Genomic DNA, 54,054 nt, shown 5'->3' with positions numbered 1-54,054 from the left:
CCGGTGACATGCCGGAGCAGCCGGACGGTGATCGACGGGCTGATCAGGCTGTCGCCGGCCATCGCCGCCCGGACCGCCTCGACCAGCAACGTCGGCCCGGAGCGCTTGAGGAGGAACCCCGAGGCGCCGAAGCGCAACGCGGGGTAGACGTACTCATCGAGGTCGAAGGTCGTCACGACGACGACCCGGACGGGGTGGGCCGTGGCGGGGTCGGCCAGTCGGCGGGTCACCTCCAGGCCGTCCATCCGCGGCATCCGGATGTCCACCAGCGCCACATCCGGTTTGAGCGTGCGCCCCAGCTCCACGGCGTCCACACCGTTTGCCGCCTCGCCGACCACTTCCATGTCGGTCTGGCTCTCCACGATGCGGCGTATTCCGCGGCGGACCATTTCCTGGTCATCGGCGATCAGCAAGCGAATAGTCACGAGCGGGAATTCTGCCGTACGGCGGGGGCGGATGAGAGCTTGTTCCCCGGGGCCGGCGGTGAACTGTGCGAAATAATCGCCGGTTCCCGGAGAAAAGGCGTGGTGCGGGCCGCCCGGCCGCCCTGAGCCTCTTCCCTCGCCCGCGCCAGGCGCCGAGGCCGTTCGTCCCCGCACTCGGCCCGCCGCCGTGGCCGGCGCAGGGCCTCCTCCCGCGCCAACCGCGCACCCGCGGCCCATCGTGGCAGGAACATGCGGAGCGAGCTCCACGACGACGAAGGACATGCGGATATCGCGGGAGATTCCGCGGTGGCCGGCGCGGCGATGCGCGGCAGTGTCCCCGTCGATGGGAGAAAACTGGTCCGGGTCGCTGTGGTTCGAGCTGTACGCCGAAGAGGCCGGGGGAAGGCGCGCCGACCCCCGGCGGCCGCGCCGCTAGGCCGACGGGCCCATGATCGGCTCCAGCTCCCCCGGCACCTCGATGGTGAGCGTGCCGTCTCTGTTGTCGAAGGCGGTCAGCGAGGTCAGGGTTCCGTCACGCCACCAGTACAGGTACGGGGAGATGGGGCCGTTCCCTTCGTCGGCGTCGTTTCCGTACGATTCGAGGCCGAAGGACGCCAGGGCTTTGACGGCCGTGCCCGCATGGTGGTCCATGATCGGGTGGAAGGCGAAGTGGTGCCGGCCGGGGACAGCGACCAGCACGCCTTCGGGCGGCGGCGGGTGTCCGTGCGTGGTCCGCATAACCTCGTCGAGCACCAGCACCTGGCTCCCCACGTAATGGGAGTCGCCGGCGACGAGGTGGAGGACCGTGCCGTCATCGAGCTCGGCCGTGTCGTACTCGAACGGATCCTTCAGGAGGTTGGCCCGTCCGGCGGCCCGCAGCTTTTCCAGCCCGCCGTACTGCGCCACGTCACAGTCCCTGAGCATGCTGACGGCGTCGCCCAGGTCGAGGGAGAGGGCCTCGACGAGACCCTCCGCCACGGGCCGCACGTACTCGTAGGCGTCGACGATCTCCGGCGGCAGCATGTCATCGGCTATCAGCCGGAGATAGACACGCTCTGACATGTTGTCAGGATTGCGGTCGGGATGGCTGTTGGGGTTATGGAAGAAATTCACAGCAGGAGCGTAGGGCGCCCCGCTGACAGTCCCTCACCGCGAAGCCGACATCGGCCGCTGCACCCGGATCGACTACAGCAGCGGTTGACGACCTGAAGTGATGGACCGGCTGGAACCTGACCGACACCCGCAAGGCCCTCGCCGCCACCGGAGCCCAGGCCATCGAACTCGACGAAGGCACCGGCTACCTCCTGCCCGAGGACCTCGAACCCGCTGCCACCAGCGAATCCAGTGCAGCACTGCTGCCCGGCCTCGACCCCACCCCGATGGGTCGGCGCCACCGCGACTGGTACCTCGACCCCGAACACACCAAGGCCCTCTTCGACCGCAACGGCATCATCGGCCCCACCATCTGGTGGGACGGCCGCATCATCGGCGCCTGGGCCCAGCACCCCGACGGACACATCAACCACCACCTCCACACCGACCCCGGCCGCGCAGCCCGCACAGCCATACGCGACGCCGGCTTCCTCGGCGACGGCGCAGTGGGTCAGGCCCTCGATGTTGCGCTCGGCGATGCCCTTCTCTGTGGCTGCGGCAGTGCGCCCCAGCACCTTCTACCGGCCCACGAAGCAGCCCGAGTACGTGCACATCGACTCCCTGTTCAGGGGGCCGGGCCGCAACGTCATCGACTTCGACCTGGCCGAATCCCAGTTCCGGCACCTGACGAGGGTGCCGATTTCGGTACGCGAGGTCGCCATCTCCTCCACCCTGCTGCTGCGGTGGCTGCGCGCGGGCTCGCGCAAGAACGCCACATACACCGTCTTTCGTGAGGCCGGTCGCGTCATCCGCACCGTCCAGCGGCAGCGCTACCTCTCCGACGCTCCGCTGCGCCGACGGGTGGCCGCCGCCACGAACAAGGTCGAGGCGTTCAACGGCTGCTCCCAGTGGATCGGTTTCGGCAACAGGGGCGTCATCGCCGACAACGACTCCGTCGAGCAGGAGAAGACCGTGAAGTTCAACGCTCTGCTCACGAACACGGCTATCTTCCACGACGCCGTGGACATCGCCGAGATCGTCCGGCGACTCCAGGAGGAGGGCCACGTCATCGATCCCGAGGACCTGGCCCACATCTCGCCGTACTTGACCGAGCACATCCGCTGCTTCGGCGAGTACTCCACCCCCGAACTCGCTCCCTACCTGGAGCAGTTGGGCCAGCGCCCGCTGCGCGCCGCCCGCGCCCTCACCCGGCACGACAAGAACGGCGCCGAGGACCGATGAGTAAGGGTCCTTGGCGCCGCAGACAGTCGGGCGGGCCGGATTACTTGGGCGGCAGCTCTGCGGTGACCTCCATGGCCCACTTCAGCCAGTCGTCGAGGACGTCGTCGTCCAAGGTCTCCTCCGCAAGGAGCTGCAGCACCAGCCCTCGCGTTGGCGTCATGGGTACCAACGGCACCAACGCCCCTTGGGGAACGGCACGGACGGCGGCGCGGGCGGCAAGGGCGCCGGTTCGCAACCGACTGGCCGGGCCGGCGGCGCAAGCAGCGGCCCCAACGGAGTGCTCGCCCTCGGGTGGACCACTTAGCCTCTGCATGCGACAGGTTGCACCGGTGACGTCGTGGCTCCTTGCTGTGTCCGGCAGTCCCGCACCGGCACCCAAACGGACCGGAAGGCACGGCAATCCACGACGTACGGTGGCGTTCAGGGAGGCTTGGGTGGTGCCTTCCCTCGCGGAAGGTACTCGGCTACATGGTGGCGCGTTGTTCACTGGCGCGTGTGCGTTCCTCGCGTCGCCATCGTCGGTGGTCGGCCAGGGCGGAGGTGCATGTCGACCGTGAGCTGGACGCACCAACTCCCTTGCTCAGAAGCTTGGTTGTCGCGCGACGTGCGTGGGGGCTGTGAAGAGTTCGGGCGTGACTCTCGGGATTCGGTCACGGGAGCGGAAAACTCGGAGGGCTCACTCGGCGCTTTCGAACAGGTCGGGCGCCGACCTATGCGATGGGAGACCGATCAATGATGTTCACTCTGGTACGGAGCAGAGTGCGGACGGCCGCGCTCGCGCTCTCGGCCGTCGCCGCCCTTGCCTTCGGCGCGACCGTCACGACCGGCGCCGCAGCGGCCCCCGCACCCGCGAAACAGGGGCCGACCTCGGTGGCGTACGTCGAGGTGAACAACAACAGCATGCTGAACGTCGGCAAGTACACCCTCGCCAACGGCGGCGGCAACGTCTTCGACGTCGCCGTGATCTTCGCGGCGAACATCAACTACGACACGGGCACGAAGGCGGCGCGTCTATCCTTCAACGAGAACGTGCAGCGCGTCCTCGACAACGCCGCCACGGAGATACGGCCTTTGCAGCAGAAGGGCATCAAGGTCGTCCTCTCGGTGCTCGGCAACCATCAGGGCGCGGGCTTCGCCAACTTCCCGTCACAGCAAGCGGCTTCGGCGTTCGCGAAAGAGCTGTCGGACACCGTGGCCAAGTACGGCCTCGACGGCATCGACTTCGACGACGAGTACGCCGAGTACGGCAACAACGGCACCGGCCAGCCCAACGACAGCTCGTTCGTGTACCTGGTGACGGCGCTGCGCGCGAACATGCCGGACAAGATCATCAGCCTCTACAACATCGGCCCGGCCGCGTCGCGTCTCTCCTACGGCGGCGTCGACGTCTCGTCCACGTTCGACTACGCCTGGAACCCGTACTACGGGACCTGGCAGGTCCCCGGCATCGCACTGCCCAAGTCGAAGCTGTCGCCGGCGGCCGTCGAGATCGGCGGGACCTCGCAGAGCACGGTCGCCGACCTCGCCCGCCGCACCGTCAGCGAGGGGTACGGCGTCTATCTGACGTACAACCTCGACGGCGCCGACCGCAGCGCCGATGTCTCCGCGTTCACCAGGGAGCTGTACGGCAGTGCCGCCGTCTACACGCCGTAAGGCGACCGCACGCCCCAGTGCGCGGTGTTCCCTCGGGGCTTGCCGCATCCCGTAGAGCCGCGATCCGTGCAGACCGCGCTTTCGACAACGATGTCGGGGGGCGCGGTGCGGGTTGACCATTCACTTTCGTGCGCCCCGCGACGCGGCTGCTGTGCTGGGGCCATGGGTGAGTGCTGTCCCGGGCCGGGGGCCTGATTCATGAGAGCTGAGAGCGCGCTGACCTGGGTGTCTTGCTCACACTGCGCCGACCGCCGGCCGGGGATGGTGCGGTGTCGGTGTCGGTGCCGGCAACGCGATGTGCCATCGGTCGGGAGGTGAACGAGCATGGCCCGTACGTCCCCCGCTCCGCGTGCCCGCCGTCGCAGGCCCATGGGGGAGGTGGTTCTTGGAGTGGACACGCACCGGGACGCGCATGGCGCCGCCTTGCTCTCCTTGCTGGGGGCAAGGATCAGCACCCAGGAGTTCTCGGCCACCGCGGCCGGATACCGCGAACTGCTCTACTCTGCCCGGGGGTTGGGCGTGGCTCGGAGGGGCGGAGTGGAGAGGGCCGGGTCCTTCGGGGCGGCCCTGTCCCGCTACCTGCTGACCCAGCGAGTGGGAGTGTGCGACGGGAACCGGCCCGAATGACATGCCGTCAGTATCTGGCGAGCGTAACGATGCGTGCGGCGGGAGCGCAGGAGCGAAGGCTTGCCCAAAGCCTGCCGGCCTGATCTGCGGCACCGGGGTTTTGAAAAGGACCAGGTGATCGGCTGGCGAGCATCGGCCTGACCGCCACCGAGATCGCCGAGGCACGGCTGCGCTCAGCCGTCGAGGGCGGCATGTCACGGTCGATCAACGCCACCCCGCGGCCAAGGAGGTCTTCGCCGAGCGTGGCCTGCTCCCCTTCACCAACCTCGGCTGACCATCAGATGTCGTCTTTTGGGGCCGGTCAGTCCCAGAGGCGGGCAGTGTCGAGGCTGAGAGCGTAGGCGCCGTCGGGCCCGGCGACCGTGAGGCGGGAGCCGGGGGAGAGGGCGAGCGCACGGCACGGAACGAGAAGAGGGATCGGGCGCATGCGGCTGGTGAGGATGTGCCACAGATGGAGCGTCCCGTCGTTCCAGGCGACTGCGAGGACGGGGCCGTGGGGGGTGGGGGCGGCGGTCATAGCGGTGACGAGAGCCGGGCGCTGTTCGACCGGGACCGGCATGGGATCGGCGGAGGTCTCCCAGAGTCGGACCGTGCCGTCCATGGCCGCGCTCATCACCAGGGTGTGCCCGTCGTCGGGGAAGGCCAGGCAGGCCACGGCGGTGACGGGGGCCGCGTGCAGGGAACGGGTGCGCGGGCCGGCATAGTGGGCCGCCGGATCCCAGACGTGGACGCTTCCCTGCTCGTCGCCGATGACCGTGATACCGCTGCGCAGGCAATGGCCGATGGCTGAGGGCGTGACGTCCGGGTTCTTGAGAGCGGCCTGTCCGTGGTGGGTGGCGATGTGGTCGAGGACGCCGGTGGGATCGTCCCCGGTGGGGTGCAGGGTGCCGGTGTCGGTGAGCAGGAGCAGGGACCCGTCCTGGTGCACGGCGATGCCCTGCGGGCGGGCCGAGCTCGGCGGGGGAGAGGGGGCGGGTGCGGCGCTCCGGCCGGTGGCCGCGTCGAGCAGGGTGACGTCGCCGAGCGGGTCGGCGGCACACAACTCCCCCTGTTCGGACGGTACTTGTGCCAGCGCGGTCATGGCCGAGTCCGGCCGGGCCCAGACGGCCGTGAACACGTGGGCTTCGGCGAGGGGCAGCAGATAGCGGGCGAGGCCGGGGCTCGGGCCCAGCGCGGCGGTGTGGAGAATGGCGGCGCGCTCGGCGGGGCTGTGCTCGGTGTCCGACAGGTGGGGAGCTGCCAGCCGCCAGGTGTGCCGCAGTCCCGGCGGGGCCGGTATGCGCTCATCGGCCAGGCAGGCCGCGATGGACACCGACGAGCCGTGGAGCAGGAACCCGGGGTCGGTGAGCAGGGCACGGACGGCGTGCTCGGCGTCGGGGGCGAGCAGCGCCTGGTCGAGGGCGTGTTCGCGGACGGCCTGCGGAGCCTGGTCCCAGAGCGGGCGGCCGTCGGGGGTGCGGGGGAGCTGTGTGGTGAGGTCGACCTTCGGCGGCTCTGCGAGGGGCCCGGATGGTGTGTCGCCGACGTGGAGGGTCTCGACGGATGCGGCTTTCGCCCAGCCGTCGAGGAGGTCGCTGTTCCCGACCTCGACGAGGGCACGGGTCCCGGGAAGCTCCAGCAGGGGGACGAGGAGGTCCTCGACCAGGGTTGCCGGATGGGCCGGTGGCCGGTCGGTGGGGCCGCGTCCGGAGCGGTGGAGGTCCGGTACGAGCAGCAGCAGGGGCCGCTGGTCGACCATGAGACGGTCCAGCAGCCGGGCCGGCGAGAGCGGGCCGTAGCCGAGTTGCCGGCCCAGCTCCCAGGCGAAGGCGTCCGTGAACAGCCCCTCCGCGAGGACGGCCGCGTGGACGACGGTGCGGGGGTGGCCGGCCGAGCCCATGAGGAACCAGGCCAGCAACTGGCTCTTGCCACTGCCCTTCGTGCCCCGGACCAGGCAGACCCTGGGGCGCTCCGGGGAGGTGTCGGCCGCCCAGTTCAGCAGCGCCGGTCCGTGGGCCGCCGCGACTCCTTCCAGCGGCGGCCAGGTAGCGATATCGGGACTGGCCGGTGCGGGGGCGGTGCTCATCGTCCGGCCGCCGATTCGTTCGGATCGCCCTGTCCGTCGGCGTTCTCGCGCAGGCCCTGGATGCCTGCGGCCCGTGAGTCGGCGGACTCGCCGTAGGGGAAACTGTGCGTCATCTCCGCGTGCGGAAAGACCTGTGCCAGCCACATCGAGCAGTAATGGCCGGGCATGAAGCAGGGCTCCAGATCGGTGTGGACGCGCAGGACTTGTTCCGGCTCGACTCCGGCCGCGTTCAGGCTGTCCCACAGCCGCTCCTCGGGATGGAGGGCGATGGCGCCGGACCGGGTGACGATCTGCTTGCCGCCGGCGGCGTCGACGTACTCGAAGGCCGCGTAGTTCTCGACGCTCGCAGTGTCACGGATGTCGTCCAGCACCAAGGGCCACCAGTTCTCCCGCCCCGCGAACGCCTCCGGATCGTTCGCCTTCAGACGCTCCGCCAACCCGTCGAAGGCCGAAGCGGCGGTCTGTGGCCGGTCGGTGCTCAGGATGACGCGCAACGCCTCGCGTAGCTCCAGCAGGCCGGCGGCGAAGGCTTCGGGGGAGGAATTGACGAACCGGTCGGCTTCCTCGAAGTCCAGCAGCACCGCCCGTACCGTGCCCTCGGCGTCGGCGCACAGTTCGAAGCCGTGGTCGCTGCCCAGCCGCGCCCAGGCCGCGTATTCCGCGCGGGCGACGAGGCGCCCGGTCGCGGCGGCGTATTCGCCCAGCGGTACCGGGTCCTGCTGAAGGGTGGCGAAATAGGGGCCGACCCGCCACGGTACGGAGATTCCGGCAAGGCGGTACGCCGGCGTGCCGACGGGATCTTCGGGACCAGTCGGCCCGAAGGTCCGCAGGGATGCGTCTTCAGTCACCGGGGCGGCGCTCCTTGGGCGGCGTTCTCGTATCTGCCGGACGGCTCATCAGTAGTATTCGGATTCGGGATCCACGATGGATGTAAGGACATCGAACCAGCGGGATTCCGGATTTTCCAGTGCGGCGGGGTCGATGGACCTCATCGCGGCCTCGGTGCGGGAACGAGCGCCCTCGGGATCGAAGAGCTCGTCGTCGCCCTCCCATTCGAAGTCGAAATGGGGGCGCTCGGCCTGGAGGATGTACAGGAAGTGGACGAAATGCCGGAGCTTGCTGTTGAAGAGGTAGATTTCCCCGTCCTGCGGCAGGCACTGGACCTTGCCTGTTTCCGGGTCGAGCACGATGCCGTCATAAGGGATCTCGCCCAGCGAAATCCATGTGTCGGCGCCCAGCGGGACCTCGGAATAGCGGTCCGCGAGTTCCCAGTCGTAGTCCTCTTCGATCCGCCGGAACCGTTCCCCCAGCTTGTTGTCCAAGCCGAACCACGGGTTCTTCCCCACGGGGAGCCCCAGGGTGCGCAGTACTTCTCTGGCGTCCGGGTCCGCTACGGCGTCCAGCCGGCCCTCCGGGACGGTGATGAGCTCGGCCGTGGTGAACACGGTCTCAAGCGCTTGGCGGCTGAGGTCAAGAGGACTGGTGGTCATGCGCCGTTCCTGTCGCTGGGTAGGTCTGGTGAGAAGTCTATCTACCGGCTCTCAGTCCGTCGAGATAGTTCTCCATCGCCGTATTGCCGACGGCTCTCGACGCCGGGGTATTCCCGTATTCGACGCTGTGTGTGACCTGTACATGGGGGAGTCTCTCGCCCATCCATGCCGAGCAATTCGCCGCCGGGCCACAGGGCGCCCGTTCCGTATAGAGCTCGCGTATTCGGCCCCCTTCGCCCTGTCTCAGGAACGGGGTTCCAATCATCCGTTCCGAATGGGCGCCGACATTCACTCCGTCGCTCCGGTGGCTTCGGCCGACGAGGATGAAGTCTCCTTTGCCATTTGCACCGGTAACCCGGCTTGCGGCGTAGTTGTTGCTCGTGAACGCACCGGGTTTTTTGGTGCCGTAGCTCTTGTCCGCGTGGCGGGCGAGCTGGGTGGCCTGGGCGAGGTCCGAACTCCCCAGCGGTACCTGTGTGGAGGACGCCGTGGGCCGCGGGTCGACCTTCCCCTCCTGGTCGTTCTTGAGGCGAGCGAGCCGCTCGCCTCGCTTTGGACCCCCGACCGACGAACTCTGGAGCCCCAGCCGCTCATTGTCCTCTGCTGTCAGCGGCTGCTTCTTGTATTTTTCCTCCGGGGTCTTGGCGTGGGGATTGTGTTCCAGCCGACTGATGTTTCCGGCGTCGTCAAGGTGGTATACCGGCGTCCCTTCGGTCCTTGGGCGCTTGGCAATTCTCTCCAGCTCGGCCGCGTGCTTGGCGTCGTTCTCCAGATGATTGTCAGCGACCCGCTTCAGCCGGTTTCCGGTGTCGTGGTAGAGGTTCTTGACGGCCTTTCCGGCGTCCTCGCCCAGGGTTTTGACGAGTTTGCTCGCGCCGCCATCCAGCGCCTTGACGATCGGATTGGTCATGTGAAGCTGACCCCCGCGGCCTTCGTGCTGAATTCGGCAGCGTGCGATGCCACCGTCCGCGCATGGCTGTGCAAATGTTCCACGCGAGCGTGTACGGCCTCGGGGTGGATGGAGAAACTCTCCCCCGCACGCCCCCCTCCGCCGCCGGCGGAGACGCCGAGGGCGGATTCGGCGGCCTGGAAGACGAGGCCGCTCACCGCCTTGCCGACCGTCTCCACCAGGGGGTTGATGGCCGCCTCGATGACCTGGCCGATGATGTGCTGCTCCAGCTGCTGCACCAGGTAGTCCATGAGCTTTTCGGCTGCCTCGATGACGAGCGCCTCGGCCGCCTCCGCGAGCCCGAGGGTAGCGACTGCGGCGGCCTGGTCGGCGATGAACGTGATGGCCAGAACGGTGAGTTCGGCGATCGCCTCCAGCTTCATCGCCACGATCGTGGTGGCCGCGATATCCAGTGCGTCGGCCACCGTGTGACAGGCGTTGACCAGCTCCGTCATGTGACCGTCGGACATCTGGCCCCACTTGGCCAGCAGCGCCTCGTACGACGCGCCCTGGTACACGTCTTCCAGCTGCTTGATCGTGGCAGTGGAGTCCTTGTGGGTGTCATCCACCTTCTGCGCGAAATCCCGTACATGGGACGCGAACTCGCGGACCTTGTCCTCATTGATGTCCGGCCAGTTCACCCCGATGAACTGAAGGAACGACACCACCTGGCCAGGCAGTTCGATCGCCAATGTGATCCCCCCGCCACATCTCGACTCTCGCCAGAGTCGCGCACGGTCGGTCGACTGACGGCAAGGTGAGGGCAAAGTTTCGACAAGGAAACGCTTCTTCGCTCACCCGGACCGGACTGAGGCGGCGTCGGAGCAGGCACGACGCGTAGGAGCGGGCCATCTTCTCCGGCAGGGGAGGGGCAACCGGATCCGGTGGATGCGCAGGAGGCGGCACGGGCGGTGCTCAGCGGCCGTGCTCGCTCCCAGGCCAAGGCCGGGGATGGGCCGGTGCACTGCGCCTGTCTGTTCAAACTGGCCGAGGACTGCGCTGTCAAGGCCACTGGAGCCAGGCCAACGGGACAGGCTCGCGGCTAAACGGCGTGATCGCAGTGGCGGCCACTTGATGCTCCGTCAATTGGTCGCCAGTGGGGAGTCTCAACTGGCCACTAACAAGAGACCCATCGGACACCGCTTGGACGACAAGTTCCCCCCATCGGGCAGCAGCTTTCAGCGGTCCGGTTCGCCGCTGCTGAGGTTAGCGGCGATGGTGGTCAGTCGGTCCATCTTGTGGGCCGTGACCATCGGACTCCTGACCATCAACCTGGTCTGGAAGATCAGCGTGGACAGCGCGGTGGCCTCCGCCGTCGTCGCGATGCTCGCCGTCGTCCACTCCCCGTGGTGGCTGCTCGCCTACATCCTCACCGCAGCCGTGTGCTGGTCCCGTGTGGCACTGACGTACCACACCGTCGCCCAGACGGTGGCCGGCGCGTCCCTCGGCGCCGCCACCGCCGCGGCGTTCCTCCTGGCCTGACACCCGAACAGCAAGGAGCCCCGGACAGTGCGTCCGGGGCTCCTTTGCATTCAGCGCGCCGGCGCTCAGTGCTGGAGGCGCACCGTCACGTCGTACAGCCGCGTGATCTCTGCCGGGCTCTCGCTGTCCGTCCGTCACCAGGAGGAGCTTCGGCCTGCCACCGCGTTCCCGGCCGGCGATCGTCCTCCGCGGTGTACGCCCACTGTGGAGCCGGCCGGAAGTCGTGGCGGCCGTGACGCTCCCAGTCTGGAACCAGCGCGTGTTCATGCCGTCGGTCGTCAGCCGGCCTTCCATCGCGGCGACGAGCGTCCGGCCGCCGTGGTCGAGAGTCAGGCCCTCCGAGGGCGCGGCTCAAGATGCCGTGCCCGGCCGGAACAGTAAGTCACCCCGCCCCATACGGCCGAGGACGAGCCGCGATGCAGGCCGCTACGCCTACGCCTCGATGATGCTGGAGGTGGGGGAGTCCGTGGTGACTGTGGCGCGGTGGCTCGGGCACTCCTCGCCGGCTGTCACGCTCGGTTACTGTGCTCGCTTCATGCCGGAGGCCGGAAGCAAGGGCGCACCGCCATTGACGGACTGCTCGAGAGGAAGGGGGATTCACCGTGCCGGTAGAAACTCCCCAGATTCTCCCCAGGGCTGTTCGCGGCGGATTCACTGGCTGTGCGGGTCCGGATTTAATTATGGATTGTAAGGCCGTTGGGTCGGATAGCCTGGGAAAATGCTCACAGAGGTCATAGCGACGCGCTACGTCACGCCCTTGCGTGAGGGCGGATCGCTCCCGGGGATCGTCGAGGCCGACGACCTCGGTACATACATCATGAAGTTCACCGGTGCAGGTCAGGGCCGTAAGACCCTGGTGGCCGAGATCATCTGCGGGCTGCTGGGGCGTCGGCTCGGACTGCGGGTGCCGGAGCTGGTCCAGATGCAGCTCGACCCCGTGATCGGGATGGGCGAGCCCGACCAGGAGGTGCAGGAGCTCCTCAAGGCCAGCGGCGGACTGAACCTCGGGATGGACTACCTGCCCGGATCGCTCGGCTTCGACCCGCTCGCCTTCGAGGTGAGCTCGCGCGAGGCGGGCCGCGTGGTGTGGTTCGACGCGCTGATCAACAACGTCGACCGGTCTTGGCGCAACCCCAACATGCTGGTCTGGCATGGCGAACTGTGGCTCATCGACCACGGCGCCACGATGATCTGGCACCACAACTGGCCCGGCGCGGAGAAGGCCGCGGTCAAGCCGTTCAACGCCTCCGACCATGTGCTGGCCGGCTTCGCCCCGGATGTCGCAGCGGCCGCGGCCGAGTTCACGCCCCGTATCACCGAAGAACTGCTCACCGAGATCGCCGCCGAGGTCCCGGACGAGTGGCTGGCCGACGAGCCCGGCTTCGACTCACCGGACGAGGTGCGCCGCGCCTACATCAGGACGCTGCTGTCCCGCGCCGAAATGATCAGCGACCACATCACTCTCGGGGACCGCACCGAGGACCGCCCGTCGCAGGCACCGGAATGGCTGGCGGGCAAGCTGGCGCGGAAGGTAGTGAAGTGAGCGAGCGTAGCGAGCGAACCATGAGGAGGCGCGCGCCTCGCGAATGCGAGGCCGAGCGGAGCGAGGATTCGGCATGAGCGGTCTGCACAACGGGCGCGATGTGTTCGAGTACGCGCTGCTGAAGGTCGTGCCGCGGGTCGAGCGGGGCGAGATGATCAACGCCGGGGTGATCGTGTACTGCCGCGCCCGGCACTTCGTCGAGGCCTGTACCTCTCTGGACGAGGCCCGGCTGCTGGCCCTGGACCCCTCGTGCGACATCGAGGGCGTACGGGCCGCGCTCGCCGCCGTCGAGGGTATCTGTCATGGCGGCGAGCGGGCCGGACAGGCGGCCGGGGACGACGCGGGGCGCCGCTTCCGATGGCTGATCGCGCCGCGCAGCACCATCGTCCAGCCAGGGCCCGTCCACACCGGCCTGACGACCGACCCCGCCGCCGAGGTGAAGCGGCTGCTGGAGCTGCTGGTGCGCTGAGCCGCAGGAACACCGCGTAAGGGCGCCGGGCCCGTCTTCGGACGGGCCCGGCGCCCTTACGTCAGCGGGTGCATCGGGTGAGGTGGGTTACGGCGCGGCTGCGGGGCGTTGACAGCAGGTGGCCGGGCTTCTAGCGTCAGCCCTACTAAGCGGTTGCTCACCTGCCCGACCGGTGCGGCGAGCCGCTTTCGAGGTTTCGAGGGTGAGGAGAACCCGCATGTCCACCACCGAGCAGCGCGTCGCCATCGTGACGGGCGCGGCCCGCGGCATCGGCGCGGCCACCGCCGTACGCCTGGCCGCCGAGGGCCGCGCCGTCGCCGTACTCGACCTCGACGAGGCGGCCTGCAAGGACACCGTCGAGAAGATCACCGCGGCGGGCGGCAAGGCCATCGCGGTGGGCTGTGACGTCTCCGACGAGGCCCAGGTCGAGGCGGCCGTCGCGCGCGTCGCCGAGGAGCTCGGCGCGCCGACCGTCCTGGTCAACAACGCGGGCGTGCTCCGCGACAACCTGCTCTTCAAGATGAGCGCTGCCGACTGGGACACCGTCATGAACGTGCATCTGCGCGGTGCGTTCCTGATGTCGAAGGCCTGTCAGAAGCACATGGTCGACGCCAAGTTCGGCCGGATCGTCAACCTCTCCTCCAGCTCGGCGCTCGGCAACCGCGGCCAGGTCAACTACTCCGCCGCCAAGGCCGGTCTGCAGGGCTTCACCAAGACCCTCGCCATCGAGCTCGGCAAGTTCGGCGTCACCGCCAACGCCGTGGCCCCCGGCTTCATCGTCACCGACATGACGGCGGCCACCGCCGAGCGCGTCGGCATGGGCTTCGAGGACTTCCAGGCCGCGGCCGCCACCCAGATCCCGGTGCAGCGCGTCGGCAGGCCGGAGGACATCGCCAACGCCATCGCCTTCTTCACGGGCGAGGCGGCCGGGTTTGTGTCCGGCCAGGTCATGTACGTCGCCGGCGGCCCGCTCAACTGACCGTCCCACCGACTTCAGGAGTACAGGACATGACCGAGCAGGACAGCGCGCTCCCCGAGCTCAGCGGCAAGGTGGCGCTGGTCACCGGTGCCAGCCGGGGCATCGGCTACGGCATTGCCCAGGCCCTGGTGGCCCGCGGCGACCGGGTCGTCATCACCGGCCGCAACGAGGACGCCCTCAAGGAGGCGGCCGAGAAGCTGGGCGCGGACCGGGTGATCGGCGTCGCCGGCAAGGCCCACGACGAGGCCCACCAGGCCGTCGCCGTCGAGCGGGCGATGGAGACGTTCGGCCGCGTCGACTACCTCGTCAACAACGCCGGTACGAATCCGGTGTTCGGCCCGATCGCCGATCTCGACCTGGGCGTTGCGCGCAAGGTGTTCGAGACCAATGTCGTCTCGGCGCTCGGCTTCGCACAGCGCACCTGGCACGCATGGCAGAAGGACAACGGCGGCGCGATCGTCAACATCGCCTCGATCGCCGGCCTCGCGCCCTCGCCCTTCATCGGTGCGTACGGCATGAGCAAGGCCGCCATGGTGAACCTGACCCTGCAGCTCGCCCACGAGTTCGCGCCGGTGGCACGGGTCAACTCCATCGCGCCCGCGGTGATCAAGACCAAGTTCGCGGCCGCGCTGTACGAGAACCGCGAAGAGGAGGCGGCGGCCGGCTACCCGATGGCGCGCCTCGGCGTCCCGGAGGACATCGGCGGGGCCGCGGCCTTCCTGCTGTCCGACGCCGCGGGGTGGGTCACCGGGCAGACGTTGGTCGTCGACGGCGGGCTGTTCCTCAACGCCGGGGTCTGACCGCAGGGCCGCCGGGCCTTGCGTTCGTGCGCGCTCCAAGAGGCAGAGTCCGTGGTGCCGGTCCCCACAGGGGCCGGCACCTCCTGCGTCAGCGGACTCCCCAACGGAGACACGCATGCATTACCGCACCCTCGGCGGCAACCAGGGGCGCCGGATCAGCGCCGTATGCCTGGCGGCTAGCCCCGCCCGCCGGACCGCCGCCGGGCGCGGGCCGGCCGGCTTCCGGGCGGTGCTCGGGGTGAGTACGGTGGGGCAGCTGGACGAGTGTCCGGCCGCGCTCGACCTCGCGCTGGATCCCTGCCGGCGCGCCCGCCTCGACACCGCTTGAGGCCCGCGGTCCCGCGCCGGGCCCCGGTTCCGGCGCCCGCGGACCGCGTTGTCAGTGGTCGCCGGTAAGTTCTGGTGACGAGAACGCAACGCACACCGGAGGTTGTTGACGTGGTGACCGACATGCTGCCCGAATCCTGGCGCGGGGTCCTCGGCGAGGAGTTGGAGAAGCCCTATTTCAAGGAGCTCACCGACTTCGTCGAGGAGGAGCGGGCCAAGGGCCCGGTGTACCCGCCCCGTGAGGAGGTCTTCGCGGCGCTGGAGGCCACGCCTTACGACCAGGTCAAGGTGCTGGTCCTCGGGCAGGACCCGTACCACGGCGCGGGCCAGGGCCACGGCCTGTGCTTTTCCGTGCAGCCCGGCGTCAAGACGCCGCCGTCGCTGCGCAACATTTACAAGGAGATGAAGGAGGAGCTGGGCCACCCGGTTCCGGACAACGGCTATCTGATGCCATGGGCCGAGCAGGGCGTGCTGTTGCTGAACGCCGTCCTCACGGTCCGCGAGGGCGAGGCCAATTCCCACAAGGGCAAGGGGTGGGAGAAGGTGACCGACGCGGTGATCCGCGCGGTGGCGGCCCGGCCCGACCCGGCGGTGTTCGTGCTGTGGGGCAATTACGCCAAGAAGAAGCTCCCGCTGATCGACGAGGAGCGGCATGCCGTCGTGCAGGGCGCGCACCCCTCCCCGCTGTCGGCGAAGAAGTTCTTCGGCTCCCGCCCCTTCACCCAGATCAACGAGGCGATCGCCGCCCAGGGCCACGCCCCGATCGACTGGCGCATCCCCGACCTGAAGCAGGGCTGAGCCCCCCGCTCGGGCGCGCCGCCCACGCCGCGCGGAGGTTTCCCCCGGCGGTTAGCGTCGGGGGAAGGGGCCAGGCCGGCGAGCGAGCGCGGGGTGTGTGCGGTGGCGGAGGAGCAACGGGCGGAGGCGCCGCTGGACGGCGTGCTCACCCGGATCGGCCAGGCGATCATGTTGCATCGCGCCGGTGACCGGGAAGAGGCGCGCAACCGCCTCTCCGAGCTGTGGCACGAAATCGGGCCGACGGGGGACGCCTTTCACCGCTGTGCCCTCGCCCACTACATGGCGGACACCCAGGACGACCCGAGGGACGAACTCGACTGGGACCTGCGGGCCCTGGATGCGGCCGAGAGCTTTGTCACCGAACGGCCAGGGGCCCCCGCCCCGGCCCCGGCCTTCGGGGAGTCCGGCTTCGGGGAGTCCGGCTTCGCCGACGGCACCGACCCCCGCCAGCCCTTCGCCGCCCTGCGGGCCTTCTTCCCCTCGCTCCACCTCAACCTCGCCGCCGACTACGTCGCCCTCGACCGCCCGGCCGACGCCCGCGCCCAGCTCCTGCGGGCCCGCGCCTCGACCAGCGGCCTGGCCGACGGCGAGTACCGCCAGGGCCTGCGAGAGGCCATCGACCGGCTGGCGGTGCGGCTGGAGGGGAGCGGGGGAGGGGCGCCCATGGGGCGGTAGCCGCTGCCCCCCTCATTCCCGCAGCACCCCGTTCATTCCCGCAGCATCCCGTCCAGCAGTTCCGTGCAGGAGGCGCGCAGGGCGGCGCGGCCGGGTACGGCGGAGTGGAACTGCCCCGCTGTGCAGGAGAACAGCACACCGTCGCACCAGGCGATCATGCTGAGCGTATGCCGCTCTGGGTCGGTGGAGCCGGCCGCCGTCAGCATCGCGGTCATCGGCTCCCGGAAGGCCCGCCCGGCGCGGTCGTAGAGGGCCCGCAGCTCGGGCCGGCGACTGGCCTCCAGGGCCAGTTCGCAGCGGGCGACGACCAGCTGCCGGTGGCGGGTGAGATAGCGGTGCAGGGCCAGGGAGAGCGCGTCGGCGACGGCTGCCGCCGGGGCGTCGCCCGTGGCGTGCGGCATGTCGCGCGGGGTGAGGACCGCCGCCTCGCGCTCGGCCAGCCGTCGTAGCGCCGCCTCCAGCAGTGCCGCGCGGGTGCGCGCGAGATTCGAGGTGGAGCCCTGCGGCAGTCCGGCCGCCTCGTCCACGGCCCGGTGGGTCAGCCCGCGCATTCCGCGCTCGGCCAGCAGGGTCAGGGCGGCGTCGGCGATCACTTCGTTGCGCGGGGCGCTGCGGGCGGTCATGGCAGGTGAGCCTATCGCGATGACTACAGGTGTAGTAGCGTGAAACTACAGGTGTAGTTGAGTGTCGTGCGGCGGACAGGGGGAGAGATCATGGCTCGGCGTACCGCCATCGTGATCGGGGGAGGCATCGGCGGGCTCACCGCCGCGGTGGCGCTGGACCGCCGTGGCTGGGCGGTCACCGTCCTCGAGCGCGCCGCCGCCCTGGAGCCGGTGGGTGCGGGCATCGGCCTGGCCCCCAATGCCCAGCGCGCCCTGGACTCCCTCGACGCGGGTGACGCGGTCCGCGCCATGGCAGCCCCGCAGACCGCCGGCCTGCTCCGCCTCCCCGGTGGCCGCCGACTGGCCCATACGGACAATGCCGCGGCCATCCGCCGCTTCGGCGGCCCGGTGCTCGTCGCCCACCGCGCCGAGCTCGTCGCACTCCTCGCAGCCCGGCTGCCCGCGGGCGCCGTACGCACCGGTGCCGCGGCCGCACTCGTCGACGCAGGCGATGCGGCACCAGGCGGCCGCCCGGCGCGGGTGCGCATCGACGACGGAGCGGTTGCGGATGACCCGAGCGAGACGGATGACCCGAGCGAGGCGGGTGGCGGCAGGGAGCTGACCGCGGACCTTGTCGTGGCCGCCGACGGCATCCACTCCGCGGTCCGCCGCACCCTCTTCCCCGGCCACCCCGAACCCCGCTACGCCGGCTTCACCGCCTGGCGCTTCGTGGTCCCCGCCCCCGCCACCCCGTACACGGCGCACGAGACATGGGGCGCCGGAAGCATCTGGGGCTCGATTCCGCTGCACGACGGGCGCGTGTACGCGTACGCCACCGCGGCCCTGCCGCCCGGGGGACGGGCCGCCGACGGCGACGAACGGGCGGAACTGCTGCGCCGCTTCGGCGACTGGCACCACCCCGTCCCCGCCCTCCTTGCCGCCGCCGACCCGGCCGCAGTCCTCCGCAACGACGTCCGCAGCGCGGCCGCTCCACCGCCCGCCTTCCACCGGGGACGGGTCGCGCTGCTCGGCGACGCCGTCCACCCCATGACGCCCAACCTCGGCCAGGGCGGCTGCCAGGCCATCGAGGACGCCGTCGTGCTCGCCCATGAGGCCGCACCGGACGGTGATCTCGGCGCCGCGCTCGCCGCGTACACCCGGCAGCGGCTGCCGCGCACCATGGAGGTGGTGCGCCGGGCGGAGCGGATCGGGCGCCTCACCACCTGGCGGTCCCGGCCGGCCTGCGCGCTGCGCGCCGCCCTGATGGCCACCACCGCCCATCTCGCCCCGGACCTCGTGCTGCGCGGCCTGGACGGCATCGCGGACTGGCGTCCCCCGGCCGCCACGTAAGCTTCCGGGACGCGGGTCACATGGACCGCGGCACTCCGCGCGGCACGATCCAAGGAGCGCGGCAGGATCCGCGGCATTATCCAAGGAGAACGAGTGAAGGTCGGCTGCATCGGACTCGGAGACATCGCCCAGAAGGCGTATCTCCCCGTGCTGGGCGCGCAGCCCGGCGTCGAGCTGCATCTGCAGACCCGCACTCCGGCCACCCTCCAACGGGTCGGTGACCTCTGCCGGCTGACCGGCCGGCAGCTGCACACGGACCTGGATTCGCTGCTCTCCGCGGGCCTGGACGCGGCCTTTGTGCATGCGCCGACCGCCGTACACCCCGAGATCGTCAGCCGGCTCATCGAGGCCGGCGTACCGACCTATGTCGACAAGCCGATCGCCTACGAACTCGCCGAATCCGAGCGCATCGTGCGGCTCGCCGAGGACCGTGGAGTCGGGCTGACCGTCGGCTTCAACCGCCGCTTCGCACCGGGATACGCCCAGTGCCGCGAGCATGCCCGTGAGCTGATCCTGATGCAGAAGAACCGCATCGGTCTGCCCGAGGACCCGCGCACCCTGGTGCTGGACGACTTCATCCATGTCGTCGACACCCTGCGGTTCCTCGTCCCCGGCGAGATCGACCACATCGATGTGCGCGCCAGGATCCGGGAGGGGCTGATGCAGCATGTCGTGCTGCAGCTGTCCGGCGACGGCTTCACCGCCATCGGCACCATGAACCGGCTCAGCGGCTCCGCCGAGGAGATCCTGGACGTCTCCGGTCAGGACACCAGGCGGCAGGTCGTGAACCTCGCCGAGGTCATCGACCACAAGGGGCAGCCGAGTGTGCGGCGGCGCGGGGACTGGGTGCCGGTCGCCCGGCAGCGCGGCATCGAGCAGATCGTGCTGGCGTTCCTGGACGACGTACGGGCCGGCCGGCGGCCGTCGGCGCGGGATGCGCTGCGTACGCATGAGCTGTGCGAGCGGGTGGTCACCGAGGCTCTCGCGCAGGGCGCCGCCTGAGCGTCCGCAGTGCCGCGTACGCGCCGGAGAGCACCAGCGCGCCCATCGCCCCGTAGAGTGCCCAGTCGCCGAACCGGGTGTACGGGCTGGTTCCTTGGACCAGCGGCAGATCGTAGACGGCCGCCGCGCTGCGGTCGGTGCCCAGCCGCTCGCCGATCGGCTCGCCCCGGGGGCCGTACACCGCACTGATCCCGGTGAGCGTGGCGTGGACCATCGGGCGCCAGTTCTCCGCGGCGCGCAGCGCGGCCAGTGAGGCGTGCTGGGCCGGTGCCCAGCTGTCCTGGAAGGTCGAGGTGGAGGACTGGGCGACCAGCACCTGCGCGCCGTCGCGTGCCAGATGGCGGCTCATGTCGGGGAAGGCCGTCTCGAAGCACACCAGGGGGCCGATACGGAGCCCGCCCGCGGCGGCGACCGGCATCACCACCTGGTGGGTGCCGCGGATCCGGTCGGTGGTCGCGGCCTTGCCCACCCGGGTCGCCCAGCCCAGGACGGACCGGGCGGGTATGTACTCGCCGAACGGCACCAGCCGCATCTTGGCGTAGCGGTCGCCGGTCGGCCCGCGCGGCCCGATCAGCACCGCGCTCTTCTCGATGCCCGGCCGGCCCGCGCGCCGTGCGTCGGCGTTGACCAGCAGGTCCGCGCCGGTCTGCCGGGACAGCGCGGCGAGCCGGGCGGCGAGCGCCGGGTGGTCGGCCGGATCCTCGTGGAGGCTGCTCTCGCCCCAGACGACGAGGCGTACGCCGCGGCCCGCCAGCGACCGGGTGAGCGCTTCGCCGCGGGCCAGGCGTGCGGTGGGGGTGCCGGTGAGGCCCGGCTGGACGACGGCGATCCGTACGGTTCCGGCGGGGCGGGGAACCGGCGCCCAGTACCAGGCCGCGATGCCCGCCAGGGCGCACACCAGCAGCCCGGCGACGGCCGGCTGCCAGGCCGCGGGGCGGGCGATCAGCTCGACGAGGGCGGTGTTCACGGCCACCAGCAGCAGGCTCACCAGCCACACCCCGCCGATCGACGCCAGCCGCAAGGCGGGCGGCACCTGCCACTGGCCGGCGCCGAGCAGCCCCCAGGGGCCGCCCAGGTACTGCCAGGAACGGACCAGTTCGACCATCAGCCAGCCCGACGGCACCAGCACCAGCGCGGCGGCGAGCCGGCCGGCGTTCGGCGTGCCCGAGAGCAGCGCGCGCACCAGGATCCCCCAGGGCGCCCACAGCGCACCGAGCAGCAGGGCCAGTACGAGGATGAAGACGTGCAGGCTCGGCAGCAGCCAGTGGTGGACGGCCAGCATGAACCCGGCGCCGCCCAGCCAGCCGTCCGCCGCCGCCCGCCGTACCGTCGGCGCCGAGCGCACCAGCAGCAGCCAGGGGACGAGGACGGCATACGACAGCCACCACCAGGACGGGGCGGGAAAGGTGAGCGCCGGCAGCGCCCCGGCCAGTGCCGCGGCCAGGCCCCGCCACCAGGGGGAGCCGAGCCATCGCGCCCGGTCGCCGGGTGGTCTGCGCATACCGTCTCCTTCTCGTCGCGCGGATCGGGCCCCGTCCGCGATGACCTGGCGGGCCGTCCTTGGGGAGCTGGGGGGATCATTCCCCCGTGGGCACCACCTCGCGCCATTTCTCGTGGACGACGACCTCGGTCAGCCGCCAGCCGGCGGGAGTGCGGCGGGCGGCGAAGACATAGCGGCCGGCACAGGTGTAATTGGGGGCCGTGGCGTCGTCTCCGGAGTCCGCCGTGGGGTCGGCGAGGCGCATGGGGTTGAGGTAGTCGGCCTGGATGGTGGCCGTATCACCCGGGGCGCCGTCCCGCAGGGCGAGGGTGATCCGGCGGTTGACGATCAGGTGCTGCCGTATCGCGAACTGACGCAATACGTCGGCGAGCCAGGCCGCGATCTCCGCGGCGCTGCCCTCGATCCCGCCCGCGGACCGGTAGTCGGCCCGACTGCCGTCGGCGAACAGGGCCCGGTAGCCCAGCCAGTCCCCGTCGTCCAGGGCGATGGCGTAGCCGGTGATCAGATCGTCGATCGCGAGGCGGTCCATGACAGTCGAGTGTTCCGCGCGCTGCGTCATTGCCTCAGTTTTCGGCATACGGAGGCCCCCGCCAAGAGAGCGGGGGCCAAGCGGAGCGCCTCTCACCCCACCAGCACCGTGTCCTCGACGGAGCCCTCGCCCGCGTCCCGGCCGGAATCCGGCCCGGTCACCGTCTGGGGAGCCGGCCGGTCCGCCTCCGCGGCGAACTGGGTCCGGTAGAGCTCGGCATACCGTCCGTCGGCCGCCAGCAGGCTCTCGTGTGTGCCGCGCTCCACGATCCGCCCGCCCTCGACGACGAGGATCAGGTCGGCGGCCCGTACGGTCGACAGCCGGTGGGCGATCACCAGGGCGGTACGGCCGTCCAGGGCCTCGGTCAGCGCCTCCTGGACGGCGGCCTCGGAGGTGTTGTCCAGATGGGCGGTGGCCTCGTCCAGGATCACCACCCGGGGATGGGCGAGCAGCAGCCGGGCGATCGTCAGGCGCTGGCGTTCGCCGCCGGAGAGGCGGTAGCCGCGCTCACCGACGACGGTGTCCAGGCCGTCGGGGAGGCTTGCGATCAGCTCTTCCAGGCGGGCGCGGCGCAGCGCGTCCCACAGCTCCTCCTCGGCCGCCTCCGGCTTGGCCAGCAGCAGGTTCTCGCGAATCGAGTCGTGGAAAAGATGCCCGTCCTGGGTGACCATGCCGAGCGCTTCGCGCAGGGAGGCGGCGGTCAGGTCGCGGACGTCCACCCCGGCCAGCCGGACCGCGCCGCCATCGGTGTCGTACAGCCGTGGCAGCAGCTGCGCGATGGTCGACTTCCCGGCGCCCGAGGAGCCGACCAGGGCGACCATCTGGCCCGGCTCGGCGCGGAAGGAGATGTCGTGCAGGACCTGTTCGCCGCCGCGGGTGTCGAGGGTGGCGACCTCCTCCAGAGAGGCGAGGGAGACCTTGTCGGCGGACGGGTAGGCGAAGCGTACGGAGTCGAACTCCACCGACACCGGGCCCTCGGGCACCGCACGGGCGTCCGGCTTCTCGGCGATCAGCGGCTTGAGGTCCAGCACCTCGAAGACCCGCTCGAAGCTGACCAGCGCGCTCATCACCTCGATATGCGCGCCGGACAGGGCGGTCAGCGGGGCGTAGAGCCGGGTGAGCAGCAGGGCGAGCGAGACGATCGCGCCGGGCTCCAGGTGGCCGCGCAGTGCGAGGAAGCCGCCGAGCCCGTAGACCACGGCCAGCGCCAGCGCGGAGACCAGGGTGAGGGCGGTGACGAAGTACGTCTGCACCATCGCCGAGCGGACCCCGATGTCGCGGACCCGACGGGCACGGGCGGCGAATTCGGCGGATTCGCGGGACGGCCGGCCCATCAGCTTGACGAGGGTGGCGCCCGGTGCGGAGAACCGCTCGGTCATCTGCGTGCCCATCGCGGCATTGTGGTCGGCGCCTTCCCGTCGCAGCCCCGCGAGCCGTCGGCCGACGCGCCGGGCGGGCAGTACGAACACCGGCAGCAGGACGAGCGCGATCAGGGTGATCTGCCAGGACAGGCTCAGCATCACCACGAGGGTCAGCAGCAGCGTCACGATATTGCTGACGACCCCGGAGAGGGTGTCGCTGAAGGCCCGCTGGGCGCCGATCACATCGTTGTTGAGGCGGCTGACCAGGGCTCCGGTGCGGGTGCGGGTGAAGAAGGCGATCGGCATCCGCTGGACGTGGTCGTACACGGTCGTCCGCAGATCCAGGATCAGCCCCTCGCCGATGCTCGCCGACAGCCACCGGGTCAGCAGGCCCAGGCCCGCCTCGGCGACCGCGATGACGGCGATCAGCCCGGACAGACGCAGAACGACGCGGGAGGCGTCACCGCCCACGATCGCGTCGACCACCCGGCCCGCGAGCAGCGGGGTGGCCACCGCGAGCATCGCGGTCACGGTGCTCAGCACCAGGAACCACACCAGGCGACGCCGGTGTGGGCGGGCGAACGCCGTGATGCGGCGCAGCGTCCCGCGGGAGAAGCGCCTGCTGCCCTGCTGCGCGGTCATCGTGCTGTGCAGCGAATGCCAGGCGGTGACTTCCATGTCCATCGGGGCCTCCAGAGTGTCGGGGTCGGCACAAGCTCGCCGTGGCTGACCGGCGACATGAAGGAACCTAGGACCTAAACCAATGTTGAGGTCAAGGGATTCCCCGTCGGTCACCCTCCGGGACACGCGTACGGACCGCCGGCCGCGCCCGAACGGGCCCGCCCCTTCACCCCCGCGGCCCGCCGATACGATGACCGCCATGCGGCGCGGGGGAGACGCACCTGAATCAGGGGTGCCCAACACAGCACAGGCTCCGGAAGCCAGGACACTGCTCCTGCCGCCGCGCCTCACGGCCTCGGCCACCGAGCTGCGCGACACCGCCCGCCGACGAGGGCTGCGTACCGTCCAGCTGCCCGGCTTCGCCCTCCCTGACGGGCTGCGCGCCACACATCTGCACGCCGGGCCGTCCTTCGCCGACGCGGTGGCGCGCCCGCTCGGCATCGCTCCGCTGGAGGCCCCGCAGCGCTGGCTCGCCGAGCTGCCCCGCGACCTCGTACGTCGCGAGATCCGGGCGGTCCCGATCCGCGACGCGTACGCCCTGCGCCGGCCCGTCTTCGTCAAATCGCCCAACGACAAAGGCATCCGGGCCATGGTCTACGCCGATGGCTCCCGGCTGCCCGGCGCCGACGCCGTCGACCCCGACACCCTCGTGCTGATCTCCGACGTCGCGTCCTTCAGCGCCGAATACCGCCTCTACCTGCTGGACGGCGAGGTCCGCACCGGCAGCCGCTACGCCGAGGACGGGCGGCTCAGCCTCGGCCCGCTCACCGCGGACGCCGCCGCCTTCGGCGCCGAACTCCTCGCGCGCTGTGGCGCCGGCCTGCCCTCCGCGATCGTCGTCGACGTCGGCCGCCTCGACGGCCACTGGGCGGTCATCGAGGCCAACGCGGCCTGGGCGAGCGGGCGCTACACCAGCGACCCGGACCTGGTCCTGGACACCGTGCTGCGTGCCGCGGGCCCGGTGGCGCGGCTGACGGCGCGCGACCGGCCGTTCGTCAGGGCGACGGCGCGCTGACCGGCCGGGTGCGGCCCGGAGGCGGGGCGGGTCGGGCGGACCGGTAACTTTCGGTGGTGACTACCGCCTGGTCCGAGACCCTTTCCCTGCTGCTGTTGCTGGGTGTACTGGGCTTCGCCGTACGGCGGCCCCGCGGCGCTCCCGAGGCGGTCGCGGCGGTTCCCGCGGCGGCGATCGTCGTCCTGACCGGCGCGGTGTCACCGTCCGATGCCTGGTCGCAGGTGCACAGCCTGCTGCCGGTTGTGGGGTTTCTCGCCGCGGTGCTGGCACTGGCGTACCTCTGCGCCCGCGAGGGCGTGTTCGAGGCGGCGGGCGCCGCGCTGGCCCGGCTGTGCACCGGCCGCCCGCGACGCCTGCTGGCCGGGGTGTTCGCGCTGGCCGCGGCGGTGACCGCGGTGCTCAGCCTGGACGCGACGGTGGTGCTGCTGACACCGGTCGTCCTGGCCACCGCGGCCCGTGCCCGCGCCCGTGCCCGCCCGCACCTGTACGCCTGCGCCCACCTGGCCAACTCCGCCTCGCTGCTGCTCCCGGTCTCCAACCTCACCAATCTCCTGGCACTCGGCGCCGCCGGGCTCTCCTTCACCCGTTTCGCGGCACTGATGGCGCTGCCGTGGGCGATCGCGGTCGCCGTCGAGTACGTCGTCTTCCGGCGCTTCTTCGCCCATGACCTCGACGCGGTCGTGGGCCGGACCGGGCGCACACGCCAGGACGCGGCCAGGGAGCACGAGGACGCGGCGGGGGAGAAGCAGAACGCGGCGGGGGAGAAGAACGCGGCGGGGGAGAAGGGGGCGGAGCGGAAGGATCCGCCGCTGCCGGTCCACGCCCTCGTGGTCCTGGCCCTCACCCTCGCCGGGTTCGTGGTGACCTCCTTCGCCGGGATCAACCCCGCGTGGGCGGCGACGGCCGGTGCCCTGGTCCTCGCCGTCCGTGCGCTGCGCCGCGGCGAGACCACCGTGCGGCGGCTGGTGGCAGCGGCGAACCCGTTGTTCTGCCTCTTCGTGCTCGCCCTGGGCATCGTGGTCAAGGCCGTTGTCGACAACGGGCTGGGCGACGCCGTGGCCCAGCTGCTCCCGGACGGGTCGTCGCTGCCCGCGCTGCTCGGGCTCACCGCGTTCGCCGCGCTGCTCGCGAACCTGATCAACAATCTTCCGGCCGTTCTCGCGCTGCTGCCCGTCGCGGCCGAGTCCGGCGCGGGCCCGGTCCTGGCGGTACTGATCGGTGTGAACGTCGGCCCCAATCTGACCTATGTCGGATCCCTGGCCACCCTCCTGTGGCGGCGCATCCTGCACGGCCACGACACCACCCCGACCCTGTCCGTCTTCACGGGCCTCGGCCTGCTGACGGTCCCGGCGACGCTGGTGCTGTCGACGGTGGGGCTGTGGGTCGCGCTGCGTGTCATCGGCACCTGATGGCCGACGTCCGGTGCCGGGACCGACCCGACGGCTATTTCCAGCCACGCGGCGTACGGAATCTGACGGCTGCGGCCCTGGAGAGCCGCCGCGGCCGGACCGCCGACGAGAAGACCGCCGCCATTGCCGCATCCAACTGGCCCCGGGAACCGTCCTGTTGGCCACCAGCCCCGGTGATACGCGCACGGCATGTACGGCGGCCCGACAGGAGGGCCTCCCCGGTGAACCGGCCCGCCGTAATTGAGACAACCTCTTTACGTGGTACTCACCAGGACTTGACGCTATGACAGGCGGGTAAGCCGTAGAACGTAACGCACAGCAGCAACGCACAGCAGCGACGTCAGGGCACAGCCGACGACCGGATATGGACGCATCCGTTCGGATCGCGCCGGGCGCTCCCCTTATTTCCCGTATGCCTCCGCCACCCGCGTGTGGCGCTGTCCCGTTCGCTGGTATGAAAGTGGGTCGGGCTGATGGTCGAGGGGCACAACTACCAGGAATTCGTCGGCCACATCCGCGAGGCGGGCAGCACCATCGTGCTCGAACTCCGCGGCGAGTGGGACATTCTCGCCGCGTCGGTGATCTCCGGCCGGCTGGATGAGCTGACCGGCGCGCGGTGCCCCGATCTCGTCCTCGACATGAGTGCGGTGACCTTCATCGACTGTGCCGGGCTGGGCCTGCTGTGCCGCGCCCGGCGCCGGGCGCGGGACCGGGGCGGCCGGCTGCGGCTGGCCGGGGTCACGGACGACGGATGTGTCGCGCGGCTGTTGCGGATGTCCTCGTCGAGCGGTGAGTTCGAGATCGTGGCCGAAGCGATCGTCGGGGCCACCTGTCTGGCCGACTGCGTGGCCGTCTGACCGGTGGCCGAGCGCACGCCACCGGGCCGGGCCGCAGCCGCCGGCCGGCCCGGGGCGGGCCGCCGGCGATCAGGCGGGCAGGGCCGACTCGATGGCCGCTACCAGGTCATCGGCCTCCGGCTCGGTGCGCGGCCGGAACCGCCCCACGACCTCGCCCCGGTGGTCGATCAGGAACTTCTCGAAGTTCCACTGCACGTCGCCGGCCGCGCCCTCGGCGTCCTCGGTGCCGGTCAGCGCCTCGTACAGCGGGTGCCGGTCCGCGCCGTTGACATCGGTCTTCTCGAACAGCGGGAAGCTGACGCCATAGGTCGTCGAGCAGAAGGTGGCGATCTCCTCGGCGGTGCCCGGCTCCTGGCCCGCGAACTGGTTGCTGGGGAAGCCCAGCACGCTGAAGCCGCGGCCGGCGTAGCGCTCCTGGAGCCGCTCCAGGCCCGTGTACTGCGGGGTCAGCCCGCACTTGGATGCCACATTGACCACCAGCAGCGCGCGGCCGCGGTAGTCGGCCAGGGACGCGGGCTCACCGGTCAGGGTGCGCAGCGGGATGTCGTACAGGCTCACGGTCATGCTCCTCAATGCGGTTCCGCGGATAGGAACGGCCATCATCGCTGCCAACAGCGGAACCCGGCCTGATCTTCCCCGAATCGTCGACCGGCCACGACACCGCCGGCCGGAGCGCGCCCGCGCGCCACTCTTTGAGCAGCTGGTCGAAGATCGGTGTCGGCTCCTCGGGGGGCCGGCGGACGTACGGGGGCGAGAGGGAGAGGCGCTGGAAAACATGACCAGTGGTCTTTTTGGCGTCCATATCCGGACTCAACCTGGAGAGGGCTGTCCTGGTTGCGGTGCACGCCCGTGACGGCCGCCAGAAGCGCCTGAGGCGGTGACGGGCAGAAGATACGTTCCCGCGCGGCCCAGCGCCGACAGGTTCACCGCATGTGCCATGGCATGCATGCCGGCCGCGTTCGGATGTACCCCGTCGCCGCTGTTGTATGCGCGCCGCAGCCGCCGTGGCGCGGCCGGGTCGCGCAGCGCCGCGTCGAAGTCGACGACGCCGTCGAAGGCCCGCCCGGTACGGATCCAGTGGTTGACCCGCGCCCGCATCCGTTCCCCCGCCGGGCCCAGGAAGGCATTCGGGGTGATGGTGCCGCCGTGCAGCGCGATTCCGGCGGCCCGAGCCCGACTGGCGAGCGAGGCCAGCCCCGCGATCACCTGTCCGGACGAGACCCGGGTGCCCCGGTGCACCCCGGTGCCCGCCCCCAGGTCGTTGGTGCCCAGCAGCACGATCGCATCGGATACGGCGGTCCGGCCCAGCACATCACGGGCGAACCGGGCCTCGCCGTTGACCCCGAGGTGGATCCGGCCGTCGGCTCCGGTCCCGACGTCGCTCAGCAGCCGGTTGCCGCCGATGCCCGCGTTGACGACGGAGAGCCCGTGGCCGGGCCGCGCGCGGGCTGCGAGGCGCCGGGCCAGCACGTCCGGCCAGCGCAGATTGACGTCATCGGGGATGGCGCCGCCCTCGGTGAGGGAGTCGCCGAAGGCCACCACCGTATGGACGGCGGCCGTCGTGGCAACGTCCACGCCCTCCAGGAAGAACCAGGACAAGGTCCGCTCGTGGAAGGCGGATCCGCTCTCGTTGGCGGTGTGATCGCCCTTTGTGGAGATGTAGCTGGTCTGTTTCGCGCCGCCGTGCCAGGTGGTGGGCCCGGTGGAGGTCGGCAGATGGATGCTCACCACCAGGTCGCGGTCGGCGTGGACGGTCAGCCGTACGGGATCGCTGACGACTTCCGCGCCCACGGGGACGGTGGCCGAACGGCGCCCGCCGAACGTCACCGTGCGCCGGGTCCCCCGCTCGGTGGCCGCGCCCTTGGCCCGCCGGGCGACGGTCACCGCGCCCAGATCGAGCGGACGGGTGCCGTACAGGTTGGACAGGCGCAGCCGGACCCGGTTGCCGCCGACCGAGAGGTGCACCACCAGGCGGAGGGTGCGGTGGGCGAATCCGGTGACGGACTGGCCCCGGCGGGCGGGCGGGGTGAGGGCGGCGGCCCAGCCGCCGACCCAGTGGCGGGCCGCGGCGGCGGATGCCGCGGGCGCCGTGGCCGCTCCCAGGACGCCGAGCGACGCCGCGCCGGCCAGGAGCGATCTGCGGGTTAGGGGCCGTCCTCGCACGGGTGCCTCCCGTCGTCGGTCACATCGTCAGCAGCCCTCGGTAATGGTCCACGGAGCGTCGCCTGCCGTGGTCAGGGGCGGCTTCGTACACGCCGTTCTCGCCCGTCTGGCGGAACCCGAGTGGTGGGCAGAGATGAGCGGCGGGGCTCCGACGTGGTGGCGCGGCTCCGACACGGCGTCAGGCCGGCGTCACCGGGCGGCCTTGTCCATCGCTGCCGCGACGCCGTCCAGGATGACCGTCAGGCCGACCTCGAAGGTGGTCTTCGCCTCGCGCTCCATGTACGGCTCCGCGCTGTCCGCATGGGGTGTGGCGCCCTCGGTCTCCAGGCGGACCAGGAGGGGGAAGCGGTGCTCGAAGTCCGGCACGACCTCGCCGAGCACGGAGGAGCGGGACTGCCACCACTCCTCGTCGGACACGCCCGTCGCCGCCGCGGCCAGCCGTGATTCGGTGACGGTCTGCGCGGAGCCGCGGACGAAGTGGAAGAGCGCTCCGACGATGCGCCGCAGCACCGCGGAGTCCAGCTCGGTGGCGTACAGCAGCCGCACCAGCGTCTCCAGCGCGCCGTATTCGTTCGGCCCGAGCACCGGCCGGGCCTGGGAGACCTGCAGTACCCAGGGGTGGCGCAGGTAGAACTCCCAGGTGTCCTCGGCCCAGGACGTCACGGCGGACCGCCAGCCCGACGAGAGGTCGTAGTCGGAGGGCAGTTCGGCCAGCGCCCGGTCGTACATCAGGTCCACCAGCTCGCTCTTGCTGGGGACGTAGGTGTACAGCGCCATCGCCGTGCGCCCGAGGCGCTCACCGACCGCGCGCATGGACAGCGCGGCCATGCCCTCGGCGTCCGCGACCGCGATCCCGGCGTCGACGATCGCGTCCACGCTCAGCGCCGGTTTCGGGCCCCGCGCCGCCCGCGTACCGCCCGATTCCTTGGCGCGCCACAGCAGGGACATCGAACGGCGGGCGTCGCCCTGGCCGGCGAAGAGAACCACTTGCGAACTCCTTACGGCATAAAGTAATCTCGTCGAAAGAACTCTTTACGACGTAAAGATATCAGGGGGCGGGATGGGGTTCCAGGCATCCGCTGAGCGGTCTGTTCGATCTGCCGCCGACAGAGGCGACGTCATCGCACTGCGCGGCGCGCGGGAGGCGAGACCCGCCCTGGGCCCGCAGAGGCCCCTGTGGGCCCCGCGGGCCCTGAACCGATGAGCCCCGGCGTTCTGCAACATCCTGCTCCCCCCACACAACCCCTCATGGAGGATTCGATGACGGACGTGCCCGTCGCGCTCATCCAGGTCACCGACGTCCGGCGGATCACCCCGCGCATGGTCCGCGTCACCTTCGCCGGCGACGGCCTCGACACCTTCCCCACCTGGCCCGACCAGCAGCTCAAACTGCTCTTCCCCAAGCCGGGCCAGACCGTGCCCCGGCTCCCGGATGAGGGCGCGGACGGCGATGCGATGCGCTGGTACAAAGCGTTCCTCGCCATCCCCGAGGACGAACGGCCGTGGATGCGCAGCTATACGGTGCGGTCCTACGACGCCGAACGGCACCGGATCACCGTCGACTTCGTGCTGCACGGAGCGCAGGCCGCGCCGGAGGGCGACGCGGCCGCCGGACCGGCCACCCGCTGGGCGGCCGCCGCTCGGGTGGGCGACACCCTCGCGCGCTACGGCCCGGCGGCGGAATACGCCCGGCCGTTGCCGTTCGACACCGCCGACTGGCTGTTGCTGGCCGGTGACGAGACGGCGCTGCCGGCCATCGGCTCGCTGGTGGAATCGCTGCCCGGCGGCGCCCGCGCGGTGGCGTACATCGAGGTGGCCGACGCCGCGGAGGAGCAGTCCTTCGCGACGCGCGCCGATCTCACCGTCCACTGGGTGCACCGCAACGACGCCGCCGGGCACGGCGACGCCCTGCCGAGCGCCGTACGCGACGCCGCGTTCCCGCCAGGCCCGGCCTTCGCGTGGCTGGCCGGTGAGGCCGGCGCCGTCCGTGCGCTACGGCGCCATCTGATCGAGGAGCGCGGCCTGTCCAGGCGGCAGATCGACTTCACCGGCTACTGGCGACGCAGGCTCACCCAGGACGACGCTCCGACGCCGGAAGATCTGGCCGAGGCGCAGGAGCGGATAGCGGCGGCCCAGGAGGAAGCTCGGGGGTAGGCGGCGCCGCCCGGTCCTCGACCAGGCGCCGCAGCCGCGCGATTTCGGCGAGCAGGCGGGGCACATCCTCGCGGGCATGCGCGATGAACTGCGCGTTCTCGTCCCAGCGTTCATCGGCGACATCGGCATACCGTGGATGCTGGACGAGCGTTGCGGCGACGATCTCGCCATGGTCGAACGCCGGCCACCGCTCCCCGTCACCGTTGTCCGGAACGGTGCCGACCGCGACCAGGTTCATCGCCCGGTCGTCATCGAGCAGCCGCGGGTACCACGGGCCGGGCGTGGCCGCATCGGCCCGTTCCGCGATCCACGCCAACTCCTCCTCATCGAGGGGGTCAGGTGCCGCCGTCATCCGATCTCCTGACGTACCGTCACCTCGGTGTCACCCCGCCCGCTCGGCCGCGCTCCGTTCCACACAGAACTCATTGCCCTCCGGGTCGGCCAGCGTCGCCCACCCCGTGCCGTCGGGCCGCCGGTGATCGGCCACCAAGGTCGCGCCGAGCGCCAGCAGCCGCTCGACCTCCTCGTCCCGGCTGCGGTCCTGCGGTTGCAGATCCAGATGCACCCGGTTCTTCACGGTCTTCTTCCCGGGCACCGCGATGAACAGCAATCCGGTGCCCCCGGCGGTCACCAAGGCCTCCGGATCGCCGGGGAAATCGTCCTCGGCGAGGGAGCCGTCCAGCACTTGCGCCCAGAACTGCGCGAGCCGGTAGGCGTCGGTGCAGTCGATGGTGATGTGGCGTACGAGTGACGTCATGCGGTGCCTTTCTCCGCGAGGTGGCCACCACCAGGCGCCCACGCGCTGACCGGCGGAAACGTGAAGAAGCGGATACCCGGAGCTTGTTCGGCGAGACACTTTACGCGTTCCGGGGGCAGGGGCAGGGGCAGGGGCAGGGGCAGGGGCAGGGGCAGGGGCAGGGGACAGGCGGGGGCAAAGCGTCCGGACGGCTTCCGTGCCCGCGGCGCCCGGTGTATCGAGACGGTGGCTCTACCGTCACAGGGCCGGCGTAGCTGGGGCGGACGCTTGCTCTGCTGCTCTGCGGGGTGATCGGTGTCGGCCCTTACGGGGAACCGCCGGCGGGTGCGGGGCGGAAGGTGCGGCGGTACGCGTGGGGTGTGACCCCGATGGTGGCATGGAGGTGCTGGCGCAGGGAGACACCGGTGCCGAATCCGGCGCGGTCGGCGACCAGGTCGATGGGCCAGTCGGTGGTCTCCAGCAGGTGGCGGGCCAGGTCGACGCGCTGGCGGGTGAGCCACTGGCCGGGACTGGTGCCGACCTCGTTGCGGAAGTGGCGGGTGAAGGTGCGCACGCTGACGCCCGCGTGGGCGGCCAGGTCAGCGAGGGTGATGGGTTCAGCGAGGTGCTCCATGGCCCATGCCTGGGTGGGGGCGGTGCCGGCGGTGCTCAGGTCGGGGACGGGGCGTTGGATGTACTGGGCTTGGCCGCCGTCGCGCCAGGGCGGTACGACGCAGGAGCGGGCGACGTCGTTGGCGACGCGGCTGCCGTGGTCGCGCCGGATGATGTGCAGGCACAGGTCGAGGCCGGCGGCTACGCCGGCGGAGGTGAGGATCTCGCCGTCGTCGATGAACAGGACGTTGGGGTCGATGCGGGTGGTGGTGAACATGCGCTGCAGGCGGTCGGCTTCGCGCCAGTGGGTGGTGGCGGGGCGGCCGTCGAGCAGTCCCGCGGCGGCCAGCACGTAGGTGCCGGTGCAGATTGCGACGATGCGCGTGCCGGGGCGGATGGCGGCCAGGGCCTCGCGCAGGGAGTCGGGCAGGCGGCCCTCCTCGCGGATGGGGCCCAGCGTGTGGGAGGGCGGGATGATGACGGTGTCCACCGTGGCCAGCAGGGAGGCGTCGTGGGAGACGGCGAGCTGGTAGTCGGCCTCGGCGCGGACGGGGCGGCCGTCCACGCTGCATGTGGTCACGGAGTAGAGCCGGCTGCCCATGGTGTCGCGGGCGGCGCCGAAGATCCGCGCGGGGATGCCGAGCTCGAAGGGGACGACGCCATCCAGGGCCAGAACGCCGACGTGGTGCATGACCCGATCCTTTCATTCCTTGACCAGCGGGCCACTACTGGAGGGCTGTCCGCCCAGGCAGTCTGAGGACGCGCCAAAGAGAACCGGCGCAAACCTCAAGAACCACACTGCTGAAAAGAGCACGTCATCATGGACCAGGCCACCGCTGCCCCCGCAACCATGCGCGCCATCTCCCAGGACGCCGCCGGAGCCCCGGAGGTCCTCAAGCTCGTCGAGAGGCCGCGTCCGGTCCCGGGCCGTGGCGAGATCCTGGTCAGGGTGCACGCGGCGGGCGTGAACCCGGCCGACTGGAAGACCCGCGAGCGAGGCGTATTCGCCAACGGCGCCAGGCCGCCGTTCACGCTCGGCTTCGACGTTGCCGGGCTGGTCGAGGCGGTCGGTGACGGAGTGACACTGTTCCAGGTCGGCGACGCGGTGTTCGGGATGCCGCGTTTCCCGCACCCGGCGGGCGCCTATGCCGAGTACGTCACCGCCCCGGCCCGGCACTTCGCCCCGCGCCCGAAAGGCCTCAGCCACATCCAGGCCGGCGCCCTGCCACTGGCCTCGCTGACCGCCTGGCAGGCCCTGGTGGACACCGCGAGAGTCCAGCCCGGCCAACGCGTCCTGATCCACGCGGCCGCCGGAGGCGTCGGCCACCTGGCCGTGCAGATCGCCAAGGCCCGGGGCGCCTACGTCATTGGCACCGCCAGCGCCGCCAAACACGAGCTACTGCGCTCGCTGGGTGCCGACGAACTGATCGACTACCGCACCCAGGACTTCGCCGAGACCGTCCGCGACGTCGATGTCGTCCTGGACTCCCTCGGCGGCCCCAACTGGGCCCGCTCGCTGCGAACACTGCGGCCGGGCGGCACGCTGATCTCGATCCTGGCGCTGGACGACACCTTCCCCACCCAGGAGGCCGAAGCGGCGGGAGTGCGGGCCGTGTTCATGCTCGTCGAGCCCGACCATGCCGCACTGCGTGAGATCACCTCCCTGGTCGAGAACGGCCACCTGCGCGTGATCGCGGACGAGATCTTCCCTCTCGAAGAAGCCGCCCGCGCCCACATGCTCGGCGAGACCGGCCGCACCACCGGCAAGATCGTCCTCTCCGCCGCCCCATGACCCACCCCGCTGCCACTGCCCTGCGGCAGCCGAGCCGGACACGACCTGAAGCGAACGTCCGCCATGACGGCCTGGATTCACCAGGCTGGGTGCGGATCAGCCCCGCACCCGTTGCATGTGCCGGGATGTCGCCGGACCGGATGCCGGCCACCTCCCTGCGGTTCAGCAGCTCGTACGCCGTCGAGGTGCCGGCCCGCGACACCCGCGGTTCGTCGGGATGAGCGCCGTGCCATTGTTGGCCGCGGGCGCTCCGGCGCAGGAACGGGCCGGCGTAGACACAGGGGGAACGGCATGGGCCGCCAAGATGGAGTGGCACGGGAAGGCGGGCCGCCCCAGCCTGACGCGAGCGCCGAGAGGAATGCACAACTCCCACCGAACCGGGCCCTCACCGCGGTCGGGGTGCTCTGCGCGGCCGGCGTCATCGCGCTTGCGGGATGGCTGCTGAGCATGTCCGTGAGCGCCTTCAGCTACACGGCGGGGCTGTCCGGGACGCCCGGCACGTTCACCGCTGCGCATTGCCACACCAACGGTTCCGGTCGAGCCAGCACGCGGGTATGTACAGGCACGTTCGTGTCGGCGGACGGCCGGCGCAACGATCCCGTGGCACACATCACCGACGCGCGGGTCGACATCAACCGACCGGCCAGGCTGCAGGCCAAACCGGACGGCAGCTACGTCCAGCCCGGACCGGTGAACGCCGCCATGGATCTGGCGGCCTGCTTCCTCGTTGTGACCGGCGCCGCGTGCGCGCTGCTGGTGCTGTGTCTCCTGCCGAAGCAGGTCGTGGTGGAGAAGGGCGTCCCGCTCCGGTCGTACCCGCAGCCCTGGGGAACGCTTCTTCCGCCGTTGGTCGGAGTGGTCGCGTGCGGCTTGGTCGCGACAGCGCTGTCAGGGGTGGCGAGCGTGCTGTTTCTGTTCGGCGGGTTGCTGATCCGGGCATTGTGGTGATGGCGTGCATGGCCTGCATGGCGTGGTCGAGTCGCTCCGAGGCGCCCCTTGTCCCGCCCGCGTCACCGCGGGATTCGCGCCGCACCCGCGAAGCGCCGCTATGAGGACGTATCCGCCCCGGAGACAAGAGATCACGAATCATCAGGCGGTCATCGATGCCGACAGCCGTCTGGTTGTCGCGGTTGGCAGGCCCCTGTCCGGCAACCGAGTTCGCCAAGTCCAAGCCGGCTCGCGGCGGTCCGTCGGGCGCGGGCCGAAGTCCGCGAGCGGGTGTGGCAGTTGGTCGGCAGGGCGGTCCCGGATGCGGGGGCGAGGTGACTGTGGACATCGACGGAGTGCCGGTCCTCGCGTACTGCGAGAAGCGGGGCGTGGCCAAGGCCTGGAAGAAGACGTTCGGGTCGGGATGACCACCACCGATGCCATCCATCAAGCCGTGCTGAAGATTCCGGCCTCGGCCTGGAATGCGGTATCGCTGCGCATTGGTTGACGAGGCGGCAGAGAAGTACGGCTTCGGCCAGGGAATTGCGCCGTACGACCGCTACCAGCGACTCCTCGAACTCACCACACAAGGACCTTGCTCCAAGCCGACCTGGCCAACGCCCGCGAGCTGAAATGTCCCTCCCCCCGCCGGGTGTTGTCAGACCCGCACCCTAGACTCGCTCTCCAAGGGCTCGGTCCGGGGGAACGGAGTGGGTGTCCATGAGCGGGGAGTGGACTTCAGGGGAGCTGCCACCGGTGGCGGCGGCGCGTACGGCTGAGGCGCGGCGGAGGGGAACGTGGTCCTCGGCGCTGTCGACGGGCGAGTTCGCCGCGATCAGGTCTGTGGGCTTCGAGCCGGTCGGGCAGGTTCTGGGCTCGGCCGTGTACCACGTGGCGGGCAGCGGGACCTACTGGCGCTACTACGACTGCGGCTATCCGAACGCCGGTTGGTCCACGCGGGGCTCGGCGCCCGCGCCGGTCGCCGCCTCCGGACAGGGTGCCGCCTCCAAGAGGCTGGTCGATGTGCTGCTCGCAGCACGGCATGCGGCGCTCGCGCGGATGACGGCGGAGTGCACAGCACTGGGCGGCGACGGCGTGGTGGCCGCCAACCTCACCATGGCGCCGTTCCCCTCCTCTCCCAACTGCTTCGAGTTCCAGGTGATAGGCACCGCCCTACGGGCACAGGGGGACGTGCGGCCGAGGCGTCCTTTCACCACGCATCTGGACGGCCAGGGCTTCGCCAAGCTGATCGCCGCGGGCTGGGTGCCGGTCGAGCTCCTGGTGGGGCTCGCCATAGGCACACGCCACGACGACTGGACGACACGTCGGCAGAACTGGTTCGGGGCCGGCAATCAGGAGGTCACCGGCTGGAGCAATCTGGTCGCGGTGACCCGTCATGACGCACGCGAACGGATCAGCGAGCAGGCGTGGCACACCGGGGCGGACGGCGTGGTGCTGGGCGACAGCCGACTGCGGATATGGCGGGAGGGTTGTGTCAGGGCACGCAGCCGCAGCAATGACTCCGACCAGGAAGACCATGTCGCCGAGGCCACCTTGGTCGGCACCGCGGTGGCCGCGTTCACGGTGCGCCAGGAGCCGCCGCGCACGCTGACAGTGATGCCGCTGGATCCGAACCGGCGCCGTGGGCGTGTGTGACGTACCGCCGAACACAGCCCATCACGCCCGCCCATCATCACCAGGCACTTCACGAGGGGAACCGCTCATGACCGCCACCGACCCGACTGCCCAGGGCGTACCCGCCGATGCGATGCGGCGGCTGGCCGAACTCCAGCCGGGCAAGCCGGGATCGATCTTCACCAGCGACCTGACGGTCAACGAGTTCCTGCTCGTGCGCGAGGCGGGGTTCCGCCCGATCGGTCTTGTGCTGGGCAGTTCGATCTACCACGTGGGCATCCAGCTGGGCCGCTGGGGGAAGAACCAGGAGCTCACCACGTTGAGCCAGGCCATGTACCACGCCCGGGAGCTGGCCATGACGCGGATGCAGGCCGAAGCCATGCAACTCGGCGCCGACGGCATCGTCGGCGTGCGGCTCTCGGTCGAGGCGCGGGAGTTCGGCAACGACATCGCCGAGTTCATCGCCATCGGCACCGCGGTCAAGGCCGACGCGCCCGCGCCCGGCGGCAACGGCAGCTGGCGCAACGCCAAGGGACAGCCGTTCACCTCAGACCTGAGCGGGCAGGACTTCTGGACCCTGATCCGCGCCGGGTACGCCCCGCTGGGCATGGTGATGGGCACCTGCGTCTACCACATCGCCCACCAGAAGATCGGCTCGATGTTCTCCAACATCGGCAAGAACGTGGAGATCGAACCGTTCACGCAGGCCCTGTACGACGCGCGGGAGCTGGCGATGGAGCGGATGCAGCGGGAGGGGGAGGAGCTGCACGCAGAGGGCATCGTGGGCGTCCAGCTCAACTCGCACAACCACCGCTGGGGCGGGCACACCACGGAGTTCTTCGCCATCGGCACGGCCGTGCGGCCGCTGCGCGACGACCACGTCATCGAGCGTCCGACGATGGTGTTGAGCCTGGACGGCTGAGCACGCCACCCTGTTGCCCCCAGACCGAAACGAAAGGCCGCAGCGCTGATGTCCTCCCACGACCCCGTGCCGTCCGAGTCCGGAGGCGGGCCCACCTCCGTCGAACTGCTCACTGCTGCACTGCGCCGGGACGCCGCCGACCTCGAGGTGTATGCCCAGGTACTCACCGGGACGCTGGCAAACGCGCTGCCGCCGGGCTCGGTGGCAATCGAGCGCAAGCGCGGCATGGCCGACCGGCTGGCCGGCCGGGAGGGCCGGGTGGCCCGGCTGGACGTCTCACTCGGCGAGCAACGGCTGGTGCTCACCTTCTCCGGCGGCCGCCCGAGCGGCGAGGTCTGCAAGGAGGTGCGGGGTGTGGTCCTTTCCCGGCGCCCGGTGGCCCTGGATGAGTGGGTGAGGGAGCTGGCCGAGGCGGTCGCCGCCCGCGCCGAGTCCGACGCGCAGGCTCGGGCGGCGCTGGAGAGGCTGCTCCTCGGCGGCTGACCCCACGCGGCCACACCCGGGGCCGCGTGTGGTGAACTCCACCGAATCGACCGTGACCGGCGGGCGCTGGGGTGACCCGTCAACTGTGCGAAGGCGAGTCCGCGCAACACCGCCTGCGGAGACGCATGACGGTCCCCCGGTGCACGTACGAACCACGGCGGCACCGGTGTGTCAGTGCTGCTGTTGTGCCTTGCGGCGGTGGAACACCGGGTAGCCGCCCGGCCGCGACGAGCACTTCGGCCGTCGTGGGCAGCAGGCCGACCAGCATGCCGTTGCCGGTCTCGGCGAGCTCGGTGCCACCCTGTGACGATTTCTGCCACGCCGGTGCTGCGCCGCTTCAGTGGGTGCTTTCGAACCCGGGGTGATGGGGCGATCTCGAAGGCCATGCTTGACCCTTTGCCTCCCCCCACACACACAGCAGATGAATTCGGTTGTGGCGGGACCGGTGAGCCCGGTGAGGTACCTCCATGGACGGTGCCACGGAGCAGGCGCAACGCGCGAGGTCAGGAAGAGACCGTATGGTCACGACGCAACCGGCTCGATGGCACAGGTTGGCGGTGCTCGTGGCTCTGATGCTGGCCGCGTTCACCTTCAACACCGTGGAGAACCTGCCGATCGGCCTCCTGGAGCTCATCTCCCAAAGCCTGCGGGTGTCGGTGTCGGCGGTCGGTCTCTTGGTCACCGGTTATGGCGTGACGGTGGCCGTCGCGTCTGTGCCGCTCGCCCACGTCATGCGGGCCGTGCCCCGACGTCATGTGCTTACGGGACTGCTGGCCGCGCTGGTCGTGTCCAGTCTGGTTGCGGCGCCGGCGACCTCCTATTGGCTGCTCCTCGTGGCGCGGCTGCTGACCGCGCTCGCCCAGGCGCTGTTCTGGGCCGTGATGGGTCCGGTCGCGGTGGGCCTGTTCGCGCCCGAGGTCCGTGGGCGTGTGGTCGGGGCGCTGTCCGTCGCCGGTTCGCTCGCCCTCGTGCTCGGTGTTCCCGCCGGGACCTGGTTGGGCCGGCAGAGCGGCTGGCCGGTGCCGGTCGCCATGCCGGCGGCTCTGGGGCTCGTCTCTCTGGTGACGATCGCCGCTCTGCTGCCGACCTCGCGTCCGGACGAAGAGCGCGCCGCCTACGGAACCCGTCCCGACGTCCGCCGGTTCGGGATTGTGCTGGCGGCCGGGACGCTCTCCGCTACTGGGGCGTTCGCGGGTTTTACCTACATCGCGAAGTTCCTGGGTGACGTGAGCGGATTCCCCCCGAGCACGGTCAGCGCCCTGTTCGTGGCTTTCGGTACTGCGTGTCTGGCCGGGGTGAGTATCACCGGGGCGTTGCTGGACCGCTTTCCGCATTCCGCGCTGGGCACTGCCGTAGCCACGCAGGCGGTGGGCATGCTCGGCCTGTACGCGGGCGGCACCGATCCGGTGGCGGCGGTGGTGTTCCTGGTGCTGATGGGCGGTGCACTCGGGCCGGTGTTCATGACCACCCAGAACGCGATGCTGCATTGCGCACCGGGCCGCACGGATATCGCACTCGCGGCGAACTCCGGTTCTTACAACGCCGGTATCGCGGCGGGCGCCGCGCTCGGGGGACTGGTCCTGCCGCTCGCCGACGTCCGGGGCACCTTCCTCGCCGGCGGGCTGCTGACCATGGGGGCCTGCGCGGTGCTACTCGGCGGGCGGCTGCTGCGTTACGGACCGGAGTCCGCCGAGTAAAGCTGCCGTCAGCGGGCGGCCGGTGGTTTTTTCGTCCTTTCCGCGTCAGCTGCCCTTGCAGCCGATGCCGGCCAGCGTTTTGCCTCTCGACCGTGCACGGGCTGTGGTGCCTGCGCATTTCGGGATCGCGTCGGCGAACGCCACCTTGATTCCGGCATTCTTCGGTTCGTTCACCTTCGCATTCTGTTTGTCGCGCATGGTGTCGGCCAAGTAGTTCAGGGTGTCGAAGTCGCCTGTCGGCAGGGTGCGTTGTTCACAATGTGCGGGTAACTCAGCAGGGCGGTCGGCGTGTTCGGTGCGGTGGATGTGATCTCGCGGATGAGGGTGGCTGGGGGTGTCCACCGAGTTCCCCGAGCCGGCGGCCCTCGCCCGCCGCGGCGCGGATCAGCAGGTCGGCCAGCTCGTCCGGGTGGGAGAGCATCGGATAGTGCCCGGTGTCCAGGTCGAAGAACCCCACCCGGGGGTCGGTGAGCGCCTGGAAGCGGGGGTCGCCGGTTGCCACCAGGGCCTCGACGACGGCGATGCTTGCCCCGTTCGCCGTACAGAAGATGCCGGTGGCCGGTACCTGCGCCGCCTTGCCGGTGAGTTGGAGGGGCTGGGTCAGCGTGGCCAGCGGCTGGGGCGCGGCGAGCCGCCGCAGGCGCTGCCGGGCGGGCGCCGGGAGCAGCGCGAGACTGCCCCACAGCTCCTCGTCGTCGAGGGGCGGCGGGAGGAAACGCCCACCACCGCGTTCTTCGGCCCGCCGCAGCAGCCGGTCGCGTACGGCCGGGTCGGGCATCACATCGACCCCCGCATCACCGTCGCCGAGCATCGCGGCGTCCAGATAGACGAGCCGGCTGATCCGCTCCGGGCGGCGGTCGACGGCCCCCAGCGCGGGGAGCAGTCCATAGCAGTGGCCGACGACCACGGCCTCCTGCGGCTCCTCGTGGTCCAACAGCTGCACCACGTCCTCGATATGCGTCTCGAGGTCCGTGCCGGGCCCCGCCAGGTGGCGACGGTCGCCCATCCCGGTCAGCGTCACCGGGTGTGCCTGATGGCCCAGTTCCCCGAGCCGGGCGGCAACGTCCCGCCAGATCCAGCCACCGGTGTAGCCGCCGGACACCAGGACGAACGCGGTCATGTTCTCTCCTCAGGTCACGGTTCCCGCGGCGCGCCCGTACCGACGCGCCGCGCCTGCCGGAACCGTAAAACCTCCTCCGGCGGGAGATTCAAGCGGTGGATGTGCGGCGCGATGGGCCCCAGGGCGGCCGGCCACGCGCCCTGCCCGAGCCCTCGGTGCCCCGAACCCTCGGTGCCCCGGGCTCGAGACGGTGTTTCGCCCTCGGATGCAATCTTGTCCGCTCCGGCCATAGGGCCGGCCCGCCCCTGTCGTCTACAGTTGCAGAATTCCGCAATTCAACAGATGACGCGACGGCCGGTCGGCCTGGACGCGGAGGGCATGCGTGGGCGGTTTCGCCGAGTCGGTACGAGAACGGGTGCGAGCGGCGCGTGCCGCCGTCACGGCGGCGCGGACAGCCGACGACGCCTATGCCCTGGCCGTGGCGGAGGACGAGCTGGACGACGCGCTGCGGGTGGCCCGCAACGTCGGCGTCGACCCGGACGGCGGCCCCGGGGCCGACCCGCAGAGCGAGGCGCCGGCATGAGTGGCGCATGGGTTCCGCTCTATCAGGCGAAGGCCGAATTCTTCCGGATGCTGGGACACCCGGTCCGCATCCGGGTGCTGGAACTGCTCCAGGAGGGTCCGCTGCCGGTGCGCAGCCTGCTCTCCGCGATCGAGGTGGAGCCGTCCGCGCTCTCCCAGCAGCTTGCGGTGCTGCGCCGCTCGGGCATCGTGACGGCCACCCGCAGCGGCTCCACCGTCGTCTACGAGCTCGCCGGAGGCGACGTCGCGGAGCTGCTGCGCGCCGCCCGCCGGGTGCTGACCGATGTGCTCACCGGCCGGGATGCGCTGCTCGCCGCACTACGGGAGGCCGAGGACGGCGCCGTACGGACGGTCGGCAAGGCAGCGGCGGCCGACAGCGTGGGGGCGGTGTCGTGACGTACGTGCTCCGCCCCGAGGGGTGATCGCGCATGGCCGCAGCGAGGCGTAAAGGGCCGCCGCCCTGGCGGGCGGTCCGCTCCCGCACCTGCATACCGTCGGCCACCGGGCCGGGCACCACCCGGCCCTGCCGCGGCCGCCACCACCGACGGGGCTCGCTGAGAACCGCACCCGGACACGGCCGCGGCTGCCCGGAGTTCGCCGCCCGCCACCGGATGTCACCGCGCTGTGGCGCCCGGCGCGGCAGCACCACCGCCGTCCGCCCCGGCCGCCAGCTGGCGCGGCTGCCCGGTGCGGTCCATGTACCGCACCGCACGATCCAGCGCAGCGTGTGGCAGAGGGTGTTGCTCTCCATCCTCGTCAGCCAGCTCCTGATCCTGTTCCTGGCACTGGTTGTCTACTTGGGGCGGCACGCGGGGACTTAGCGGTCCGCCACAGCCACGCGATATCGCGCCCGAACGACCACACGAGCAGCGCCAGTGCGATGCCGACGGCGAGGAACGCCCACGCCGTCGGCACGATTCCGGCGCCGGCCACCACCAGGACGATGCCCTGGAGCGCGGCCACGGCCTTGCGGGCCATGCTGTGCGGCAAGTCGCCGCGCAGCCACGGCAGCACCCAGGACGCCGCGACGAAGGCGTAGCGCATGAGGCCGATGACCAGTACCCACGCGCCCAGCGGCATCGCGACGTAAATGGCGAGCACCAGGATGAGGAACGCGTCGACCTCCATGTCGAAGCGGGCGCCCAGGGCTGTCGCCGTTCCCGTGCGCCGGGCCACATGCCCGTCGACGGCGTCCAGGATCAGCGCCACGGTGGCGAGTGCGACCAGCACCGCGACCGGTACCCGGTGCGCGAAGGAGTCCGCCACCAGGGCCGTCACGCCCCCGACGAGGATCGCCCGGATCAGCGTGACGCGGTTGGCCGGGCCGAACGGCCCCACCCATGACCGGCGCAGGGCGAGGGTGAGCAGGGCCCAGGTGACCACGGCGAAGGTGGAGCCCGTCAGCCATCCGGTGGTTCCCAGACCGGCCGCCCGGCACAGGACTTCCAGCACCAGCAGCTGTACGCCCATGCCCGCCGTGGTGTCCGGCCCGAAGGACCTTATGTCGTACGGATCGTGTACGGCCACCAGGCCTCCCGGGACGTATGGCGGAGTCGATGACTGCCGCGTATGGTAACGGCGTCATCATGATCCCCAGCATTCATGAACCATCGCCGTAGCGTCCAGGAGGGTCCCGATGCCGCGCCTCGCCCATGCCTTCTGGGTCGCATCCCCAGGTCAGGGCGAGATCCGCGAGGTGGCACTGCCGAGGCCCGGTGACGACGAGGTGCTGGTGCGCGCGGTGTGTTCCGGGGTGAGCCGCGGGACGGAGAGCCTGGTCTTCCGTGGCGGGGTGCCTGAGAGCCAGTACGCCATGATGCGGGCGCCGTTCCAGGACGGTGAGTTCCCGGGTCCCGTCAAATACGGCTATCTCAGCGTCGGGGTCGTGGAAGAAGGGCCGCCGGCGCTGCTCGGCCGTACGGTTTTCTGTCTCTATCCGCATCAGACGCGCTACGTCGTCCCGGCGAGCGCCGTCCTCCCCGTGCCGGACACCGTCCCCGCGGCACGGGCCGTGCTGGCCGGCACGGTGGAGACCGCGGTGAACGCCCTGTGGGACGCGGCGCCGCTGGTCGGGGACCGGATCGCGGTGGTCGGCGCCGGAATGATCGGGTGCAGCGTCGCCGCCCTGCTCGCCCGCTACCCGGCGGTCCGGGTGCAGCTCGTCGACGCGGACCCCGCACGAGCGGCGACGGCCAGGGCGCTGGGCGTCGAATTCGCGCTGCCCGCGGACGCGCTGGGCGACTGTGATCTCGTCGTGCACGCCAGCGCCACCGAGACGGGCCTGACCCGTTCGCTCGAACTGCTCGCCCCGGAGGGCACGGTCATCGAGCTGAGCTGGTACGGCGACCGGCGGGTCAGCCTCCCGCTGGGGGAGGCCTTCCACTCCCGCCGGCTGGTCGTCCGCAGCAGCCAGGTGGGCGCCGTCTCCCCGGCCCGGCGCGCCCGCCGCACCTTCGCCGACCGGCTCACGCTCGCCCTCGACCTGCTCGCCGACCCCGCCTTCGACGCGCTGATCACCGGCGAATCCCCCTTCGAGGACCTGCCACGGGTGCTGCCCCGGCTCGCGACGGGCGACCTCCCGGCGTTGTGTCACCGCATCCGGTACGGGGAAGGGGACGCGGCCGGGGACTCGGCGGCGGCGACCGGCCCGTAGCGCCCATGGCCCCGGCCCGGCCGCCCGCATGCGTCACCCCCCCCACGTGCCCCCCACGCGCCACCCCCCGTCCGACACCACCGGAGGACCACCTTGTTCAGCATCACCGTCCGCGATCACCTGATGGTCGCCCACAGCTTCCGCGGCGCGGTCTTCGGGCCCGCGCAGCGCCTGCACGGCGCGACGTTCGTCGTGGACGCCACCTTCCGCCGCGCCGAGCTGGACGCCGACAACATCGTCGTCGACATCGGTCTGGCCACCCAGGAACTCGGCGGGGTGATCGGCGAGTTGAACTACCGCAACCTCGATGACGAGCCCGCCTTCGCGGGCATCAACACCTCGACCGAGGCCCTGGCCAAGGTGATCGCCGACCGGCTCGCCGACCGCGTCCGGGCCGGAAACCTCGGCGAGAGCGCCCGCGAACTGACCGGTATATCCGTCACGTTGCATGAGTCGCACATCGCCTGGGCGACATACGAGCGCACGCTGTGAGCGGCACCGGGCCGGGCGCGCGGCGTGTGCTGCACTTCGTCCTGCCCGGCGATATCGATGACCCCGCCACGCCCAGTGGTGGCAACACCTACGACCGCCGGGTGTGCCGCGAGCTCCCGGCGGCCGGGTGGCGGGTGCGCCCGCACACCGTGCGCGGGAGCTGGCCGCGGCCGGACCCGGCGGCCCGCAGGGAACTGGCGCGGGAGCTGGCCGCGTTGCCGGCAGGTGCCCTGGTCCTCCTGGACGGTCTGGTCGCCTGCGGCGTCCCGGAGATCATCGCCCCCGAGGCCGAACGGCTGCGGATGGCCGTACTGGTGCATCTGCCGCTGGGTGACGAGACCGGCCTCGCCCCCGCCCTGGCCCGGGACCTCGAGGCCCGGGAGCGCCGCACCCTGCATGCCGTACGGGAGGTGGTGGCCACGAGCCGGTGGGCCGCCCGGCGGCTCGTGGCGCAGCACGGGCTCGATGCCGCCCGGGTCCATGTCGCCGCGCCCGGTGCCGACGCCGCGCCCCTCGCGCCCGGGACGGACGGCGCCACCCGGCTGTTGTGTGTCGCCGCGGTCGTCCCGCGCAAGGGGCAGCACCGCCTGATGGATGCCCTCGCCACCATCGCCGACCTGCCCTGGAGCTGCGAATGCGTGGGAGGGGTGCGCGGCAATCCCCGATATGTCGCCCAACTGCGGGAAAAGAACGAGCAGTTGGGGATGGGGGACCGACTGCGTTTCGTCGGGCCGCGGACGGGCGCGGAGCTGGAGGCGAGGTACGCGGCGGCCGATCTCCTGGTGCTGGCGTCGTACGCCGAGACCTACGGGATGGTCGTCACCGAGGCGCTGGCACGAGGGATTCCGGTCATGGCAACGGCCGTGGACGGCGTCCCGGAGGCCGTCGGGCGCGCCCCCGACGGCAGCGTGCCGGGTCTCCTCGTACCGTCCGATGACCCGGCGGCGCTCCCCGCCGCGCTGCGCGGCTGGCTCGGGGACCGGGAATTGCGGCACCGGCTGAAGATCTCGGCGCGCGGGCGGCGTGCCATGCTGGAGGGGTGGGAGATGACGTCGCAGAGTCTGGCGGGGGTGCTGGATCGGCTTCGGCACGAGCCGGGGGCGGCGGCATGAGCGCCGCCGAGCGGCCCCGGTTCGCCCCGGAATGGCTGGAGTTGCGGGAGCCCGCCGACGCCGCCGCCCGCGCGCCCGAGCTGCTGGGCCCCCTGCGCGCCGCACTGCCCGCCCAGGCCGGGGGCCCCGGCGGGCCGGTGATCCGCGATGTGGGCTGTGGCACCGGATCCATGGCCCGCTGGCTCGCCGCCCGGCTGCCCGGTCCCCAGCACTGGGTTCTGTACGACCACGATCCCGCGCTGCTCCTGCGCGCCGCGGCCGGGATGCCCCCGGCGGCCGCGGACGGAAGCGCCGTTACGGCCACCACCGAGCACGGCGACCTCGCCCACCTCACCGCCACGGCGCTCGCCGGGACCTCGCTGGTCACCGCTTCCGCGCTGCTGGACCTGCTCACCCGCGACGAGGTGGCGGGGCTCGCCGAGGCCTGTGCCGGCGCCGGCTGTCCCGCCCTGCTCACGCTGTCCGTCGCGGGACGCGTCGAGCTCGCTCCGTACGATCCGCTCGACGGCGAGATCGCCGCCGCCTTCAACGACCATCAGCGCCGCACGGACGGTGGCCGGTGCCTGCTCGGGCCGGACGCGGTCGCGGCGGCCACAGCGGCGTTCGAAGGGTGCGGCGCGACGGTCGTGACGCACACCAGCCCCTGGCGGCTCGGTGCCCGACAGTCCGCGCTCACCGCCGCCTGGCTGGGCGGCTGGGTGGCCGCCGCCCGCGAGCAGCGGCCGGAGCTGGGACCCCGCGCCGTCCCGTATCTGCGACGGCGGCTGGCGGAGTGCGCGGCGGGGGAGTTGAGCGTCACCGTGCACCACACGGACCTCCTGGCACTGCCCCGGCCGCGCCCCGGGACCGTGTGATGCAACGGTCCGTCTGGGCGTGGCTGAGGATGCTCGGCGGACTGGGCATCCTCGCGGTGCTGCTGTGGCACCTGGGATCCGGTGCCTTCCTGGAAGGCCTGCGCAGGATCGACGCCGCCACGCTGCTGGCCGCTGTGGGCATCGGCCTGCTGACCACCGTGTTCAGCGCCTGGCGCTGGTGCCTGGTGGCACGCGGCCTGGGTCTGCGGCTGCCGCTCGGCCGGGCCGTCGCGGACTACTACCGCGCCCTGTTCCTCAACGCCGCGCTGCCCGGCGGCGTGCTGGGTGACGTACACCGCGCGGTACGCCACGGCCGCAGCGCCCACGACCTGGGGCGCGGCGTGCGCGCCGTCGTCCTGGAACGGGCCGCGGGCCAGCTCGCCCTGTTGGCGGCCGGTGCGGTGGTGCTGCTGGTGCGGCCCTCCCCGGCCCTTGGCCAGGTGGGCCGGTTCCTGAGTTCGCCCGGAGCGGTGATCACGGCGGCCGTGGTGACCGCACTGGCCATCGCCGTCGCCTGCTGGAGCCGCGGCGCCTCGCGGGGAGCGCGGGCCGTACGCGCGACGCTGGCCGAGGCGCGCCGGGCCCTGTTCGCGCGCGGCAGCTGGCCGGGCGTGGCGTTCTCGTCCGCGGTGGTCCTGGCGGGATACCTCGGGATGTTTCTGCTCGCCGCCCGGGTGGCCGGAGTCGCAGCGCCGCCGGCCGAGCTGGTCCCGCTGGTGGTGCTGGCGCTGCTGGCCATGGCGCTGCCGCTGAACATCGGCGGCTGGGGCCCGCGGGAAGGCGTCGCGGCCTGGGCGTTCGGCGCCGCCGGGCTAGGCGCGGCGCAGGGGCTCACCACGGCCGTTGTCTACGGGGTCCTCGCCTTCGCCGCGAGCCTGCCGGGCGCCGGAGTGCTGCTCGTCCGCTGGGCCGCCGGACTGCGCCCCGGGCGCCCGGAGCTCGAGCTCGAAGAGCGTGTCCTCGCCGAGCAGGGTCCGCCGCAGCGGCGGCCGTAGCGCGTCCCGCATCACCGGCGTACCGGGAAACCGCAGGCCGGGCACGCCGTCGCCGAGCAGCACCGGGGCGACGGTGAGATACAGCCGGTGCAGCGCCTTCTCCCGCAGGAACCGCGACACGGTGACGCCGCCGCCCTCGACCAGCACCCTGCCGAGGCCGCGCCGCGCCAGGGTGTCCAGGAGGCGGTGCGGGGCGAACGCTTCGGCGTCCGGCAGCACCAGCACATCGACCCCCTCGGGCGCGGGCCCGGCCCCCTCCGGTCCCGTCACCCACACCGTCGGCGCCGCGCCATCCGTGAACACCTGGCGCCGCCGCGGCACCCGGCCGCGCGGATCGAGCACCACCCGCACCGGGCTGTCGCCCGCGCAGGCGCGCACGGTCAGCCGGGGATCGTCCGCCACGGCGGTACCGGCCCCCACGAGCACCGCGTCGGCCAGCGTGCGCAGCCGGTGCAGATGACGGCGGTCCTCCTCCCCGGTGACGTAGTCGGCGTCGCCGGTACGGGTCGCGATGAAGCCGTCCAGACTCTGCCCGAGCTGCGCGAACGCGACGCGGGGACCGGCCAGGCAGAGCGGCAGGTACCGCTCGGCCAGCCGTGCCGCCTCGGGGGAGGCGTCCGTCCCCCACCGCAGCCCGCCGTCGCCGTCCGGTACCAGACCGGCGGCCGCGGCATCCTGTGCTGTACGGATGCGGCGCAACCGGTCCCAGGCCGCTTCCGCATCGAGCAGCTCAGCCATGGGTCTGTGCCCCGGTACCGAACAGTGCGGCATATTCCTCGAATGCCGCGACCAGCCCGGCCAGCAGTTCCCGCCCCTTGCGGGCGGACGCCAGCGACGGGCGGCCGATGACCCCGGAGTCGGTATAGGCCGACATCCCGAGGGTGAGCAGATGCTTGCGGTCATCGGCGACACAGTCCACGGATTCCGCTGATTCCGCCGAATTCGTCGATCCCGGCGAGGCGCGGCCGGGCCGGACCAATTCGGGATGGGCATGTAGAAGGATGGAGGTTTCCGCCTCTCCCGCATGCATATCGCTGTGCGAGGTCGTCTCCGCCCCCGCCCGCTTGCGCGCCGCGTCCCAGTCGGCCGAGCCGGGGAAGAGGGCCATGCGTATCCCCGTGCCACCGGATTCCTGAACCACGTTGCGGAGTACGTAATTTCCGCCGTGGCCGTTGACGAGAATCAAGGTGTCGGTGCCGGACCGGCGCAGTGAATCGGCGATGTCCGTCACGACCGCATGCAGAGTACGGGCCGAAATGCTGACCGTGCCCGGCCATGCGGCGTGTTCGTGGGAACAGGAGATGGTCAGTGGCGGCAGCAGAAGCGCGGGGTGGGCGGCGGCGATCTCCCCGGCGATGGTGCAGGCGATGACCGTATCGGTGATCAACGGCAGGAAGGGGCCGTGCTGTTCGAAACTGCCGATGGGCAGCAGGGCGAACCGCGGCTGCCGGTCCTGCACATCCTGCGTGGTGTCCGCCGGCAGCAGCCCACGGGCCGCATTCCGGGGTACCGATGCGGTCATGGTGGGGTACGGCCTTTCGTCGCGCTCATTCGCCGGGCCGTCGCAGCATAGGCCGACCGCACCGCCCAGCGCTCTCCGCCCGCCCCGCCGACCATCGTCAAACCGGCATAACAGGCGGCCGGTTGGCGGGAATTATCGCGATGTGCGCGACCGCCACTCCTTGCTTCCGCACACCGGTACCATCGCGCCATGACGGACCCCGATGCCGGTATCGCTGACGAGGACGACACCCAGGTCGAACGGGTGGTGCAGGTCCGGCTCCCCACCACACACGGCGAATTTCTCGCCGTCGGCTATCTCGACCTCCGCAGCGGGACCGAGCAAGTGGCCCTGGTGTATGGCGATGTCGTGGGGGAGACGGTGCTGACGAGGGTGCATTCGGAGTGCCTGACCGGAGATGTCTTCGCGTCCACACACTGCGAATGCGGCGACCAATTGTCCGCGGCGCTGCAGGCGATCGTGGCTGCCGGGCGCGGAATTCTGGTCTATCTGCAGGGCCATGAAGGGCGGGGGATAGGGCTGCTGGCCAAGCTCCGGGCGATGAAACTGCAGGAGGACGGGCTGGACACGGTCGACGCGAATCTCGCGCTCGGCCTGCCCGTCGATGCCCGTGAATACGGTGTCGCGGCCGGGATGCTGCGGGATCTCGGCGTCCGTTCGGTAAGGCTGCTGTCGAACAATCCGCGTAAGCGCGCGGCGCTGCTGCGGCACGGCATCACCATCGCCGAACAGGTCCCGCTGCTGATGCCGCCCGGGGCCGAGAACATCCGCTATCTGCGGACGAAAAGGGAGCGGCTCGACCACGACCTGCCGCACCTCGACGGCATTCCCGGCCTGCCCTGACACGGAAGGAGGCCCGCGACCGGCGTCGCGGGCCCCTCTCGGTATTTCTCCGGACTCGCTGCGTATCCGGACCCGCTGCGTATCAGGACGCCGCGGTAACCGTCTGCGCGGCCTCGGCCTTGGCCACCGGAGCCGGTACGACGCGTTCCGCGAGATGGCCGAAGAGCAGCCCGAAGGCGGTCCACAGCACCAGCTGGATGGTGATCGCCGACAGCCGGAACTGCCACAGCAGGGTGGCGGAGAAGTCGTGCGGCACCTCGTCGATGGACGGCAGGAAGGCGTAGGCGATCCCGATGGCGACGGCGAATGCCGCGCCGGCCGCCACCGTGGCGTACCAATTGCCCAGCTTCGGAGCGAGCCGCCGGCCGAAGATCGTGGCGGCGACGGCGAGCAGAATGCCGAGCAGCATCATCAGGAAGTACAGGGCCGTGCGTTTGCCGATGGTGTCGGGGTCACCGACGGACGGCGGGTTGGCCGGGTACTTCAGGAACGGTACGAGGTAGACGGCGAGCAGCGCCGCGCCGGACAGCAGCGCGGCGGTGGCCCGGGGGCCGAAGCGGCCGATGCGGCCCAGCGCGAAGCAGAAGGCCAGCGCGGCGATCCCGCCCAGGGCCACGCCGTAGACCAGCACGCCGGTCGCCAGCCCCGCCGTGGACTGCAGACCACGGCTGACGACTTCCATTTCGTGCTCGTGGCTGTGCGCTTCCTCGAAGGCGATCGCGGCATTCACCCTCGGCTCGCCCAGCAGATAGGCGACGACGAGAGAGAGGACGCCGGCGCCCAGACCGGCGAGCATGCCGCGCACCAGGAGATTTCTGATGGTGACGGAGTTCATGAAACGGCGTCCGATCAGTGGCAGGGGAAGCCGAGGAGGTGGCGTCCGTCGTGGACCCACTCGTGGACGTCCGTGCCGGAGAGCACCGAGGTGGCGCCCTGCTCCGCGCCGATGAAGTACAGCAGGACCAGCATCAGGACGCCGACGAACAGCGCCCAGGGGGCAATTGCCTTGAGGGGCAGCGGGGCCGGGGTGACGGTGCCGGCGGCCGGGGGTGCGATGGTCTGAGCCATGGCAGGACCTCCTGTTAGGGGGAACTCGCGTCCCTAGTCGTTGGAGTGCGTAACGACATGCCGGGTCTGGCTCGCCCGGTCCCGGCCCCCCTGGGGCTGCGTCAAAACCGGACATACAGTGGCGCGACCGCGCCGGGATCTCACCGGCTTCCGTCTTGTCGTCGTCAATATCATCGGGAAGGTACCGCGAACCGACCGGCGAGCCAAGGCCATGGAGGGGGCGGAGAGACGCAGGGAGGGGCGCGTTTTCCGGACAACTCCCTTGCGCGGGGACGTCGTTGCCGTGGCAGATGCACAGCGAGAGAAGAGGGCATGACAACTCGGGTGACGTTGATCTCACCGGCCGCGGGCGAGGCGCAGCGCGCCGTGCGGTTCGACGACGACGGGCCGCTGAGCGAGGCCGGTCTGCGGCGGGCCCGTGCCGCGGCCGGAAAGTGGCCGGCCGCGGGCCGCGTCGTCGTCTCGCCCTCGGCGCGCTGCCGCCGTACGGCCGAGGAGCTCGAGCTGCCGGCGGACCCCGCGCCCGAGCCGGGGCCGCCCGGCTGTGCGATGGGCCGCTGGCGGGGCCGGACCCTGGACGAAGTGGCCGCGAGCGAAGCGGAGGCGGTGTCCGCCTGGCTGTCGGACCCCGGCTTCGCGGAGCACGGCGGGGAGTCCCTGCGGCAGCTGTGCGAACGGACCGAGGACTGGCTCACGCGGCTGGCCGCCGCACCGGGGCGCGTCCTCGCGGTGGTGGAGGTGGATGTGGTGCGCGCCGCCGTGGTGTGCGCCCTGCGGGTCCCGGTGGAGACCTTCTGGCGGCTGGATGTGCCGCCGCTCACGGTCACCGAGCTCAGCGGCCGGGGTGGGCGCTGGAACGTGGGGCTGGGGCGGCCGCTGTGGCAGGGGTGACGGCGGAACCTGCAAACTTGACCTGTCGACCATCTACACATAAAGGCGACATAAGGGCAGAATAAAAGAGTGCGCGGTTCCTATGCCGCGATACGGCCAGGCTTGCGGAGCGAAGGAGGCGAGTCGCATGGCCGACGTCTCACACCACAGGGGCGATCTCGCAGGTCACCCCGATGTTTCTGAGATGCAGGCTCGATACGAGCGGGTTCTCGGCGGGCGTGATGTGATCCTCGTGGACGGGCCGGTGTTCCTGGTCGGCCTGTACTGCGCCGCGTCACCATGGATCGTCCACTACGCGGCCTCGCAGCCCGCTCTGCTGACCCACAACCTGATCCTCGGCATAGCCATCGCCCTGCTGGCGATCGGGTTCACCGTCACGCCGGACCGGATGTACGGCCTGAGCGGCGCGATGTGCGCCATGGGCGTGTGGATGATTGTGGCGCCCTGGATCGTCGGCAGCAGCCCCGACGCGGGCGTGATCTGGAACAACATCATCATCGGAGCCCTCACGTTCCTGCTGGGGGCGATGTGCATCGGTGCGGCCGCAAAGAGCCGCCGCACGACATGAGGCATGCCCCGCACCGGGGCGTGTGACAGACCGTCGGCCCGCCCGCCCTCACCGAGGGTGGGTGGGCCGACGGCCGTCCGGCATCAGGAGATGCCCCCCGACCCCGGCCAGCATCAGCCCGCCCGCCATCAGCAGGCCCTGCCCCAGCGCGATGCCGGCGCCCAGGCCGGCGAGCGCGGTGGCCAGCAGCAGCCAGGCGGAACACCGCCGTAACTGCCCGGTGTGGTCGCCGAGTTGGCGGTGGTCGTCGGGGCACACAGGGCGTCCCTCCCCTCCCGGAGTCTGCCAGTGATCGCACCGTAAGGAGGGATCGCCGGAGGCATTGCCCCGGTGATCCCAAGAACTTAGGGTTCCCTAACAAGAGCGGGTGCGGCGAGCAACCGGCCGCAACGCCACAGGCGTTGTTGTGCCCTGCGCGGCCCTGCCCGTAACGCGGGGAGCCCGCCCGTAAGACCGTTGAGCGGAGAGGTGTTCCCCATGTCCCAGGAGAATCGGCCGGTGGACGAGGCCCGTGAGGTGCTGACCCGGATCGCGTACGGCGCCATGGCGTCACACACGGTGGGCGCCGCCGCCCGCCTCCGGGTCGTCGATCTGATCGGCGACGGCGAGCGTACGGCGGACGAGCTGGCGGCCGAGTGTGCGGCCCGGCCCCAGGCCATGGGGCGGTTACTGCGCGCGCTGGCCGGGCTGGGGCTGCTCGCCGAGAACGCCCCGGGGCGCTTCACCGTCACCCCGGCCGGTGACCTGCTGCGCAGCGACGGGCCGGAGTCGATGTATTCCTTCATCCGGATGTTCACCGACCCCGCCATGCTGCGGTCCTGGGAGCACCTGGACGACAGCGTACGGACCGGCGAGCCGGCCTTCGACGCGGTCTTCGGCAAGGACTTCTTCGGCCATCTCGCCGAAGCGCCGGAGCTCTCCGCCGTGTTCAATGCCGCGATGGGCCAGGCCACCCGGGACACGGCGGCGGTGGTGCCGACGGCGTTCGACTTCGGCCGGTTCACGACCGTGGCCGATATCGGCGGTGGCGACGGCACGCTGCTCGCGGCGGTCCTGCGGGCGTATCCGTCGTTGAACGGCATCGTCTTCGACCTCAGGGAAGGCCTCGCCCAGGCCGCCGACACCCTGGCGCGCGACGGGCTGGAGGGCCGCTGTTCCCTGGTCAGCGGGGACTTCTTCACCACGGCTCCCGAAGGCGCCGACCTGTATCTCCTCAAGAGCGTGTTGCACGACTGGAACGACGAGCAGTGCGCGGACATCCTCCGGCACTGCCGCCGGGTCATCCCGGACGACGGCCGGCTGCTGATCATCGAACCGGTGCTGCCGCCCGTCGTGGACCCCTCGGCCGCCGGCGTCGTCTATATCAGCGA

58 protein-coding genes and 4 pseudogenes (2 of these 62 running past the window's edge) are annotated in these 54,054 nt (G+C 71.1%); 37 read left to right on the top strand and 25 right to left on the bottom strand.

All coding sequences use genetic code 11. The annotated features are described in order from the left end of the window. Both ACZ4S3_RS35465 and ACZ4S3_RS35460 read right to left on the bottom strand, forming a co-directional pair. On the bottom strand, window positions 1-425 hold the 5' portion of the coding sequence (locus ACZ4S3_RS35465; protein WP_467942049.1) for a response regulator. It extends 244 nt beyond the left edge of the window; 425 of the gene's 669 nt are visible here — the first part of the coding sequence; it begins with the start codon at window positions 423-425; its stop codon lies off the left edge, out of view. Window positions 426-857: 432 nt separating this feature from the next. Continuing rightward, entirely contained in the window at window positions 858-1,487 is a 630-nt protein-coding gene (locus ACZ4S3_RS35460) for a hypothetical protein (protein WP_467942047.1), read from the bottom strand. Between the two features lie 167 nt (window positions 1,488-1,654). On the opposite strand from ACZ4S3_RS35460, the pseudogene ACZ4S3_RS35455 reads away from it, so the two are divergent. The 4 genes and pseudogenes from ACZ4S3_RS35455 to ACZ4S3_RS35440 form a co-directional block, all read left to right on the top strand. Beyond that, window positions 1,655-1,942 (top strand): annotated as a pseudogene (locus ACZ4S3_RS35455) (DNA glycosylase AlkZ-like family protein); the annotation flags it as partial. A 124-nt stretch (window positions 1,943-2,066) separates the two neighbouring features. Beyond that, window positions 2,067-2,759, top strand: a complete 693-nt coding sequence (locus tag ACZ4S3_RS35450; RefSeq protein ID WP_467942046.1) for a Tn3 family transposase — start codon at window positions 2,067-2,069, stop codon at window positions 2,757-2,759. Window positions 2,760-3,494: 735 nt separating this feature from the next. Continuing rightward, on the top strand, window positions 3,495-4,412 hold the full coding sequence (locus ACZ4S3_RS35445) for an endo-beta-N-acetylglucosaminidase H (protein ID WP_467942112.1): 918 nt from the start codon (window positions 3,495-3,497) through the stop codon (window positions 4,410-4,412). A 390-nt stretch (window positions 4,413-4,802) separates the two neighbouring features. Further along, window positions 4,803-5,039, top strand: coding sequence for a hypothetical protein (locus ACZ4S3_RS35440; protein WP_467942044.1), 237 nt, complete (start codon window positions 4,803-4,805; stop codon window positions 5,037-5,039). A gap of 301 nt (window positions 5,040-5,340) precedes the next feature. Here the strand turns inward: ACZ4S3_RS35440 and ACZ4S3_RS35435 are convergent, their stop codons facing one another. The 5 genes from ACZ4S3_RS35435 to ACZ4S3_RS35415 are packed head-to-tail and all read right to left on the bottom strand — an operon-like array spanning window position 5,341 to window position 10,235. Then, window positions 5,341-7,104 carry a WD40 repeat domain-containing protein gene (locus ACZ4S3_RS35435; protein WP_467942042.1) on the bottom strand — a complete coding sequence of 588 codons (1,764 nt, stop codon included), beginning with the start codon at window positions 7,102-7,104 and terminating at the stop codon, window positions 5,341-5,343. Continuing rightward, a complete protein-coding gene (locus tag ACZ4S3_RS35430; RefSeq protein ID WP_467942040.1) occupies window positions 7,101-7,952 on the bottom strand; it encodes a nucleic acid/nucleotide deaminase domain-containing protein in 852 nt (283 codons plus the stop codon). The genes ACZ4S3_RS35435 and ACZ4S3_RS35430 overlap by 4 nt, the downstream gene beginning before the upstream one ends. A gap of 48 nt (window positions 7,953-8,000) precedes the next feature. Next, complete coding sequence (locus ACZ4S3_RS35425; protein WP_467942038.1) at window positions 8,001-8,594, bottom strand: SUKH-4 family immunity protein; 594 nt, start codon at window positions 8,592-8,594, stop codon at window positions 8,001-8,003. Window positions 8,595-8,631: 37 nt separating this feature from the next. Continuing rightward, window positions 8,632-9,504 (bottom strand): nucleic acid/nucleotide deaminase domain-containing protein, encoded by an 873-nt coding sequence (locus tag ACZ4S3_RS35420; protein ID WP_467942036.1) that lies wholly within the window; start codon window positions 9,502-9,504, stop codon window positions 8,632-8,634. Then, a complete protein-coding gene (locus ACZ4S3_RS35415) occupies window positions 9,501-10,235 on the bottom strand; it encodes a WXG100-like domain-containing protein (protein WP_467942034.1) in 735 nt (244 codons plus the stop codon). The genes ACZ4S3_RS35420 and ACZ4S3_RS35415 overlap by 4 nt, the downstream gene beginning before the upstream one ends. Window positions 10,236-10,779: 544 nt before the next feature. On the opposite strand from ACZ4S3_RS35415, the pseudogene ACZ4S3_RS35410 reads away from it, so the two are divergent. The 8 genes and pseudogenes from ACZ4S3_RS35410 to ACZ4S3_RS35375 all read left to right on the top strand — a co-directional run. Continuing rightward, window positions 10,780-11,025 (top strand): annotated as a pseudogene (locus ACZ4S3_RS35410) (hypothetical protein); the annotation flags it as partial. Between the two features lie 718 nt (window positions 11,026-11,743). Next, on the top strand, window positions 11,744-12,568 hold the full coding sequence (locus ACZ4S3_RS35405; RefSeq protein ID WP_467942032.1) for a HipA family kinase: 825 nt from the start codon (window positions 11,744-11,746) through the stop codon (window positions 12,566-12,568). 73 nt (window positions 12,569-12,641) lie between these two features. After that, on the top strand, window positions 12,642-13,037 hold the full coding sequence (locus ACZ4S3_RS35400) for a DUF3037 domain-containing protein (RefSeq protein WP_467942030.1): 396 nt from the start codon (window positions 12,642-12,644) through the stop codon (window positions 13,035-13,037). A 217-nt stretch (window positions 13,038-13,254) separates the two neighbouring features. Continuing rightward, complete coding sequence (gene fabG, locus ACZ4S3_RS35395; RefSeq protein ID WP_467942028.1) at window positions 13,255-14,016, top strand: 3-oxoacyl-ACP reductase FabG; 762 nt, start codon at window positions 13,255-13,257, stop codon at window positions 14,014-14,016. Between the two features lie 29 nt (window positions 14,017-14,045). Next, entirely contained in the window at window positions 14,046-14,816 is a 771-nt protein-coding gene (locus ACZ4S3_RS35390) for an SDR family oxidoreductase (RefSeq protein ID WP_467942026.1), read from the top strand. 115 nt (window positions 14,817-14,931) lie between these two features. Further along, the gene (locus tag ACZ4S3_RS35385) at window positions 14,932-15,144 is read left to right on the top strand and encodes a hypothetical protein (protein ID WP_467942024.1); all 213 of its coding nucleotides are present in this window, start codon (window positions 14,932-14,934) and stop codon (window positions 15,142-15,144) included. A 122-nt stretch (window positions 15,145-15,266) separates the two neighbouring features. Continuing rightward, entirely contained in the window at window positions 15,267-15,941 is a 675-nt protein-coding gene (locus ACZ4S3_RS35380; protein WP_467942109.1) for a uracil-DNA glycosylase, read from the top strand. A gap of 102 nt (window positions 15,942-16,043) precedes the next feature. Continuing rightward, window positions 16,044-16,616, top strand: coding sequence for a hypothetical protein (locus ACZ4S3_RS35375; RefSeq protein WP_467942022.1), 573 nt, complete (start codon window positions 16,044-16,046; stop codon window positions 16,614-16,616). A gap of 32 nt (window positions 16,617-16,648) precedes the next feature. Here the strand turns inward: ACZ4S3_RS35375 and ACZ4S3_RS35370 are convergent, their stop codons facing one another. Beyond that, the gene (locus tag ACZ4S3_RS35370; RefSeq protein WP_467942020.1) at window positions 16,649-17,239 is read right to left on the bottom strand and encodes a TetR/AcrR family transcriptional regulator; all 591 of its coding nucleotides are present in this window, start codon (window positions 17,237-17,239) and stop codon (window positions 16,649-16,651) included. A 90-nt stretch (window positions 17,240-17,329) separates the two neighbouring features. On the opposite strand from ACZ4S3_RS35370, the gene ACZ4S3_RS35365 reads away from it, so the two are divergent. Further along, window positions 17,330-18,568, top strand: a complete 1,239-nt coding sequence (locus tag ACZ4S3_RS35365) for an FAD-dependent monooxygenase (RefSeq protein ID WP_467942018.1) — start codon at window positions 17,330-17,332, stop codon at window positions 18,566-18,568. Window positions 18,569-18,661: 93 nt separating this feature from the next. Beyond that, on the top strand, window positions 18,662-19,570 hold the full coding sequence (locus ACZ4S3_RS35360) for a Gfo/Idh/MocA family protein (RefSeq protein ID WP_467942016.1): 909 nt from the start codon (window positions 18,662-18,664) through the stop codon (window positions 19,568-19,570). On the opposite strand, the gene lnt is transcribed toward ACZ4S3_RS35360, so the two are convergent. From lnt to ACZ4S3_RS35345, 3 genes are all read right to left on the bottom strand, one after another. Continuing rightward, window positions 19,539-21,071 carry an apolipoprotein N-acyltransferase gene (gene lnt / locus ACZ4S3_RS35355; RefSeq protein WP_467942014.1) on the bottom strand — a complete coding sequence of 511 codons (1,533 nt, stop codon included), beginning with the start codon at window positions 21,069-21,071 and terminating at the stop codon, window positions 19,539-19,541. The two genes, ACZ4S3_RS35360 and lnt, sit on opposite strands and share 32 nt — an antisense overlap. Window positions 21,072-21,147: 76 nt before the next feature. Beyond that, entirely contained in the window at window positions 21,148-21,630 is a 483-nt protein-coding gene (locus tag ACZ4S3_RS35350) for a nuclear transport factor 2 family protein (protein WP_467942012.1), read from the bottom strand. A gap of 62 nt (window positions 21,631-21,692) precedes the next feature. Then, window positions 21,693-23,645 (bottom strand): ABC transporter ATP-binding protein, encoded by a 1,953-nt coding sequence (locus tag ACZ4S3_RS35345; RefSeq protein ID WP_467942010.1) that lies wholly within the window; start codon window positions 23,643-23,645, stop codon window positions 21,693-21,695. Between the two features lie 196 nt (window positions 23,646-23,841). Between ACZ4S3_RS35345 and ACZ4S3_RS35340 the strand changes: the two genes are divergently transcribed. The 3 genes from ACZ4S3_RS35340 (at window position 23,842) to ACZ4S3_RS35330 (ending at window position 26,923) form a co-directional block, all read left to right on the top strand. Beyond that, window positions 23,842-24,657 carry an ATP-grasp domain-containing protein gene (locus ACZ4S3_RS35340; protein ID WP_467942008.1) on the top strand — a complete coding sequence of 272 codons (816 nt, stop codon included), beginning with the start codon at window positions 23,842-23,844 and terminating at the stop codon, window positions 24,655-24,657. 56 nt (window positions 24,658-24,713) lie between these two features. Continuing rightward, the gene (locus ACZ4S3_RS35335) at window positions 24,714-26,066 is read left to right on the top strand and encodes an SLC13 family permease (RefSeq protein ID WP_467942006.1); all 1,353 of its coding nucleotides are present in this window, start codon (window positions 24,714-24,716) and stop codon (window positions 26,064-26,066) included. 473 nt (window positions 26,067-26,539) lie between these two features. Then, complete coding sequence (locus ACZ4S3_RS35330; protein WP_467942004.1) at window positions 26,540-26,923, top strand: STAS domain-containing protein; 384 nt, start codon at window positions 26,540-26,542, stop codon at window positions 26,921-26,923. A 69-nt stretch (window positions 26,924-26,992) separates the two neighbouring features. On the opposite strand, the gene ACZ4S3_RS35325 is transcribed toward ACZ4S3_RS35330, so the two are convergent. From ACZ4S3_RS35325 to ACZ4S3_RS35315, 3 genes are all read right to left on the bottom strand, one after another. Beyond that, window positions 26,993-27,481 (bottom strand): glutathione peroxidase, encoded by a 489-nt coding sequence (locus ACZ4S3_RS35325; RefSeq protein WP_467942002.1) that lies wholly within the window; start codon window positions 27,479-27,481, stop codon window positions 26,993-26,995. A gap of 252 nt (window positions 27,482-27,733) precedes the next feature. Continuing rightward, complete coding sequence (locus ACZ4S3_RS35320; protein WP_467942000.1) at window positions 27,734-29,086, bottom strand: SGNH/GDSL hydrolase family protein; 1,353 nt, start codon at window positions 29,084-29,086, stop codon at window positions 27,734-27,736. Between the two features lie 189 nt (window positions 29,087-29,275). Further along, window positions 29,276-30,073 (bottom strand): TetR/AcrR family transcriptional regulator, encoded by a 798-nt coding sequence (locus tag ACZ4S3_RS35315; protein WP_467941998.1) that lies wholly within the window; start codon window positions 30,071-30,073, stop codon window positions 29,276-29,278. A 273-nt stretch (window positions 30,074-30,346) separates the two neighbouring features. On the opposite strand from ACZ4S3_RS35315, the gene ACZ4S3_RS35310 reads away from it, so the two are divergent. Then, window positions 30,347-31,240: a siderophore-interacting protein gene (locus ACZ4S3_RS35310; protein WP_467941996.1), complete on the top strand. Its 894-nt coding sequence runs from the start codon at window positions 30,347-30,349 to the stop codon at window positions 31,238-31,240. Here ACZ4S3_RS35310 and ACZ4S3_RS35305 read toward each other — a convergent pair. From ACZ4S3_RS35305 to ACZ4S3_RS35295, 3 genes are all read right to left on the bottom strand, one after another. Next, window positions 31,155-31,592, bottom strand: coding sequence for a hypothetical protein (locus tag ACZ4S3_RS35305; protein ID WP_467941994.1), 438 nt, complete (start codon window positions 31,590-31,592; stop codon window positions 31,155-31,157). The genes ACZ4S3_RS35310 and ACZ4S3_RS35305 overlap by 86 nt on opposite strands. Before the next feature lie 30 nt (window positions 31,593-31,622). Next, on the bottom strand, window positions 31,623-31,997 hold the full coding sequence (locus tag ACZ4S3_RS35300; protein WP_467941992.1) for a VOC family protein: 375 nt from the start codon (window positions 31,995-31,997) through the stop codon (window positions 31,623-31,625). A gap of 304 nt (window positions 31,998-32,301) precedes the next feature. Then, window positions 32,302-33,279, bottom strand: a complete 978-nt coding sequence (locus tag ACZ4S3_RS35295) for a GlxA family transcriptional regulator (protein ID WP_467941990.1) — start codon at window positions 33,277-33,279, stop codon at window positions 32,302-32,304. A 129-nt stretch (window positions 33,280-33,408) separates the two neighbouring features. Here ACZ4S3_RS35295 and ACZ4S3_RS35290 point away from each other — a divergent pair, with 129 nt between their 5' ends. The 7 genes and pseudogenes from ACZ4S3_RS35290 (at window position 33,409) to ACZ4S3_RS35260 (ending at window position 40,044) form a co-directional block, all read left to right on the top strand. Then, window positions 33,409-34,380, top strand: coding sequence for an NADP-dependent oxidoreductase (locus ACZ4S3_RS35290; RefSeq protein ID WP_467941988.1), 972 nt, complete (start codon window positions 33,409-33,411; stop codon window positions 34,378-34,380). A 453-nt stretch (window positions 34,381-34,833) separates the two neighbouring features. Further along, complete coding sequence (locus ACZ4S3_RS35285) at window positions 34,834-35,328, top strand: hypothetical protein (protein ID WP_467941986.1); 495 nt, start codon at window positions 34,834-34,836, stop codon at window positions 35,326-35,328. A gap of 228 nt (window positions 35,329-35,556) precedes the next feature. Beyond that, a pseudogene (locus tag ACZ4S3_RS35280) lies at window positions 35,557-35,788 on the top strand (hypothetical protein); the annotation flags it as partial. A 239-nt stretch (window positions 35,789-36,027) separates the two neighbouring features. Next, entirely contained in the window at window positions 36,028-36,963 is a 936-nt protein-coding gene (locus tag ACZ4S3_RS35275) for a heavy metal-binding domain-containing protein (protein WP_467941984.1), read from the top strand. Window positions 36,964-37,030: 67 nt separating this feature from the next. Beyond that, window positions 37,031-37,864 (top strand): heavy metal-binding domain-containing protein, encoded by an 834-nt coding sequence (locus ACZ4S3_RS35270; RefSeq protein ID WP_467941982.1) that lies wholly within the window; start codon window positions 37,031-37,033, stop codon window positions 37,862-37,864. A 48-nt stretch (window positions 37,865-37,912) separates the two neighbouring features. Further along, window positions 37,913-38,347, top strand: coding sequence for a hypothetical protein (locus tag ACZ4S3_RS35265; protein ID WP_467941980.1), 435 nt, complete (start codon window positions 37,913-37,915; stop codon window positions 38,345-38,347). A 518-nt stretch (window positions 38,348-38,865) separates the two neighbouring features. Next, window positions 38,866-40,044 (top strand): MFS transporter, encoded by a 1,179-nt coding sequence (locus tag ACZ4S3_RS35260; RefSeq protein ID WP_467941978.1) that lies wholly within the window; start codon window positions 38,866-38,868, stop codon window positions 40,042-40,044. A 45-nt stretch (window positions 40,045-40,089) separates the two neighbouring features. Here the strand turns inward: ACZ4S3_RS35260 and ACZ4S3_RS35255 are convergent, their stop codons facing one another. Together ACZ4S3_RS35255 and ACZ4S3_RS35250 are read right to left on the bottom strand one after the other, a co-directional pair. Further along, window positions 40,090-40,254 carry a hypothetical protein gene (locus ACZ4S3_RS35255; protein WP_467941976.1) on the bottom strand — a complete coding sequence of 55 codons (165 nt, stop codon included), beginning with the start codon at window positions 40,252-40,254 and terminating at the stop codon, window positions 40,090-40,092. A 61-nt stretch (window positions 40,255-40,315) separates the two neighbouring features. Continuing rightward, window positions 40,316-41,164: an alpha/beta fold hydrolase gene (locus ACZ4S3_RS35250; protein WP_467941974.1), complete on the bottom strand. Its 849-nt coding sequence runs from the start codon at window positions 41,162-41,164 to the stop codon at window positions 40,316-40,318. A gap of 322 nt (window positions 41,165-41,486) precedes the next feature. On the opposite strand from ACZ4S3_RS35250, the gene ACZ4S3_RS35245 reads away from it, so the two are divergent. From ACZ4S3_RS35245 to ACZ4S3_RS35235, 3 genes are read left to right on the top strand one after another with little or no spacing between them, the layout of a single operon-like run. Beyond that, window positions 41,487-41,687 carry a hypothetical protein gene (locus tag ACZ4S3_RS35245; RefSeq protein WP_467941972.1) on the top strand — a complete coding sequence of 67 codons (201 nt, stop codon included), beginning with the start codon at window positions 41,487-41,489 and terminating at the stop codon, window positions 41,685-41,687. Continuing rightward, the gene (locus ACZ4S3_RS35240) at window positions 41,684-42,082 is read left to right on the top strand and encodes an ArsR/SmtB family transcription factor (RefSeq protein ID WP_467941970.1); all 399 of its coding nucleotides are present in this window, start codon (window positions 41,684-41,686) and stop codon (window positions 42,080-42,082) included. The genes ACZ4S3_RS35245 and ACZ4S3_RS35240 overlap by 4 nt, the downstream gene beginning before the upstream one ends. Window positions 42,083-42,114: 32 nt before the next feature. Continuing rightward, the gene (locus tag ACZ4S3_RS35235) at window positions 42,115-42,507 is read left to right on the top strand and encodes a DUF6126 family protein (protein WP_467941968.1); all 393 of its coding nucleotides are present in this window, start codon (window positions 42,115-42,117) and stop codon (window positions 42,505-42,507) included. Here ACZ4S3_RS35235 and ACZ4S3_RS35230 read toward each other — a convergent pair. Continuing rightward, a complete protein-coding gene (locus ACZ4S3_RS35230) occupies window positions 42,443-43,156 on the bottom strand; it encodes a CDP-alcohol phosphatidyltransferase family protein (protein ID WP_467942105.1) in 714 nt (237 codons plus the stop codon). The two genes, ACZ4S3_RS35235 and ACZ4S3_RS35230, sit on opposite strands and share 65 nt — an antisense overlap. Window positions 43,157-43,322: 166 nt before the next feature. Here ACZ4S3_RS35230 and ACZ4S3_RS35225 point away from each other — a divergent pair, with 166 nt between their 5' ends. From ACZ4S3_RS35225 to ACZ4S3_RS35205, 5 genes are all read left to right on the top strand, one after another. Beyond that, entirely contained in the window at window positions 43,323-44,339 is a 1,017-nt protein-coding gene (locus ACZ4S3_RS35225; protein WP_467941966.1) for a zinc-dependent alcohol dehydrogenase, read from the top strand. Window positions 44,340-44,432: 93 nt separating this feature from the next. Next, on the top strand, window positions 44,433-44,831 hold the full coding sequence (locus ACZ4S3_RS35220; protein ID WP_467941964.1) for a 6-pyruvoyl trahydropterin synthase family protein: 399 nt from the start codon (window positions 44,433-44,435) through the stop codon (window positions 44,829-44,831). Then, window positions 44,828-45,943, top strand: coding sequence for a glycosyltransferase family 4 protein (locus tag ACZ4S3_RS35215; RefSeq protein ID WP_467941962.1), 1,116 nt, complete (start codon window positions 44,828-44,830; stop codon window positions 45,941-45,943). Before ACZ4S3_RS35220 ends, ACZ4S3_RS35215 begins: the two co-directional genes overlap by 4 nt. Next, entirely contained in the window at window positions 45,940-46,797 is an 858-nt protein-coding gene (locus ACZ4S3_RS35210) for a methyltransferase domain-containing protein (RefSeq protein ID WP_467941960.1), read from the top strand. Before ACZ4S3_RS35215 ends, ACZ4S3_RS35210 begins: the two co-directional genes overlap by 4 nt. After that, entirely contained in the window at window positions 46,797-47,792 is a 996-nt protein-coding gene (locus tag ACZ4S3_RS35205) for a lysylphosphatidylglycerol synthase transmembrane domain-containing protein (protein ID WP_467941958.1), read from the top strand. Before ACZ4S3_RS35210 ends, ACZ4S3_RS35205 begins: the two co-directional genes overlap by 1 nt. A 102-nt stretch (window positions 47,793-47,894) precedes the next feature. Here ACZ4S3_RS35205 and ACZ4S3_RS35200 read toward each other — a convergent pair. Then, window positions 47,895-48,530 (bottom strand): annotated as a pseudogene (locus ACZ4S3_RS35200) (RibD family protein); the annotation flags it as partial. Next, entirely contained in the window at window positions 48,523-49,314 is a 792-nt protein-coding gene (locus ACZ4S3_RS35195) for a creatininase family protein (RefSeq protein WP_467941956.1), read from the bottom strand. The pseudogene ACZ4S3_RS35200 and the gene ACZ4S3_RS35195, both read right to left, overlap by 8 nt. Window positions 49,315-49,503: 189 nt before the next feature. Between ACZ4S3_RS35195 and ribA the strand changes: the two genes are divergently transcribed. Further along, complete coding sequence (ribA, locus tag ACZ4S3_RS35190; RefSeq protein ID WP_467941954.1) at window positions 49,504-50,157, top strand: GTP cyclohydrolase II; 654 nt, start codon at window positions 49,504-49,506, stop codon at window positions 50,155-50,157. Between the two features lie 82 nt (window positions 50,158-50,239). Here ribA and ACZ4S3_RS35185 read toward each other — a convergent pair whose 3' ends face one another. Continuing rightward, on the bottom strand, window positions 50,240-50,992 hold the full coding sequence (locus ACZ4S3_RS35185) for a CbtA family protein (RefSeq protein WP_467941952.1): 753 nt from the start codon (window positions 50,990-50,992) through the stop codon (window positions 50,240-50,242). 14 nt (window positions 50,993-51,006) lie between these two features. Continuing rightward, window positions 51,007-51,225 (bottom strand): CbtB domain-containing protein, encoded by a 219-nt coding sequence (locus tag ACZ4S3_RS35180; RefSeq protein ID WP_467941950.1) that lies wholly within the window; start codon window positions 51,223-51,225, stop codon window positions 51,007-51,009. A 312-nt stretch (window positions 51,226-51,537) separates the two neighbouring features. Here ACZ4S3_RS35180 and ACZ4S3_RS35175 point away from each other — a divergent pair, with 312 nt between their 5' ends. Further along, window positions 51,538-52,116, top strand: coding sequence for a histidine phosphatase family protein (locus tag ACZ4S3_RS35175; protein ID WP_467941946.1), 579 nt, complete (start codon window positions 51,538-51,540; stop codon window positions 52,114-52,116). Window positions 52,117-52,243: 127 nt separating this feature from the next. After that, complete coding sequence (locus ACZ4S3_RS35170; RefSeq protein WP_467941942.1) at window positions 52,244-52,684, top strand: SPW repeat protein; 441 nt, start codon at window positions 52,244-52,246, stop codon at window positions 52,682-52,684. A gap of 48 nt (window positions 52,685-52,732) precedes the next feature. Here the strand turns inward: ACZ4S3_RS35170 and ACZ4S3_RS35165 are convergent, their stop codons facing one another. Next, a complete protein-coding gene (locus ACZ4S3_RS35165) occupies window positions 52,733-52,942 on the bottom strand; it encodes a hypothetical protein (protein ID WP_467941940.1) in 210 nt (69 codons plus the stop codon). Between the two features lie 219 nt (window positions 52,943-53,161). Here ACZ4S3_RS35165 and ACZ4S3_RS35160 point away from each other — a divergent pair, with 219 nt between their 5' ends. Continuing rightward, window positions 53,162-54,054 carry the 5' portion of a methyltransferase gene (locus tag ACZ4S3_RS35160; RefSeq protein WP_467941938.1) on the top strand. It continues 148 nt past the right edge of the window, so the window shows 893 of its 1,041 coding nt (coding positions 1-893); the start codon lies at window positions 53,162-53,164; its stop codon lies off the right edge, out of view.

The sequence above is a fragment of the Streptomyces sp. NPDC028368 genome (genome assembly GCF_055565615.1).
The sequence above is the reverse complement of the archived record's forward strand: the minus strand, read 5'-3'. Positions and strand labels throughout refer to the sequence as shown.

Bases quoted from the DNA above. Each gene is read 5' to 3' on its own strand.
- ACZ4S3_RS35230 (WP_467942105.1), bottom strand. From the start codon at position 43,156: ATGGGCGTACAGCTGCTGGTGCTGGAAGTCCTGTGCCGGGCGGCCGGT.
- ACZ4S3_RS35305 (WP_467941994.1), bottom strand. From the start codon at position 31,592: ATGACGGCGGCACCTGACCCCCTCGATGAGGAGGAGTTGGCGTGGATC.
- ACZ4S3_RS35425 (WP_467942038.1), bottom strand. From the start codon at position 8,594: ATGACCACCAGTCCTCTTGACCTCAGCCGCCAAGCGCTTGAGACCGTG.
- ACZ4S3_RS35445 (WP_467942112.1), top strand. From the start codon at position 3,495: ATGTTCACTCTGGTACGGAGCAGAGTGCGGACGGCCGCGCTCGCGCTC.
- ACZ4S3_RS35225 (WP_467941966.1), top strand. From the start codon at position 43,323: ATGCCGCGCCTCGCCCATGCCTTCTGGGTCGCATCCCCAGGTCAGGGC.
- ACZ4S3_RS35195 (WP_467941956.1), bottom strand. From the start codon at position 49,314: ATGACCGCATCGGTACCCCGGAATGCGGCCCGTGGGCTGCTGCCGGCG.
- ACZ4S3_RS35370 (WP_467942020.1), bottom strand. From the start codon at position 17,239: ATGACCGCCCGCAGCGCCCCGCGCAACGAAGTGATCGCCGACGCCGCC.
- ACZ4S3_RS35270 (WP_467941982.1), top strand. From the start codon at position 37,031: ATGACCGCCACCGACCCGACTGCCCAGGGCGTACCCGCCGATGCGATG.
- ACZ4S3_RS35405 (WP_467942032.1), top strand. From the start codon at position 11,744: ATGCTCACAGAGGTCATAGCGACGCGCTACGTCACGCCCTTGCGTGAG.
- ACZ4S3_RS35300 (WP_467941992.1), bottom strand. From the start codon at position 31,997: ATGACGTCACTCGTACGCCACATCACCATCGACTGCACCGACGCCTAC.
- ACZ4S3_RS35420 (WP_467942036.1), bottom strand. From the start codon at position 9,504: ATGACCAATCCGATCGTCAAGGCGCTGGATGGCGGCGCGAGCAAACTC.
- ACZ4S3_RS35205 (WP_467941958.1), top strand. From the start codon at position 46,797: ATGCAACGGTCCGTCTGGGCGTGGCTGAGGATGCTCGGCGGACTGGGC.
- ACZ4S3_RS35460 (WP_467942047.1), bottom strand. From the start codon at position 1,487: ATGTCAGAGCGTGTCTATCTCCGGCTGATAGCCGATGACATGCTGCCG.
- ACZ4S3_RS35385 (WP_467942024.1), top strand. From the start codon at position 14,932: ATGCATTACCGCACCCTCGGCGGCAACCAGGGGCGCCGGATCAGCGCC.
- lnt (WP_467942014.1), bottom strand. From the start codon at position 21,071: ATGCGCAGACCACCCGGCGACCGGGCGCGATGGCTCGGCTCCCCCTGG.
- ACZ4S3_RS35260 (WP_467941978.1), top strand. From the start codon at position 38,866: ATGGTCACGACGCAACCGGCTCGATGGCACAGGTTGGCGGTGCTCGTG.
- ACZ4S3_RS35295 (WP_467941990.1), bottom strand. From the start codon at position 33,279: ATGCACCACGTCGGCGTTCTGGCCCTGGATGGCGTCGTCCCCTTCGAG.
- ACZ4S3_RS35380 (WP_467942109.1), top strand. From the start codon at position 15,267: ATGCTGCCCGAATCCTGGCGCGGGGTCCTCGGCGAGGAGTTGGAGAAG.
- ACZ4S3_RS35185 (WP_467941952.1), bottom strand. From the start codon at position 50,992: ATGAACTCCGTCACCATCAGAAATCTCCTGGTGCGCGGCATGCTCGCC.
- ACZ4S3_RS35330 (WP_467942004.1), top strand. From the start codon at position 26,540: ATGGTCGAGGGGCACAACTACCAGGAATTCGTCGGCCACATCCGCGAG.
- ACZ4S3_RS35345 (WP_467942010.1), bottom strand. From the start codon at position 23,645: ATGGACATGGAAGTCACCGCCTGGCATTCGCTGCACAGCACGATGACC.
- ACZ4S3_RS35240 (WP_467941970.1), top strand. From the start codon at position 41,684: ATGAGTGGCGCATGGGTTCCGCTCTATCAGGCGAAGGCCGAATTCTTC.
- ribA (WP_467941954.1), top strand. From the start codon at position 49,504: ATGACGGACCCCGATGCCGGTATCGCTGACGAGGACGACACCCAGGTC.
- fabG (WP_467942028.1), top strand. From the start codon at position 13,255: ATGTCCACCACCGAGCAGCGCGTCGCCATCGTGACGGGCGCGGCCCGC.
- ACZ4S3_RS35210 (WP_467941960.1), top strand. From the start codon at position 45,940: ATGAGCGCCGCCGAGCGGCCCCGGTTCGCCCCGGAATGGCTGGAGTTG.
- ACZ4S3_RS35265 (WP_467941980.1), top strand. From the start codon at position 37,913: ATGTCCTCCCACGACCCCGTGCCGTCCGAGTCCGGAGGCGGGCCCACC.
- ACZ4S3_RS35365 (WP_467942018.1), top strand. From the start codon at position 17,330: ATGGCTCGGCGTACCGCCATCGTGATCGGGGGAGGCATCGGCGGGCTC.
- ACZ4S3_RS35235 (WP_467941968.1), top strand. From the start codon at position 42,115: ATGGCCGCAGCGAGGCGTAAAGGGCCGCCGCCCTGGCGGGCGGTCCGC.
- ACZ4S3_RS35275 (WP_467941984.1), top strand. From the start codon at position 36,028: ATGAGCGGGGAGTGGACTTCAGGGGAGCTGCCACCGGTGGCGGCGGCG.
- ACZ4S3_RS35175 (WP_467941946.1), top strand. From the start codon at position 51,538: ATGACAACTCGGGTGACGTTGATCTCACCGGCCGCGGGCGAGGCGCAG.
- ACZ4S3_RS35350 (WP_467942012.1), bottom strand. From the start codon at position 21,630: ATGACGCAGCGCGCGGAACACTCGACTGTCATGGACCGCCTCGCGATC.
- ACZ4S3_RS35390 (WP_467942026.1), top strand. From the start codon at position 14,046: ATGACCGAGCAGGACAGCGCGCTCCCCGAGCTCAGCGGCAAGGTGGCG.
- ACZ4S3_RS35170 (WP_467941942.1), top strand. From the start codon at position 52,244: ATGGCCGACGTCTCACACCACAGGGGCGATCTCGCAGGTCACCCCGAT.
- ACZ4S3_RS35310 (WP_467941996.1), top strand. From the start codon at position 30,347: ATGACGGACGTGCCCGTCGCGCTCATCCAGGTCACCGACGTCCGGCGG.
- ACZ4S3_RS35250 (WP_467941974.1), bottom strand. From the start codon at position 41,164: ATGACCGCGTTCGTCCTGGTGTCCGGCGGCTACACCGGTGGCTGGATC.
- ACZ4S3_RS35340 (WP_467942008.1), top strand. From the start codon at position 23,842: ATGCGGCGCGGGGGAGACGCACCTGAATCAGGGGTGCCCAACACAGCA.
- ACZ4S3_RS35435 (WP_467942042.1), bottom strand. From the start codon at position 7,104: ATGAGCACCGCCCCCGCACCGGCCAGTCCCGATATCGCTACCTGGCCG.
- ACZ4S3_RS35290 (WP_467941988.1), top strand. From the start codon at position 33,409: ATGGACCAGGCCACCGCTGCCCCCGCAACCATGCGCGCCATCTCCCAG.
- ACZ4S3_RS35180 (WP_467941950.1), bottom strand. From the start codon at position 51,225: ATGGCTCAGACCATCGCACCCCCGGCCGCCGGCACCGTCACCCCGGCC.
- ACZ4S3_RS35400 (WP_467942030.1), top strand. From the start codon at position 12,642: ATGAGCGGTCTGCACAACGGGCGCGATGTGTTCGAGTACGCGCTGCTG.